Origin of the sequence: Streptomyces sp. NPDC057877 (genome assembly GCF_042796855.1) — a bacterium.
Lineage (GTDB): Bacteria > Actinomycetota > Actinomycetes > Streptomycetales > Streptomycetaceae > Streptomyces.
On sequence record NZ_JBHVMS010000002.1, the window covers coordinates 282943 to 338636 of the forward strand.

Sequence of the window (55694 nt, forward strand, 5' to 3'; positions counted from 1 at the left end):
TTTTCTGGATCTCGGCGGTACCCTCACCGATCAGCAGCATCGGGGCCTCGCGGTAGAGGCGCTCGATCTCGTACTCCTTGGAGAAGCCGTAGCCGCCGTGGATCCGGAAGGCGTCCTCCACGACTTCCTTGCAGTACTCGGAGGCGAGGTACTTCGCCATCCCCGCTTCGAGGTCGTTTCGCTCGCCGGAGTCCTTTTTGCGTGCCGCGTTCACCATCATCGCATGCGCGGCCTCGACCTTGGTGGCCATCTCCGCGAGTTTGAACTGAATCGCCTGGTGCTGGGCGATCGGCTTGCCGAAAGTGTGACGCTGCTGGGCGTACTGGACACCGAGTTCGAAAGCACGCTGAGCGACGCCACAGCCACGCGCCGCCACATTCACGCGGCCCACCTCGACGCCGTCCATCATTTGGTAAAAACCTCGGCCGGTGACCCCGCCGAGCACCCGGTCAGCGGGAATGCGCAGGCCGTCCATGATGAGTTCGGTGGTGTCCACCCCCTTGTACCCCATCTTGTCGATCTTGCCCGGGATGGTGAGGCCGGGGCGGACCTCGCCGAAGCCGGGCTCCTTCTCCACCAGGAAGGTGGTCATCGACTTGTGCGGGGCCGTGCCCTCGGGGTGTCCTTCGTCACTTCTGACCAGTACGGCCACCAGGGACGACGTACCGCCGTTCGTCAGCCACATCTTCTGGCCGTTGAGGACGTATGCGTCGCCCTCCTTGACCGCCTTCGACGTGATCGCCGACACATCGGAGCCCAGGCCCGGCTCCGACATCGAGAAGGCGCCGCGGATGTCGCCCGCCGCCATGCGCGGCAGGAAGTGGTCCTTCTGCTCCTGGGTGCCGTGCTGCTTGAGCATGTAGGCGACGATGAAGTGGGTGTTGATGATGCCGGAGACGGACATCCAGCCCCGGGCGATCTCCTCCACGCACAGCGCGTACGTCAGGAGCGACTCGCCCAGACCGCCGTACTCCTCCGGGATCATCAGGCCGAACAGGCCCAACTCCTTCAGGCCGTCGACGATGTCCTGCGGATACTCGTCGCGGTGCTCCAGCTCGGTCGCGACCGGGATGATCTCCTTGTCCACGAAGTCCCGGACGGTGGACAGGATCTCCTGCTGGATGTCGGTCAGACCGGCGGTCTGGGCGAGACGGGCCATCTCTACTTCCCCTGTTCCTTCAGCTCGGGGCGGCCCGGCTGCTCGCCGCCGCGCTCCTTGATGTACGTCTCGGTCGGCACCATCACCTTGCGGCGGAAGACGCAGACCAGGGTGCCGTCCTGCTTGTAGCCCTTGGTCTCGACGTGCACGATGCCGCGGTCGTTCTTCGACTTCGACGGCCACTTGTCGAGCACGGTCGTCTCGCCGTAGATGGTGTCGCCGTGGAAGGTCGGCGCCACGTGCCTGAGCGACTCGATCTCCAGGTTGGCGATCGCCTTGCCGGAGACGTCCGGGACGGACATGCCGAGCAGGAGGGAGTAGACGTAGTTCCCGACGACGACGTTCCTGCCGAAGTCCGTCGTGCTCTCCGCGTAGTTCGCGTCCATGTGGAGCGGGTGGTGGTTCATGGTGAGGAGGCAGAAGAGGTGGTCGTCGTACTCCGTGACCGTCTTCCCGGGCCAGTGCTTGTAGACCGCCCCGACCTCGAACTCCTCGTAGGTACGTCCGAACTGCATCGCGCTCAGGCCTCCGGGATCTCGAACTTCGACGTGCGCCGCATCCCGGCGGCGCGTCCCTTGCCCGCGATGACCAGGGCCATCTTGCGGCTGGCCTCGTCGATCATCTCGTCGCCGAGCATCGCGGAGCCCTTCTTGCCGCCCTGCTCGGACGTGTAGTAGTCATACGCGTCCAGGATCAGCTCGGCGTGGTCGTAGTCCTCCTGGGACGGCGAGAAGATCTCGTTGGACGCCTCGACCTGGCCCGGGTGCAGCACCCACTTGCCGTCGAAGCCGAGCGCGGCGGCGCGCTGGGCGACCTCGCGGTAGCCGTCGATGTTGCGGATCTGCAGGTAGGGGCCGTCGATCGCCTGGAGGTCGTTGGCGCGGGCGGCCATCAGGATCTTCATCAGGATGTAGTGGTAGGCGTCCGCCGGGTAGCCGGGCGGCTGCTCGCCCACGACCAGCGACTTCATGTTGATGGACGCCATGAAGTCGGCCGGGCCGAAGATGATCGTCTCGACGCGCTGGGAGGCCTGCGCGATCTCGTTGACGTTGTTCAGGCCCTGCGCGTTCTCGATCTGCGCCTCGATGCCGATCTTGCCGACCTCGAAGCCCATCGTCTTCTCGATCTGCGTCAGCAGCAGGTCGAGGGCGACGATCTGCTGGGCGTCCTGCACCTTCGGCAGCATGATGCAGTCGAGGTTCTGGCCCGCGCCCTCGACCACGGTCACGACATCGCGGTACGTCCACTCGGTCGTCCAGTCGTTGACGCGCACGACCCGCGTCTTGCCCGTCCAGTCGCCTTCGTTGAGGAACTTCACGATGGTGTGCCGCGCCTCCGGCTTGGCGAGCGGCGCGCACGCGTCCTCCAGGTCCAGGAAGACCTGGTCGGCGGGGAGGCCCTGGGCCTTCTCCAGGAAGCGCGGGTTCGAGCCCGGTACCGCCAGACAGGAACGCCGGGGGCGAAGGCGGTTGACCGTGGTCATGCGGGGACCTCCAGGGGGTCGAGCTTGTTGGCTGTGCGGATCTCGTCGACGATGCGGCCGATGATGCCGGTGATGTCGAAGTCCTTCGGGGTGAAGACGGCGGCCACACCGGCCTCCTTCAGCTGCTGGGCGTCACCGTTCGGGATGATGCCACCGGCGATCACCGGAATGTCTGTGGCACCTGCCACACGCAGCCGATCGAGTACGTCCGGCACCAGCTGGGCGTGCGACCCGGACAGGATCGACAGGCCCACCGCGTGCACGTCCTCGGCGAGGGCGGCGTCGACGATCTGCTCGGGGGTCAGCCGGATGCCCTGGTAGACCACCTCGAAGCCCGCGTCCCGCGCGCGTACGGCGATCTGCTCGGCGCCGTTGGAGTGCCCGTCCAGGCCCGGCTTGCCGACCAGGAAGCGCAGCTTGCCCACGCCGAGGTCCTTCGCCGTCAGGTCCACCTTGCGGCGTACGAGGGCCAGCCCCGTGCCCTCCTGAGCCGCCACCGCGACCGGCGCCGAGGAGACCCCGGTGGGGGCCCGGAACTCGCCGAACACCTCGCGCAGGGCGCCCGCCCACTCGCCGGTCGTGACGCCCGCGCGGGCGCACTCCAAGGTGGCCTCCATGAGGTTGCCGGTGCCCTTGGCGGCCTCCTTCAGCCGCTCCAGCGCCTTGCACGGCCGGGGGTGGTTGAAGGGCGGCTGGTAGCGGGTGTCCCGCCAGTGCTGGAGCGCGGCCACGACACGGGCCTCCACCGCCGGGTCGACCGTCTGGATCGCGGTGTCCAGGTCGGCCGTCAGCGGGTTCGGCTCGGTCGTCTCGAAGACGTTGACGCCGACGATCTTCTCCTGCCCCGACTCGATCCGGGCCCGGCGCTCCGCGTGCGAGGCGACGAGCTGCGACTTGAGGTAGCCGGACTCGACGGCGGCCATCGCGCCGCCCATCTCCTCGATGCGGTCCATCTCGGCGAACGCCGCCGCGACCAGCTCGTCCACCTTGGCCTCGATCACCTTCGAGCCCTCGAAGATGTCGTCGTACTCCAGCAGGTCGCTCTCGTGCGCCAGCACCTGCTGGATGCGCAGGCTCCACTGCTGGTCCCAGGGGCGGGGCAGGCCGAGGGCCTCGTTCCAGGCGGGGAGCTGCACGGCACGCGCGCGTGCGTCCTTCGACAGCGTCACCGCCAGCATCTCCAGGACGATCCGCTGGACGTTGTTCTCCGGCTGCGCCTCGGTCAGGCCGAGGGAGTTGACCTGGACGCCGTAGCGGAAGCGGCGGTGCTTGGGGTTCTGGATGCCGTACCGCTCATGGGTGACGCGGTCCCAGATGCGGCCGAAGGCGCGCATCTTGCACATCTCCTCGACGAAGCGGACGCCCGCGTTCACGAAGAAGGAGATACGGCCCACCACATCGCCCATGCGCTCCTGCGGCACCTGCCCGGAGTCCCGCACGGCGTCGAGCACGGCGATCGCCGTCGACATCGCGTACGCGATCTCCTGGACCGGGGTGGCCCCCGCCTCCTGGAGGTGGTAGCTGCAGATGTTGATCGGGTTCCACCTGGGGAGGTGGGAGACCGTGTACGCGATCATGTCGGTCGTCAGCCGGAGGGAGGGCCCCGGGGGGAAGACGTGCGTCCCCCGGGACAGGTACTCCTTGACGATGTCGTTCTGGGTGGTGCCCTGGAGCTGGGTGATGTCCGCGCCCTGCTCCTCCGCGACGACCTGGTAGAGCGCCAGCAGCCACATGGCGGTGGCGTTGATGGTCATCGAGGTGTTCATCTGCTCCAGGGGGATGTCCTGGAAGAGACGGCGCATGTCACCGAGGTGCGCGATCGGCACGCCGACCCGGCCGACCTCGCCGCGGGCGAGGATGTGGTCGGAGTCGTAGCCGGTCTGGGTCGGCAGGTCGAAGGCGACCGACAGACCCGTCTGCCCCTTGGCGAGGTTGCGCCGGTACAGCTCGTTGGACGCCTCGGCGGTCGAGTGACCGGCGTACGTCCGCATCAGCCACGGGCGATCCTTCTGACGCTCTGTCATCTACCGGCCCTCAGATGTTCCGGAAGCGGTTGATGGCGTCGATGTGCCGGGCGCGCATCTCCTGGTCGCGCACGCCCAGGCCCTCCTCGGGCGCGAGGCAGAGCACGCCGACCTTGCCCTGGTGGGCGTTGCGGTGCACGTCGTGCGCGGCCTGGCCGGTGTCCTCCAGGGAGTACACCTTCGACAGGGTCGGGTGGATCTTGCCCTTGGCGATCAGGCGGTTGGCCTCCCAGGCCTCGCGGTAGTTGGCGAAGTGGGAGCCGATGATGCGCTTCAGGGACATCCACAGGTAGCGGTTGTCGTACTCGTGCATGTAGCCCGAGGTGGAGGCGCAGGTGGTGATGGTGCCGCCCTTGCGGGTGACGAAGACGGACGCGCCGAAGGTCTCGCGGCCGGGGTGCTCGAAGACGATGTCGATGTCCTCGCCGCCGGTGAGTTCGCGGATGCGCTTGCCGAAGCGCTTCCACTCCTTGGGGTCCTGGGTCCGCTCGTCCTTCCAGAACCGGTAGCCCTCGGCGCTGCGGTCGATGATCGACTCCGCGCCCATGGACCGGCAGATCTCCGCCTTCTGCTCGCTGGAGACGACACAGATGGGGTGCGCGCCGCCCGCGAGCGCGAACTGGGTGGCGTACGAGCCCAGGCCGCCGCTCGCCCCCCAGATCAGCACGTTGTCGCCCTGCTTCATCGCCGCGCCGTTGGCGGAGACGAGCTGCCGGTAGGCGGTGGAGTTGACCAGGCCGGGGGCGGCGGCCTCCTCCCAGGAGAGGTGGCCCGGCTTCGGCATCAGCTGGTTGGACTTCACGAGCGCGATCTCGGCGAGGCCGCCGAAGTTGGTCTCGAAGCCCCAGATGCGCTGCTCCGGGTCGAGCATGGTGTCGTTGTGGCCGTCGGAGGACTCCAGTTCCACCGACAGGCAGTGCGCGACGACCTCGTCCCCGGGCTGCCAGGCGTTGACGCCGGGGCCGGTGCGCAGGACGACGCCCGCGAGGTCGGAGCCGATGATGTGGTACGGCAGGTCGTGGCGCTTGGCCAGGTCGTTGGTGCGGCCGTAGCGCTCCAGGAACCCGAAGGTGGACAGCGGCTCGAAGATCGAGGTCCACACCGAGTTGTAGTTGACCGAGGAGGCCATGACGGCCACCAGGGCCTCGCCCGGGCCCAGTTCGGGCAGCGGCACCTCGTCCAGGTGCAGCGACTTGCGGGGGTCCTTGTCGCGGGTCTCGAGGCCCGCGAACATCTCCGTCTCGTCCTTGTGCACGGTGATCGCGCGGTACGACTCGGGGAGCGGCAGAGCGGCGAAGTCGGCCGCTGTGGAGTCGGGCGACTGGATCGCGTCCAGGATGTCCTTCACGGTCACGGTGTTGCCTCCGGCGATGAGCGCCCTGAGGGAGGGGCGCTGAGGGTTACGTCGGTGCTGCTGAGGGTTTTCGAGGGGGTGCCGTCGGTTCGGCGGTGGTGCTGTTCGGCAGCGCTTTGTGGCGCGGGAGGGTGCCTGTGACGCAGGCGTCCGGGTCGCGGTGATGGCCCGCGGGGACAGCCCGGACTCCTTCAACGTATGGCACACCGTGTCATCCGGCAAGGCACTGAGTGCCAGAAATTGCGCTCAGACGGAATCTTTACGTAACAAATGAGCGATGATCGATCGAACGCCGGTGGAGGACCGGTGGAAAACGGCTCGTCGGATACCAAAACGGCCACCCCGAAGGGTGGCCGTCATCACAGCGGGTGCACGGGCGCTCAGCGGTCCCTGAGCGCCTCCTCGATGGTCCGCATGACCTCGTCCAGGGGGGCGTCGGTGCGGGCCACGGTGACCAGCACCTCGCCGCGCGCGGACACCGACGCCGGGGGCGAGGCGGGCCGCGGCGTGGCGGTGCGGCCGACGCCGATGCCCGCGCCGAACGTCTTGCGCACGATCGCGAAGGCGTGGTCCAGCTGGGTCTCCACATCGCCCTGGCCGTCCGCGCGCAGCCAGCGCCGCAGCACGTGGTTGTGGGCGGTGACCACGGCGGACGCGGCGACCTCCGCCAGCAGCGGGTCGTCGTTGGCGGCGTCGTCGTGCGCGTGCTCGTCGAAGTGGCCGAGCAGATAGCGGGTGAAGAGACGTTCGTAGCGGGCCACCGAGGCGATCTCCGCCTCGCGCAGGGTGGGCACCTCGCGGGTGAGCTTGTAGCGGGCCACCGAGATCTCCGGCCGGGCCGCGTACATCTTCATGACTTCCTTGATGCCACGGCACACCGTGTCGAGCGGGTGCTCGTGCGCGGGTGCCGCGTTCAGCACCGCCTCGGCCCGGACCAGGGTGTCGTCGTGGTCGGGGAAGATCGCCTCTTCCTTGGAGCGGAAGTGGCGGAAGAACGTGCGGCGGGCGACCCCGGCCTGGGCCGCGATCTCGTCGACGGTGGTCGCCTCGTAGCCCTTGGTCGCGAACAGCTCCATGGCCGCGGCCGCCAGCTCCCGGCGCATTTTCAGCCGCTGTGCGGCGGCGCGACCGCCTGCGGCACTTTCCGGAGTGTCGGGCGTGGCGGGGTTACGTGTGGACTTGGCGGGCTGGGACATGCCCCGAACGTACTGCATGTGCGCGGCCTGGTGCGCAGGTCCGGGGTTTCCCCCGCCCTCGGCGGGCGGGGGAACGCCGGGCCCGGCGGGGGCGGGACGGCTGCCCGGATCGAGCAGTCCGCCCCACTCCACACCCGCCCGGAACCAGTCGCCTGGCCGGTCACCGCCGGGCATATTCGCGGAAGCCGCGGCCCGTCTTGCGGCCGAGGCAGCCCGCGGCCACCAGATGCTCCAGGAGCGGCGCGGGGGCCAGCCCCGGGTCGCGGAACTCGCGGTGCAGGACCTTCTCGATCGCCAGCGAGACATCCAGGCCGACGACGTCCAGCAGCTCGAAGGGGCCCATCGGGTAGCCGCCGCCCAGCTTCATCGCCGCGTCGATGTCGTCGAGCGAGGCGTAGTGGTCCTGCACCATCTTGATCGCGTTGTTCAGGTACGGGAACAGCAGGGCGTTGACGATGAAACCGGCCCGGTCGCCGCAGTCCACGGCGTGCTTCCTGATCCGGGCGCAGACCTCGCGGACCGTGGCGTGCACGTCGTCGGCCGTGAGCACGGTCCGCACGACCTCGACCAGCTTCATCGCCGGGGCCGGGTTGAAGAAGTGCATGCCGATCACGTCCTGCGGACGCGAGGTGGCGCGGGCGCAGGCGACCACCGGCAGCGAGGAGGTGGTGGTCGCCAGCACCGCGCCGGGCTTGCACACCTTGTCCAGCGCCGCGAACAGCTGCCGCTTGACGTCCAGGTCCTCGGCGACCGCCTCCACCGCCAGGTCGACCTCGGCGAAGGCGTCGTAGGAGCCCGCCGGGGTGATCCGCTCCAGGGTCCGGGCGGCGGCCTCGCCGGTCATCCGGCCCTTGTCGACCGAGCGGGCCAGGGACTTGCCGATGCGGGCCTTGGCGGCCTGGGCCTTCTCCTCGCTGCGGGCGGCGAGGACCACGTCGAAACCGGCCTTGGCGAACACCTCGGCGATGCCCGACGCCATGGTGCCGGAACCGGCCACCCCGACCGAGGAGACCGGGCGGCCGGGGACGAGGCCGTCGCCCTCCAGCGGCGTCAGGGCGTCCCGCACCACCGTCGGGCTGCCGGGGGCGTCGTAGGTGTAGAAGCCGCGGCCCGACTTACGGCCCGTCAGGCCCGCCTCGCTGAGCTGCTTGAGGATCGGCGCGGGGGCGTGCAGCCGGTCCTGGGACTCGGTGTACATGGCGTCCAGGACGGTGCGCGCGGTGTCGATGCCGATCAGGTCGAGCAGCGCCAGCGGGCCCATCGGCAGACCGCAGCCCAGCCGCATCGCGGCGTCGATGTCCTCGCGGGAGGCGTAGTTGGCCTCGTACATCGCGGCGGCCTGGTTGAGATAGCCGAACAGCAGCCCGTCGGCGACGAACCCGGGCCGGTCGCCGACCGCCACCGGCTCCTTGCCCAGCTGGATCGCCAGGTCGGTGACGGCGGTGACGGCCTGCGGCGCGGTGAGCACCGAGGAGACCACCTCCACCAGCCGCATCGCCGGGGCCGGGTTGAAGAAGTGCAGCCCGAGCACGCGCTCGGGACGCGCCGACTCGGCCGCGAGCCGGGTCACGGACAGGGCGTTGGTGCCGGTCGCCAGGATGGTCTCCGGGCGCACCACGCCGTCCAGTTCGCGGAAGATCTGCTGCTTGATCTCGTACGACTCCGGCGCGACCTCGATGACCAGGTCCGCGTCGGCCGCGGCGGTCAGCTCGGTGGCGGTGCGGAAGCGGGCGAGGATGTCGGCGCGCTCCTGCTCGGTGAGGCGGTCGCGGGCCACGGCACGGGCGGTGGAGGCCTCCAGGGCGGCGACGCACGCGGCGGCCTGGGCCTCGCTGATGTCGATCCCGACGACCTCACGACCGGCCTTGGTGAGCACCTCGGCGATGCCGGTGCCCATGGTGCCGAGGCCGACGACGGCGATCTTCTCGAGGGGGGACAGCGGGGACTGCGTGTCGGACAGGGGAGAGGCCATCGCGGACTCCATGGATGAGGGTGACGACTGGGAACGCGCCCGGATGCGCCACGGGGGCGCACCGGGTGCGTGGAAGTGCTCCGGAATGCGGGTGTTGCCGGGCTGCTGAGCGCACACGCCCGGTGGGTCCGTCGCCACGGACGCGCACACGTCCGGGAACGGTGATGGCCGACCGGCCCTGTCCCGGGGCCTGGTCGTACTGCGGTACACACAGGTACCGAACCGACTGCTCTCACGGCGGCTGCGTCACCAGGCCGCTGTGAGGGTCCGCGAGTGGGTGACTCGCTCGTCTGAGCTTAACCGGCGAGTAACGAGCGCGCCAGTCCTTTGTCTCGGTGATGTGGGTCCCCGGTGCCGAGATCGTTTGTACCCTCGCGTCATGGACGAAGAGTCGCGAACGCTCACGGAGCGCTTACGGCGGGAGAGCGGGGCCGCGCCGGAGTTCGCCGAACTGCTCACCACCGAGGACCGCGACCGGCTCGTGGAGACGCTCACCGCCCCCGGGCGGCCCCTGTGGGCGAGGGAACTGGCCGCGTTCCGATTGGGCCTCGCGGGCGACCGCCGCGCCTTCGAGTCCCTCGTCCTCCTCCTCAACCACCGCGACCCCCAGCGCTGTGCCTCCGCCGCGTACGCCCTCGCCCGCCTCGGCGACCCGCGCACCGCCCGCGCGGCGGCGGCCCTCGCCACCAACGAACTGCGCGTCGCCTACGCCCTGCACCCCGTACGGCTGCTGACCACCCTGCGCGCACCCGAGTCGGTCCCCGCCCTGATCACCACCCTCCGGCGCCGCCTGCACCCCCACGACCCCTACCGCCGCGTCGCCCTCGCCTGCATCGAGGGCCTCGGCGCCCTGGGCGACCCCCGCGCGCGACCCGTCCTCGAGGACGCCCTCGCGCACCCGGCCCTGGCGGAGGCGGCGGTGCGGGCGCTGGCGAAGCTGCCCGGGACCTACAGGCCCTAAGCCATCAACGACTGGCTGTGACCAGCACTTTCACAACAGGCCCTAGGCGGATACCACCGCGAGCGCCTCGATCTCCATCAGGAACTCCGGGCGCACCAGCGCGGCGACCTGGACCGCCGAGGCGGCGGGCAGCCGGTCGTCGGGTATGTGCTCGGCGCGGGCCGCGCGGATGGCGGGCATATGGGCCATGTCCGTGACGAAATAGGTCAGTTTGATGACGTCGTCGAAGCCCGCGCCGGCCGCGGTGAGGCAGCGGCGCAGGTTCTCGAAGACCTGGCGGGCCTGCGCCCCGGGGTCGCCCTCGCCGACGATCCCGCCGCCCTCGTCCAGCGGGAGCTGGCCGGAGACGGCCACGAGGCGTCCGGTGCCCGTCACGACGTGGCTGTACTGGGCGGCGGGTGCGACCCCTTCGGGGGCGGGAATCCTGGTCGGCTCGATCATGCGTCCATGGTGGACCACGGGTCTGACAACGGCCCCCGGTTCAGCCCCGCGAGCCGAGCAGCCCGTGCAGGGTCGCGCCCCGGGAGGACGTGGCCTTCTCCGCGTCGGCCAGCGGCTTCGGCGGCGGCGGCGGAGCGCAGACCGCGTCCGGCTCGTCCGGCGCGTCGGGGCCGCTCGTGCCGCGGGGGACCGTGCCATGGGCCAGATACGCCGTCAGGTGGCCGTCCAGACAGGAGTTGCCGCTCAGGGTGATGCCGTGGTTGGGTCCGCCCTCCTCGACCACGAGGGCGGAGCCGCCCAGCAGACGGCGCATCCGCACGGCACCGGTGTACGGGGTGGCTGCGTCGCCGGTCGCCTGGAAGAGCAGCACCGGGGGCAGCGCGGTGTTCTCCAGGTCCACCGGGCGCAGCGAGCGGGTCGGCCAGAACGCGCACGGGGCGTTGTACCAGGCGTTGTTCCAGGTCATGAAGGGCGCCTTGTCGTGCGCCGCCCAGTTGTCGGCACGCCACCGGTGCCAGCTCCGCGGCCAGCGGGCGTCCCGGCACTCCACGGCGGTGTACACGCTGTAGCCGTTCTCCCCGGCCGCGTCCACCGCGCCGAAGTCCTCGTACGCCTCGACCAGCGGGTCCGGGTCCTTGTCGTTGACGTAGGCCGCGAACGCCTCGGCCAGGTAGGGCCAGTAGCCGTCGTAGTAGCCGCCGGGCACGAAGGTGTCCTCCAGCTCCGCGGCGCCGACCTTCCGCCCCGCCGGGTGCCTCGCGAGCGCCGCGCGCATCGCGTACCACGTGGTCTCGACGTGCTCCGGGTCGCTGCCGAGCCGGTAGGTCGCGTCGTGCCGGGCGACCCAGGCGAGGAACGCCCGGTGGCGGTCGTTGAAGGCGTGGTCCTGGGTGAGGTTGGCGTCGTACCAGACGCCGGTGGGGTCGACCACGGAGTCCAGCACCATCCGCCGCACCCGCTCCGGGAACAGCCTGCCGTAGACCGCGCCCAGGTAGGTGCCGTACGAGTAGCCGAAGTAGCTCAGCCGCGGGGCGCCGAGTGAGCGCCGGATCAGGTCCATGTCGCGGGCGGCGCTGACCGTGTCGATGTGGGGCAGCAGGTGCCCGTGCTTCTCGCCGCAGGCCTCGGCGAACGCGCGGGCGCGGTCCAGCCCTGCCCGCTCCAGGCCGGGTGTGCCGGGCACCGGGTCGTGGCGCACCGGGGCGAAGTGGCCCGGGCGGCAGTTCAGGGCGGGGCGGCTCGCGCCCGTCCCGCGCGGGTCGAAGCCGATGACGTCGTAGCGCGCGGCGACCTTCTTCGGCAGTGCGGAGGCGACGTATCCGGCCAGGGCCCGTCCGCTGCCGCCCGGGCCGCCGGGGTTGACCAGCAGCGGCCCCAGGAAGGTGCGCGCGGTGTGCGGGACGCGGGACAGCGCGAGGGTGATGTGCCGCCCGCGCGGGTCGGCGTGGTCGAGCGGGACCTTCAGGGAGGCGCACTGGAGCGTCGGGTACCGGGAGGTGCCGCACGCCTTCCAGGCGAGGTCCGTGGCGCGCGGGGCGCTCGCCTCGGCGGGGACGGCGGTGCAGGTTCCGGCCAGCAGCACGGCGGCGGCGCCGCACAGCAGGGCTGCGCGCTTTCCCATCGGGTCCTCCCCGGGACGCAGGGGCAGCGGACCGCGCGGGTCACGGTCCTTGCCGGATGGTCCCGGTCGGGGCGGGTGGGGGAACGTGTTCGGGTGGGACTTGACCCGATCGGGGCGCCGGATGCGCGCGAATGCTCTCTCGAGTGCGCCTCTGCTCTGTCCGGTGCTCCTCGACGACTGGAGAGCTTCCTCAGATGAGCGACAACTGAACGGGTTCGGTCGCGTCGGTCTCCCGCGGCGGCTCCGGTATGCGCCGCGGCATGCCCGCGCGGTCGGGCCCGATGCCGTACTCCCGGGCGAGGTCGTGCACCTGACGGGTGATCCGGCGCTGGTACCACTTCGGGGCGTACGCGCCGTCCGCGTACAGCCGCTCGTAGCGGCCCACCAGGTACGGGTGGTGCCGCGCCAGCCAGGCCATGAACCACTCCCGGGCGCCCGGCCGCAGATGCAGCACCAGCGGCGTGACCGACGTCGCCCCGCTGGCCGCGATCGCGCGCACGGTGGCCCGCAGCCGGTCCGGGTGGTCGCTCAGGAACGGGATCACCGGGGCCATCAGCACGCCGCAGCCGATGCCGCGCTCACCGAGGGCCCGTACGACGTCCAGCCGCCGCTCGGGGGAGGGGGTGCCCGGCTCGACGGTGCGCCACAGCTCGGGGTCGGTGAAGCCGACCGAGACGGAGATGCCGACGTCGGTCACCTCGGCGGCCTGGGTCAGCAGATCGAGGTCGCGCAGGATCAGGGTGCCCTTGGTGAGGATCGAGAACGGGTTGGCGTGGTCGCGCAGGGCGCTGATGATGCCCGGCATCAGGCGGTAGCGGCCCTCCGCGCGCTGGTAGCAGTCCACGTTGGTGCCCATCGCGATGTGCTCGCCCTGCCAGCGGCGCGAGCCCAGCTGGCGGCGCAGCAGCTCCGGGGCGTTCACCTTGACCACGATCTGGGAGTCGAAGCCGAGTCCGGTGTCGAGGTCCAGATAGCTGTGCGTCTTGCGGGCGAAGCAGTAGACGCACGCGTGCGTGCAGCCCCGGTAGGGGTTGACCGTCCATTCGAACGGCATCCGCGAGGCGCCCGGCACCCGGTTGAGGATCGAGCGGGCCCGCACCTCGTGGAAGGTGATCCCGCGGAACTCGGGCGTGTCGAAGGTACGGGTCACCACCGCGTCCGCGCCGAACAGCGCGGCGTCGGCCGCCCGGCTGTGTTCGCCGGACTCCCCGGTCCCGCCGGACCCCGTCGTGAGGTTCTCCCAGCGCATGGCACCTCCTCGGTAGCACTGGGCACAGAATAGAACATGTGTTCCCATGATCGTGTTTCGGCCACGCCGGGACGGTCATTCCCGGTCGCGTCCGGCACCTCGTTCGATCACTTCCGGGATCTCGATTTGGCGGCCGGGGACCGGGGTGGTTGGCTTGCCCCGACCCCGAGAACTCAGCTCCTGGAGGAAGTCGATGGCGCAGGTCGAGGCCAGCACGGAACGGGTCGTCGCGGCGGACCCGGAGACGGTGTTCGACACCCTCGCCGACTACAGCGGCACCCGCGCGAAGCTGCTGCCCGAGCACTTCAGCGAGTACGAGGTGCGCGAGGGCGGCGACGGCGAGGGCACCCTGGTCCACTGGAAGCTCCAGGCCACCAGCAAGCGGGTGCGCGACTGCCTGCTGGAGGTCACCGAGCCGTCCGACGGCGAGCTGGTCGAGAAGGACCGCAACTCCTCCATGGTCACCACCTGGCGGGTCACCCCCGCCGGGGAGGGCACGTCGCGGGTCGTGGTGACCAGCACCTGGCAGGGCGCGGGCGGCATCGGCGGCTTCTTCGAGAGGACCTTCGCGCCCAAGGGCCTCGGCCGGATCTACGACGCGGTGCTCGCCAAGCTCGCCGCCGAGGTCGAGAAGTAGCCGCAGCCGGTCAAAGGGCCAGCCCTCCAAGGAGGTTGGGGGCGGCTCCCCGGCTCACCGGTTCGAGTGGATCTCCCCGGACGACCGGAGCCGTGCCGTAACTCGCCGCGCCTGTGCGCAGTTTCCGCTTCACGCGGGAACCGTGCGGCAGGCGCGACGAGGGGAGCGGTACGTGGGCGGGACGACTCTGGTGCAGGACGAACCGGTCGCGGCGCCCCCGCGGCCACCCGCCGGGTCAGGCCCGGCCGTCGGCCTGAGCCCGCGCCGGGTGCGGCTGGTCTTCTTCGCGCTGATGCTGGCGCTGCTCCTCGCGGCCCTGGAGCAGATGATCGTCGCCACCGCGCTGCCGCGGATCGTCGGTGAGCTGCACGGCCTCGACAAGATGTCCTGGGCGATCACCGCCTACCTCCTCACCGCCACCGTCGGACTGCCGATCTACGGCAAGCTCGGCGACCTCCTCGGCCGCAAGGGCGTCTTCCAGTTCGCGATCGTCGTCTTCGTCATCGGCTCCGCGCTCGCCGGGCGGTCCCAGACCATGGACCAGCTGATCGCCTACCGCGCGGTGCAGGGCGTCGGCGCGGGCGGACTCATGATCGGCGTACAGGCGATCATCGCGGACATCGTGCCGCCCCGGCGGCGCGGCCGGTTCATGGGACTGATCGGGGCCGCCTTCGGACTCGCCTCCGTCGCCGGACCGCTGCTCGGCGGCTACTTCACCGACCACCACTCCTGGCGCTGGTGCTTCTACGTCAACGTGCCCTTCGGCCTGGTCACCATGGCCGTCGTCGCCGTCGTGCTCAAGCTCCCCAAGCCCACCCGCAGAGCACGCCTGGACATCCCCGGCGCGCTGCTGCTCACCGCCGCCTCCACCTGCCTGGTGCTGCTCACCAGCTGGGGCGGCACCGAGCACGCCTGGGGCTCGCGCGTCATCCTCGGCCTGGCCGCCGGGGCGCTCGCCGCCACCCTGCTCTTCCTGGTCGCCGAGCGGCACGCAGCCGAACCCCTCATCCCGCTGCGGCTGTTCCGCGACTCGGTGTTCAACGTCACCGGCCTGGTCGGCCTGGTGGTCGGCGTCGCCCTGTTCGGCGCCGCCAGCTATCTGCCGACCTTCCTCCAGATGGTCGACGGCGCCTCCGCCACCGAGTCCGGACTGCTGATGCTGCCGATGATGGCGGGCATCGTCGGCGCGTCGATCATCTCCGGGCAACTGGTCAGCCGTACCGGCCGCTACAAGATCCACCCGATCCTCGGCTGCGCCCTGTGCGTCGCCGGGATGTGGCTGCTGTCCCGGCTGGAGGCCGACACCCCCCGGCTGCACTACAGCGTCTGGATGGCCGTCCTGGGCGCGGGGATCGGCATGGTGATGCCGGTGCTCGTCCTCGCCGTGCAGAACTCCGTGAGCCCCGCCGACCTGGGCACCGCCACCAGCGCCAACAACTACTTCCGGCAGATCGGCGGCAGCGTCGGCGCCGCCGTCTTCGGCACGCTCTTCGCCGACCGGCTCACCGACGCCCTCGCCGACGAACTCCCCGCGCGGGCGGGCACCGCACCGCCCGACGCCGAGTCCCTCACCCCGGACCTGGTGCACGCACTGCCCCCCGAACTGCGCGAGGGCTACATCCAGGCCTACGCCGACGCCATGCCGAGGATCTTCCTCTACCTCGTGCCGGTGCTCGTGCTCGGTCTGCTCATCGCCTTCTTCCTCAAGGAGAAACCGCTGGTGTCCTACCACGCCCCCACCACCGAACCGGAGAGCGCGCCGGTACCCCAGGCACGTGCGCCGTACCCGGCCGGGATCGCCGTCTGCGGCACCGTGCAGCACCCCGACGGCACCGTCGTGCCCCGCGCCGCGCTCACTTTGATCGACATCACCGGACAGCAGATCGGGCGCGGCGCGAGCGGCGAGGACGGCCGGTACGCGCTGGCCACGCCCGGCGCCGGGGCGTACGTGCTGATCGCCGCGGCGGGCGGCCACCAGCCACAGGCGGTCTCCGTGACCGTCGGCGAGCGGCCCGTCGAACTCGACGTCGTCCTCGGCGGCGCCGGACGCCTGGCCGGGAGCGTGCTCACCGCCGACGGCACCCCCGTGCGGGATGCCACCGTCACCCTCACCAACGTGCACGGCGAGGTCGTCGCCACCACCCGCAGCGGACGCGAGGGCGGCTACGTCATCACCGAACTGGTCGCCGGTGAGTACACCCTCGCCGCCAGCGCCCCCGCCTTCCGCCCCGCCGCGCTCCCCGTCACCGTGCAGGCCGCGCGGGAGACCCGGCAGGACATCGAACTCGCGGGCGGCGCCGTGCTGCGCGGCACGGTCCGGGCGGGCGGCGGACGGGCCGTCGAGGACGCGCGCGTGACGCTCCTCGACGCGGCGGGCAACGTCGTCGACACCCTCACCACCGGCCCCGACGGCACCTTCCGGTTCATCGACCTGTCCTCCGGCGAGTACACCGTCATCGCCGCCGGATACCCGCCCGTCGCCACCGTCCTCCAGGTCGCGGGCGGCGGGCGCACCGAACGCGACCTGCAACTGGGGCACGAGGACTGATCCCCCGGCCCGCGGCGCCGCCAATTCCCGTATTGCCGCACATCGCGGGCGACCAGCGCCGTACGGTGGAGGACCGGGGGCAGATCATGCGGAGCCGTGGGGGAGAGAGGGCCTGGGGCATGGACCGTGGCACCGACCGGCAAGTGGGCACCCACCCCGAGGCCGGGCAGGCCGCGGTGCCGGGGCACGCCGCCGCCGGACGCATCCCGCTGGCCGTGGTCGTCGTCGACCGCGACGGCCTCGTCTCCCACTGGAGCGCCGGTGCCAGGCGGTTGTTCGGCACCCCCAAGGAGGCCGCGATCGGCCGCCCCGTGGTCGACCTGCTGCCCGTCTCCGGCGCCCTGCCGGACGACGACACCCTGTCCCCGTACGACGTGGACGACGGGCTCGGTCCCGACCTCGACGCCTCGCTCGGCGGGCGGCTGTCCTACCCGGCGGCGGGCTGCGCCCGGCTCACCGTGCCCGGCAGCGACCGGATCGACGTGCTGTGGTGGGCGTACCCGCTGGTCGGCCCCGGCCCGGAGCGGCTGCTCGTGCTCGCCGCCGACGCGGCGCCGCTCCACCTGCGCGACCCCGACGACGCGCTCGACGCCGCGGACGCCGTGGTCGAGCGGATCACGCCCGCGTTCGCCCTGCACACCGACTTCCCCGGCGCGGAGGGCCTCGCCCGGCGGCTCCCCGAGATCCTGCCCAGCATGAGCGTCGGGGAGAGCGCCCGGATCGTCGGGCAGATCCTGGAACTGGGCTATCCCGTCCTGGAGTTCAGCCAGAACGACCGGGTGCCCGTCACCCCCGACTGGGGCGTGCCCCGGCGCGCGGAGCGCAGGGCGCGCCGGGAGCGGCTCGCGCGGGCGGTGGCCGCGGGCGATCCCGTGCCCGAGGAACTCCGCGACGAGGGCGCGGAGGTCGAGGACCTCGAGTACGCCGCCGTCCGCGAGCGCCTGGAGTTCCTCAACGAGGTCAGCGGCCGGATCGGCACCTCCCTCGACCTCGCGGAGACCATCGTCGAGGTCAGCAAGGCCGTCGTACCGCGGTTCACCGATGTGGCGGGCACCTACCTGCGGGAACAGGTCGTCGCCGGTGAGGGGTTCCCGGACGGTGTGCCGGACACCACCACCATGTGGCACCGGGTCGCCCTGGAGCACACCGACGAACCCGGCCGCTGGGACGACGTCGTCCCCGTCGGCGAGGCGATGCCGTTCCCGGCGCACACCCCGTTCTTCCAGTGCATGACCAGCGGTGAGCCCGTGCTGGTGCCGCGCATCAGCGAGGAGATGGGGCACGCCATCGCCGCGCAGTTCGAGAAGCGCGACATCCGGCCGCTGATCACCGGGCGCTCGATGCTGGTCGTGCCGCTCAAGGCGCGCCATGTCGTCCTCGGCTTCATGATCCTGCTGCGCCATCCCGAGCGGCCCGTCTTCAACGACATGGACCGGGTCACCGGCGCCGAACTCGCCGCCCGCGCGGGCCTCGTGCTCGACAACGCGCGCATGTACACCTACCAGGAGTCGGTCGCCGAGACGCTCCAGGACAGCATGCTGCCGCACATCCCGGCGCGCATGGCGGGCTGCGACATCGCCACCCGCTACCTGCCCGGCACCCTGCTCGGCCGGGTCGGCGGCGACTGGTTCGACTCGGTGAAACTGCCCGGCGCCCGCACCGCGTTCGTCGTCGGCGACGTCATGGGCCACGGCCTGAACTCCGCCGCGATGATGGGCCAGTTGCGTACGGCCGTCCAGACCATGGCCGCCCTCGACCTGCCGCCCGCGCAGCTGCTGCGCAACCTCGACGACCTCGCCCAGCGGCTCGGCGAGACCTACCTCGCGACCTGTCTGTACGCCGTCTACGACCCCATCGCGGGCGAACTGCACCTCGCCAACGCCGGGCACATCCCGCCCGTGCTGGTCCGCGCCGAGGACGGCCGCAGCGAGCTGCTCGACCTGCCGACGGGCGCCCCGATCGGCATCGGCGGGGTGCCGTTCGAGGCGGTACGCGTGCGCGTGCGGCCCGGTGACCGGCTGGTGATGTGCACCGACGGGCTGGTCGAGGTGCGGGGCGAGGACATCGGCGTCGGGCTGGCCACGCTGTGCGAGTCGGCGGCGCATCCGGCCGCGTCCATGGACGACGCCTGCGACACCATCATCCGCGCCCTCAACCCGCGCGGCGGGCGCAAGGACGACGTGGCCCTGCTGATGGCCCGGCTCGGCGGCATCGAGCCGGACGACGTGGCCGAGTGGCGGCTGCCCCTCGCACCCGCCGAGGCGGGCCGGGCGCGGGCCGCGGTCCGTGAACAGCTCCACACCTGGGGCCTCGCCCGCACCGCCGACACCGCCGAACTCCTGGTCAGCGAACTCGTCACCAACGCCCTGCGGCACTCCCACCGCCGTCCCGTCGGACTGCGCCTGGTGCGCGGCGACACCCTCCTGTGCGAAGTGGACGACGACGACCACGACCTGCCCACCCTGCTCAGCGCCGGTGGCGCGGACGAGACCGGGCGCGGGCTGCGGGTGGTCAGCACCCTGGCGAGGGAGTGGGGCGCCAGCCGCACCGGCGCGGGAAAGACGGTCTGGTTCGAACTGACCCTGCCCCGCCGCTGAGCCCCGCGGGGGTGCAGGGGGTCGCCGTGCTGGTCGTGGCCCGCGGGGGTGGGCGTGCGCGGGACGGGTCGGTGCCGCTGCTGCCCGTACGGCGGTGATCCGGAGGCCCGGGGCGCACTCGGCCGCGTGCGGGGAGCGGGCGGGGCGTGAAGGAAGCGGGCCGTGTTCTTGTGGGCGTGAGCCGGGCGCGATAGACCGTACTGGCCCGTCACTCGCGGCGGGCCGCCTTCGCACCCTGGGGAGTTGGGCATGAGCGTGACGAGTCGGTACCGGGAGGCCTGGGAGGGGTTCTGGCGGGAGGCGCCGGACGACGCGGGGGCCGTCTTCTGGGACGCGGAGCCCGTGCTGACCGCGGGGCGGCACCTGGCGCTGTTCGAGCCGCACCTCGTCGATCCCGGGCTGCCGATGCTCGACGTCGGCTGCGGCAACGGCACCCAGACCCGGTTCCTCGCGGAGCGCTTCCCGCGGGTGATCGGCGTCGATCTGTCCGCGGCGGCCCTGGACCACGCCCGGCGCGCCGACCGGGCCGGACAGGCCGCGTACCGGCTGCTGGACGCGGCCGAGAAGGGTGAGGCGCAGACGCTGCACGCGGAGCTGGGCGACGGCAACGTCTATGTGCGGGGCGTGCTCCACCAGTGCGAGCCCGACGACCGGCAGCCGCTGGTCGACAGCATCGCGACGCTGGCCGGTGAGCGCGGCCGGGTCTTCCTCGTCGAACTGGCCGAGGCGGCGGGCACCGCACTGCGGGGCCTGGCGCAGGGCCCGTCCGGTCCGCCCGCCAAACTCGCGCCCGTCCTGCGGCACGGCATCGCCCCCGGCGAGGTCGCCGACGCGGCCGTCCCCGACTATCTGCGGGCGGCCGGGCTCACCGTGCTCGCCAGCGGTGAACTGCCGCTGTACACCACGGAGTACACCGAGGACGGGGCGCGCATCGAACTGCCGTCGAAGTGGCTGGTGGCAGGGCGCCCGGCGTGACGCGAGGGACGTGAGCGGCGCCGGAGCGGACCGCCGGGCGGACGGGAGCCGGGAACGGCTGTCGTGTGTCCTGGCCGGTTGCGGCTGCGGCGCGTAACGTTTCGCTGCATGAAGATCCTGATCAGCGCCGACATGGAGGGCGCCACGGGGGTGACCTGGCCCGCCGACGTGCTGCCGGGCACCCCGCAGTGGGAACGCTGCCGCTCCATGTTCACCTCGGACGTCAACGCCGCCGCCCTCGGCTTCTTCGACGGGGGCGCCGACGAGGTGCTCGTCAACGAGGCCCACTGGACCATGCGCAACCTGCTGCTGGAGCAACTGGACGAACGGGTGCAGATGCTCACCGGTCGGCACAAGTCGCTGTCCATGGTGGAGGGCGTGCAGCACGGCGACGTCGACGGCATCGCCTTCGTCGGCTACCACGCGGGCGCCGGTGCCGAGGGCGTCCTCGCGCACACCTACCTCGCCAACTCCATCACCGGCGTGTGGCTGAACGACGTACGCGCCAGCGAGGGTCTGCTGAACGCGCATGTGGTCGCCGAGTACGGGGTGCCGGTCATCCTGGTCACCGGGGACGACGTGGCCTGCGAGGACGCGCTCGGGTACGCGCCGGAGGCGCTGAAGGTCGCCGTGAAGGACCATGTGTCGCGGTACGCGGCCGTGTGCCGGACGCCCGCCCGGACCGCCGCCGACATCCGGGCCGCGGCCAAGGAGGCGGTGACGCTGGCCGGTCGGCGGGATCCGGTCGCCGGTGGATCGTATGCAGCTGGTGGAGCGTATACAGTCGCCGTCGAGTTCGACGCCGAGCATCTCGCCATGGCGGCGACCGTCGTACCGGGAGTGGAGCGGACCGGGGAGCGGAAGGTGGCCTACACCAGCGGGACCATGTTCGAGGGGATCCGCACCTTCAAGGCCGTCACCACCGTCGTCTCGGCCGCCGTGGAGGAGCAGTATGGCTGACCAGCGGGCAGACCAGCAGACCGACGAGCGGGCCGATCAGCGGGCCATGGACGAGGTCGTGACCTTCACGTCCGACCTCATCCGCATCGACACCACCAACCGCGGCGGCGGCGACTGCCGTGAGCGGCCCGCCGCCGAGTACGCCGCCGCCCGGCTCGCCGACGCCGGTCTGGAACCCGTGCTCCTGGAGCGCACCGAGGGCCGCACCAACGTCGTCGCCCGGATCGAGGGCACCGACCCGTCGGCGGACGCGCTGCTGGTCCACGGCCACCTGGACGTCGTACCCGCCGAGACCGCCGACTGGAGCGTGCACCCCTTCTCCGGGGAGGTCCGCGACGGGGTGGTCTGGGGCCGGGGCGCCGTCGACATGAAGAACATGGACGCGATGATCCTGGCCGTGGTGCGCGACTGGGCCCGGCGGGGGGTGCGCCCCCGGCGGGACATCGTCGTCGCGTTCACCGCCGACGAGGAGGCCAGCGCCGAGGACGGCTCCGGGTTCCTCGCCGACCGCCACCCGCACCTGTTCGAGGGCTGCACCGAGGGCATCAGCGAGTCCGGGGCGTTCACCTTCCACGACGGCTCCGGCCGGGAGATCTACCCGATCGCCGCCGGGGAGCGCGGCACCGCCTGGCTGAAGCTGACCGCGCGCGGGCGCGCCGGGCACGGCTCCAAGGTGAACCGGGAGAACGCGGTGACCCGGCTGGCCGCCGCGATCGCCCGGATCGGCGACCACGAGTGGCCGCTCCGGCTCACCCCGACCGTCAGCGCCGCCCTCACCGAACTCGCCGCCGTCTACGGCATCGACACCGACCTCAGCGACGTCGAGGCCCTGCTGGAGAAGCTGGGCCCGGCCGCCAAGCTGGTCGAGGCGACCGTCCGCAACAGCGCCAACCCGACCATGCTGGACGCCGGTTACAAGGTCAACGTCATCCCCGGCGAGGCGGTCGCGCATGTCGACGGGCGCTATCTGGCGGGCGGCGAGGAGGAGTTCCGCACCACGCTCGACCTGCTGACCGGGCCGGACGTCGACTGGGAGTTCGAGCACCACGAGGTGGCCCTGCAGGCACCGGTGGACTCGCCGACGTTCGCGGGGCTGCGCGCGGCCGTCCAGGAGTTCGCGCCGGAGGGGCACGTGGTGCCGTACTGCATGTCGGGCGGTACCGACGCCAAGCAGTTCTCGCGGCTCGGCATCACCGGCTACGGCTTCGCGCCGCTGAAGCTGCCGGAGGGGTTCGACTACCAGGCCCTCTTCCACGGGGTCGACGAACGGGTGCCCGTCGAGGCGCTGCACTTCGGTGTCCGCGTCCTCGACCGCTTCCTGCGGACGGCCTGAGCGGGGCCAGGAGAGGGATGGAAAAGGTGCAGACCCTGCCATACGGTTCATGGCCCTCGCCGATCGACGCGACCGTGGCCGCCGCGCACGACGGCCACCCCGAGTTCGTCGGCTTCGTCGGCGACGAGGTCTGGTGGACCGAGCCGCGCCCCACCGAGGGCGGCCGTCGCACACTGGTGCGACGGCACCGCGACGGCACGGAGGAGTCCGTGCTGCCCGCCCCGTGGAACGTCCGCAGCCGGGTCATCGAGTACGGCGGACAGCCCTGGGCCGGAGCCGTCGTCGACGGCGCGCCCCTGGTGGTGTTCGTGCACTTCGGTGACCAGCGGCTGTACCGCTACCGGCCCGGCGCCGAGCCGCAGCCCCTCACGCCCGTGTCGCCGGTCGGCGGCGGGCTGCGCTGGGCGGACCCGGTGATGCGGGTGGAGCGCGGCGAGGTGTGGTGCGTACTGGAGGAGTTCACCGGCGACGCGCCCACCGACGTGCGGCGGGTGCTCGCCGTCGTGCCGCTGGACGGCTCGGCCGCCGGGGACCGGGCCGCCGTGCGCGAACTCACCGGCGAACGGCACCGGTTCGTCACCGGCCCCCGGCTCTCCCCGGACGGGCGGCGGGCCGCCTGGCTGGGCTGGGACCACCCGCGGATGCCGTGGGACGGCACCGAACTGCTGGTCGCCGAGGTGGACGCGGACGGAACGTTCCGCGAGCCGCGCGTGGTGGCGGGCGGCCCCGAGGAGTCCATCGCCCAGGCCGACTGGTCGACCGACGGCGGTCTTCTGTATGCAAGCGACCGCACCGGCTGGTGGAACCTCTACCGCGACGGCCAGCCGCTCTGCCCCCGCGAGGCGGAGTTCGGCGGCCCGCTGTGGAAGATCGGCCTGAGCTGGTTCGCACCGCTGGACAGCGGCACCATCGCCGTCGTGCACGGCCGCGGCGCCACCGCCCTCGGCATACTTGACCCCGAGACCGGCGAGGTCGTCGACGCCGCCGGACCCTGGACCGAGTTCGCCCCCACCCTCGCGGTGCACGGCGAACGCGTCGTCGCCGTCGGCGCCAGCCCGCGCAGCGCCTACGAGGTCGTCGAACTCGACACCCGCACCGGCCACGCCCGCGTGATCGGCGCCCCCCACGACGACGCCGTGGACCCCGCCCTCTACCCCGAGCCGCAGATCCGCACCTTCACCGGACCCGACGGCCGCGACATCCACGCGCACATCTACCCGCCGCACAACCCCGGCTGCGTCGCGCCCGGCCCCGACCTGCCGCCGTACGTCGTCTGGGCGCACGGCGGCCCCACCGGCCGCTCCCCGCTCGTGCTGGACCTGGAGATCGCCTACTTCACCTCCCGCGGCATCGGCGTCGCCGAGGTCAACTACGGCGGCTCCACCGGCTACGGGCGCGCCTACCGCAACCGGCTGCGCGAGCAGTGGGGCGTCGTCGACGTCGAGGACTGCGCGGCCGTCGCGCTCGCCCTCGCCGACGAGGGCACCGCCGACCGGGCACGGCTGGCGATCCGCGGCGGCAGCGCGGGCGGCTGGACCTCCGCGGCCTCCCTCACCACCACCGACGTCTACGCCTGCGGCACGATCATCTACCCCATCCTCGACCTCGCGGGCTGGGCGACGGGGGAGACCCACGACTTCGAGTCGCAGTACCTGGAGAGCCTGGTCGGACCGCTCGCCGACGTGCCCGCCCGGTACGCCGAACGCTCCCCGGCCGAGCACGCCGAGCGCCTCACCGTGCCGTTCCTGCTGCTCCAGGGGCTGGACGACCCGATCTGCCCGCCCGCCCAGTGCGAGCGGTTCCTCGCCCGCGTCGAGGGCAGCCGGGTGCCGCACGCCTACATCGCCTTCGAGGGCGAGGGACACGGATTCCGGCGGGCCGAGACCATGGTGCGCGCGCTGGAGGCGGAACTCTCGCTGTACGCCCAGGTGTTCGGGCTGCACCCGGCGGGCATCCCGAGGCTGGAGCTGACCAAGTGAGGCAACTGACCAGACCCGCCCGGCTGGCTCCCGGCGCCAAGGTCGCCGTCGTCGCGCCCAGCGGGCCGGTCCCCGAGGAGCGGCTGCAGGCCGGGCTCGACCTGCTGCGCGGCTGGGACCTCGACCCGGTGGTGGCACCCCATGTACTGGACCGGCACGGCACCTTCGACTACCTCGCGGGCGCGGACGCCGACCGCGCCGCCGACCTCCAGAACGCCTGGTGCGACCCGTCCGTCGCCGCCGTGCTGTGCGCCCGCGGCGGCTACGGCGTCCAGCGCATGGTCGACCTGCTCGACTGGGACGCGATGCGCGCCGCGGGCCCCAAGGTGTTCGTCGGCTTCAGCGACATCACCGCGCTGCACGAGGCGTTCGCCACCCGGCTCGGCCTGGTCACCCTGCACGGGCCGATGGCGGCGGGCGTCGACTTCGTCAAGAACGCCCGCGCGCAGGACCATCTGCGGGCCACCCTCTTCGCGCCGGAGACCGTACGCACCATCGCCTCCCAGGGGCGCGCTCTCACATCCGGCCGGGCGCGCGGCGTCCTCCTCGGCGGCTGTCTGTGCCTGCTCGCCGCGGAACTCGGCGCCCCGCACGCCCGCCCCTCCGCGAGCGGCGGCCTGCTCTGCCTGGAGGACGTCGGCGAGGAGACGTACCGCCTCGACCGCTACCTCACCCAGTTGCTGCGCTCCGGCTGGCTGGACGGGGTGCGCGGGGTACTGCTCGGCTCCTGGGAGCAGTGCGAGCCCTACGACCGGGTGCGGGCGCTGCTCCTGGACCGGCTCGGCGGGCTCGGGGTGCCGATGGTGGAGGAGTTCGGGTTCGGGCACGGCGAGGGAGCCCTGACGGTGCCCTTCGGGGTGACGGCCGAACTGGACGCCGACCGGGCCACCCTGACCCTGGACGCACCGGCACTGCGCTGACCCGGCCCCGGCGCGCGCGTCACCCGGTGGGCCGCGCTCACCGTGCGGGCGCGCGGGCCGGGCCGCACCCTGGTGTCATGAGTCGGAAGACGTCCGGGAGCGGCACCACCGAGGAGGGCGCGCGCGACGGTGTGCGCGCCGCGATGACCCCGGCCCAGATCGCCGTGCTGGTGCTCGCCGTCCTCGCCCTGATCTTCATCTTCGAGAACACCCAGACCACCGACATCCGGCTGCTGGTCCCCGTGGTGTCCATGCCGCTGTGGGCGGCGCTGCTGGCCATGTGGCTGATCGGGGCGGTGTGCGGGGCCTACTTCGTCTCGCGGCGCCGCCGCCGGAAGGCGACGTCGTAGAGTGGCGGGATGCCGCACCACACGTCCCGTCAGCTGGCCGAGGGCCCCCGGGTGGGCATCCGCCACTTCACCCGGGCCGACGGCGCCGAGTTCGTCGCGCGGGCCCGGGAGAGCACGGAACTGCACCGGCCGTGGCTGTTCCCGCCGCGGACCGGGGAGGCGTACGCCGCCTACGCGGGGCGGCTGATCGACGATCCCACGAAGGCCGGGTTCCTGGTCTGCGACCGGGGCGACGGCGGCGCCATCGCCGGGTTCATCAACATCAACAACATCGTCGGCGGCGCCTTCCAGAGCGGTGCGCTCGGCTACGGCGCCTTCGCGCACGCCGCCGGGCGGGGCCTGATGCGCGAGGGGCTCGACCTGGTGGTGCGGTACGCGTTCGGGCCGATGCGGCTGCACCGGCTGGAGATCAACGTGCAGCCCGGCAACGCCGCGTCGATCGCCCTGGCCCGCGCCTGCGGGTTCCGGTTGGAGGGCTACTCACCGGACATGCTGTACATCGACGGGGCCTGGCGGGACCACGAGCGCTGGGCCATCACGGCCGAGATGGTCAAGGAGACGGTGGACGAATGAGCCGGACGCGCACGCTGGTCGTGATCGACGCCCCCTCCAACCTGGGCCTGCGCCCGCCCGCCCCCGGCACCGTGCCCGGCTGCCACAAGCTCGCCGGGGCCCTGCGCGAACAGCGCATCGTGCAGCGGCTGAACGCGCTGGAGGGCGGCGTGGTCGTACCGCCGCGCTACGACCGGGGCGACTGGCAGGAGGGCGACGGGGTCTTCAACGCCGCCGCCCTCGCCGCCTACACCCGCAAGCTCGCCGACCGCGTCGAGCACCACGTGCGCGCCGGGGACTTCCCGGTCGTCCTCGGCGGCGACTGCTCCATCCAGCTCGGGGCGTCGCTGGCGCTGCGCCGCCTCGGGCGGTACGGGCTGGCCGCCGTCGACGCCTCCGCCGACTTCCGCCACCCCGGCAACTCCGACCGGATCGGCGCGGCGGGCGGCGAGGAACTGGCGCTGGGCACCGGGCGCGGCCAGGACGACCTCACCAACCTGGAGGGCCTGCGCCCCTACCTCCGCGACGAGGACGTACGCCTCTTCGGCATCCGCGACGCCTTCGAGGACGAGCGGGCCGAACTGGCCGCGCTGAAGATCCCCGTCGTCACCGTCGGCGACATCCGGGAGTGGGGCGCGCACGCCCTCGCGCGGGCCACCGCGGAGGCGTTCACCGTCACCGAACTCCAGGGGTTCTGGGTGCACCTGGACGCCGACGTCCTCGACCCGGCCGTGATGCCCGCCGTCGACAGCCCCGACCCCGACGGGCTGCTCCCCGACGAACTCATCGCCCTGCTGCGCCCGTTGCTCGCCTCCCCGCACTGCGTCGGCCTCAACGTCACCATCTACGACCCCGACCTGGACCCCGACGGCACGGCGGGCGCGCTGCTGACCGACATCGTGGTGGCCGCCTTCGCCGCCGGGTGAGCGCTGCACGTCGTTACCCGGGGGCGACCGAGGGTACCCGGCGGCCATGGAGCGCTTGGATCATCTGGAACACCTGGACAAGCACCTGGTCGACGAACTGGCGCAGGTGACGCGCGAGACCGTGCGGGACGAACTGCGCCGACAGGCGCGCCAGCAGCGTCGCAGGGCGACGCTCTACGCCGCGTCCGGCGCCGTCGCCCTGTACGCGGGCGCGGCCCTCGCCCTCGCCGTGGGGCTGGCCCTCGCCGCCGGACTGCCCGACTGGGCCGCGGCGCTGATCACCGCGGTCATCCTGGCCGCCATCGCCTACCTGCTGCGCGGCGCCGCCCGGCCCGCCGCGTCCCGGCCGACACCGGAGGGCCCGGCCGGGGAGGCCGCCGCCGGGACGGACCGGGTGCACGGCGGCACCCCGCCCCTCGGACGCCCCGGCGGCCTGGGCGGCGTACCGTACCCGCCGATGCCCCCCACCGCGCCGGGCGCGCCGCGGCCGGAGGAGACCGACCCGGAGAACCCGCACCACCGGGCGTGACCGCGTCCCCTGGCGCGGTCAGGCGACGCGGTACTCCGCGATCTCCTCCGCGCGCAGGGTCAGGCCGTGCCCGACGCCCGCCGCCGGGCGGACCGTGCCGCCGGTCGGGTCGAGGGCGCCGTCGAAGAACATCGACTCGACGCGGACGTGGTCGTGGAACCACTCGACGTGCCGCAGATTGGGCACGGCGGCGGCCACGGCGGCATGGGCGTGCGGGGCGCCGTGCGCGGACACCTCCAGGCCGTGCGCCTGGGCGACGGCCGCCGCGCGCAGGAACTCGGTGACGCCGCCGCAGCGGGTCGCGTCGATCTGGAGGCAGTCCACCGCCCCCGCCGCGATCATCCGGCCGAAGTAGGGCAGGTCGTAGCCGTACTCACCGGCCGTCACATCGCACACCAGCGCGTCCCGCACCAGCCGCAGCCCCGTCAGGTCGTCCGAGGACACCGGCTCCTCGAACCAGCCCACGCCGTACTCGGCGAGCGTACGGCCGACCCGGACCGCCTGCTTGCGGGTGTAGGCGCCGCCCGCGTCCACGTACAACTCGGCGTCGTCGCCGATCACCTGGCGCGCGGCGCGGATCCGGGCCAGATCGCGGGGGACCGCCCGGCCCCACGCCTCGCCGATCCTCATCTTCACGCGCGGGATGTGCTGACCGTGCACCCAGCCGCCCAGCTGGGCCGCCAGATGCGTGTCGTGGTACGTCGTGAAGCCGCCGCTGCCGTACACCGGCACGGCGTCCCGCGCGGCGCCCAGCAGCCGCGTCAGCGGCAGTTCCAGCAGGCGCGCCTTGAGGTCCCACAGGGCGATGTCCAGCGCGGAGATCGCGCACGCCGCGATGCCCGGGCGGCCCGCGTTGCGCACGGCCCGGCTCATCCTCGCGTGCACCGCCGGGATGTCCAGGGCGCTGCGGCCCTGCACCAGCGGCGCGAGGTGGTCGCTCAGGAAGTCGGCGACCGCCGCGGGGCCGTAGGTCCAGCCGGTGCCGGTCGCCTCCCGCGTCGTCACCTCGGCGATCACCACCGTCGTGGTGTCCCAGGCCAGCGTGCCATCGGCCTCGGGCGCGTCCGTCGGCACGGTGTACACCGACACGGCCGGGCGGTGCAGTTTCGGCATGGCTGTGTCCGGCCCCCCGTCAGACCTGCAACTGCGGCAGCACCTTGGTGCGGTAGAAGTCGAAGAACGCCCGCTGCTCGGGGCCGATCTGGTTGACGTAGACCCGGTCGAAGCCCGCCTCGGCGAAGGCGTTGAGGGCGCCGACGTGCTCGTCCACGTCGTCCCCGCACACCCGGCCCTCGCGCACCATCTCCTCGGTGACCAGCGGCTCCAACTGCTCGAAGTGGCGCGGTGAGGGCAGCACCTGGCCCATCTCGCCGGGCAGCAGCTCGTTGGCCCACAGCCGCCGCACGGTCCGTACGGCCTCGTCGCGGTCGGTGCCGTAGCAGACCTTGGTACCGCCGCTCACCGGCTTGGCGCCCCCGCCGCCCTTGCGGAACTGCTCCACCATCGACTCCTCGGGCATCATCGTGATGTAGCCGTCGCCGATGCGCGCCGCGAGCGCCGTCGCCTTCGGGCCGAAGCCGGAGACGTCGATGGGGACGGGCTCGTCGGGGACCGTGTACAGACGGGCGTTCTCCACCGTGTAGTGGGTGCCGCGGTGGCTGACCTCCTCGCCGGTGAACAGCTTGCGCATGACCGTGACGGCCTCTTCGAGCATCTCCATCCGGATGTGCGCGGGCGGCCAGGCGTCGCCGAGGATGTGCTCGTTCAGCGCCTCGCCGGTGCCCACCCCGAGCCGGAAGCGGCCCTGCGTCATGACCGCGCTGGTCGCGGCGGCCTGCGCCACCACCGCCGGGTGCGTCCGGACCGTCGGGCAGGTGACCGCCGTCTCGATCGGCAGCGACACCGCCTCGGAGATCGCACCGATCACCGACCACACGAACGGGCTCTGGCCCTGGGCGTCGTTCCACGGGTGGTAGTGGTCCGAAATCCACAGCGCCTGGAAACCGGCCTGCTCGGCCATCCGCGCCTGTTCGACCAGATCCGCGGGGCCGAACGACTCGGCGGACAGGAAGTAGCCGTACTCGGGCATGGGGGGTACCTCCGCGACGGGGCGGGACAGGTCACGCGTTCGAGTACCCGGCGGCCGGTGCGGAAACCCCGGGCACGTTTGGCGGCCCTGGCCAGGGGGACGCGGAAGGCTCCGACCAGACGCGTCATCGCCGGAGGAACCGTGAGTCGACCCCGCATCGTGATCGTCGGAGCCGGCTTCGCCGGGTACCGCACGGCCCGTGAGCTGTCGCGGATGTCCCGGGGCAAGGCCGAGATCACCCTGCTCAACCCGACCGACTACTTTCTGTACCTGCCCCTGCTGCCCCAGGTGGCCGCCGGGATCCTGGAGCCGCGCCGGGTCACCGTCTCCCTCTCCGGCACCCTGCCCCGGGTGCGCCTGGTGCTCGGTGAGGCGGACGGCCTCGACCTGGACGCGCGCACCGTGCGCTACGCCGACCCCGAGGGCGGCACCGGGACGCTGGAGTACGACCGGCTGGTGCTCGCCGCGGGCAGCGTCAACAAGCTGCTGCCGATCCCCGGCGTCGCCGAGCACGCGCACGGCTTCCGCGGCCTGCCCGAAGCGCTGTACCTACGCGACCACGTCACCCGGCAGGTGGAGCTGGCGGCTGGCACCGAGGACCCCAAGAGCTGCGCCGCACGCTGCACCTTCGTCGTGGTCGGCGCCGGGTACACCGGCACCGAGGTCGCCGCGCACGGGCAGTTGTTCACCGACTCGCAGGTCCGCAAGCACCCCCTGCGGGAGGGCATGCGGCCCCGCTGGATGCTGCTGGACATCGCCGAGCGCGTCATGCCGGAGATGGACGAACGGCTCTCCCGCACCGCCGACCGGGTGCTGCGCGAGCGGGGCGTCGACGTGCGGATGGGCACCTCGGTGAAGGAGGCCACGCCCAACGGGGTGCTGCTGACCGACGGCGAGTTCGTCGACACGCACACGCTGGTGTGGTGCGTGGGCGTACGGCCCGATCCGCTGGTGGAGGCCCTGGGGCTGCCGATGGAGCGCGGGCGGCTGCTCGTCGACCCGCATCTCGGGGTGCCGGGGCGGCCCGAGGTGTTCGCCTGCGGCGACGCGGCGGCCGTACCCGATCTGGAGAACCCCGGCCAGTACACGCCGATGACCGCGCAGCACGCCTGGCGGCAGGGCAAGACGTGCGCGCACAACGTCGCCGCGTCGCTGGGCGTGGGCGAGCGCCGGGCCTACCGCCACGGCGACCTGGGGTTCGTGGTGGACCTGGGCGGCACGAAGGCCGCCGCCAACCCGTTCGGGGTGCCGCTGTCCGGGCCGCTCGCCGGGGCCGTCACCCGCGGCTACCACCTCGCCGCGATGCCCGGCAACCGCGTCCGGGTCGCCGCCGACTGGCTGCTGGACGCCGTACTGCCCCGCCAGGCCGTCCAGTTGGGCCTCGTACGGTCCTGGTCGGTACCGCTGGACACGGCGTCACCGGAGCTGGTGCGGGTGCCGGGGGGACCTGAGACCAAGGCCGGGAGCGAGAGCCCGCAGAACCCGGAGGGCGAGATGAGGCAAGCACCGGAGCCCGCGAGGAACCAGCCGGGTGGTGAGCCCGCGAGGAACCAGCCAGGTGGTCAACCCGCCAGGAACCAGCCAGGTGGTCAACCCGCCAGGAACCAGCCCCAGGAACGCGGCGCCGAGCACCCCACCCCCGGCCCCGTCAAGCGCACCGACCCCGACATGAACCCCGAACACCCCTCGGAGGGAGAGGCATGAACAGCGGTGAACTCGTGGAGCTGGGACAGCAGTTGCGGGTGGACAGCGTACGGGCGTCCGACGCCGCGGGCTCCGGGCACCCGACGTCCTCGATGTCGGCGGCCGACCTGATGGCCGTCCTGCTCGCCCGCCACTTCCGCTACGACTTCGACCGCCCCGCCCACCCCGGCAACGACCGCCTCATCCTCTCCAAGGGCCACGCCTCACCCCTGCTGTACGCCGCGTACAAGGCCGCCGGTGCCATCGACGACGACGAACTGCTCACCTTCCGCGCACTGGGCAGCAGGCTGGAGGGCCACCCGACGCCCCGGCGGCTGCCCTGGGTGGAGACGGCCACCGGCTCGCTCGGGCAGGGCCTGCCCGTCGGCGTCGGCGTCGCCCTCGCGGGCGAGCGCCTGGACCGCGGCGACTACCGGGTGTGGGTGCTGTGCGGCGACAGCGAACTCGCCGAGGGCTCGGTGTGGGAGGCCGCCGAGCACGCCGCCCACGAGCACCTCGACAACCTCACCGCGATCGTCGACGTCAACCGGCTAGGCCAGCGCGGCCCCACCCGGCACGGCCACGACCTCGACGCCTACGCCCGCCGCTTCCAGGCCTTCGGCTGGCACACCGTCGAGATCGACGGGCACGACGTCGACGCGATCGACCGTGCCTACGGCGAGGCCCTCTCCACCAAGGGCCAGCCCACCGCGATCCTCGCCCGCACCCTGAAGGGCAAGGGCGTCGCGGCCGTCGAGGACCGCGAGGGACTGCACGGCAAGCCCCTGCCCGACGCCGACGGGGCGATCGCCGAACTCGGCGGCCCCCGGGACATCCGCGTCGAGGTCCACGAACCGCCCGCCACCCGCATGCTGCACGCCGTGCGCACCGGGCACGTCGAACTGCCCCGCTGGCAGCGCGGCGAGGAGGTCTCCACCCGCGACGCCTACGGCCGCGCGCTCGCCGCGCTCGGCAGCGGACGCGGTGACGTCGTCGCGCTGGACGGCGAGGTCAGCGACTCCACCCGGGCCGAGTTCTTCGCCAAGGAACACCCCGAGCGGTTCTTCGAGTGCTACATCGCCGAACAGCAGCTGGTCGCGGCGGCCGTGGGCATCGCGGCGCGCGGCTGGGTGCCGTACGCGTCGTCGTTCGCGGCGTTCCTGACCCGCGCCCACGACTTCGTCCGCATGGCCTCGGTCAGCGGGGCGGGCATCAACCTGGTCGGCTCGCACGCGGGCGTGGCGATCGGTCAGGACGGGCCCTCGCAGATGGGCCTGGAGGACCTGGCGATGTTCCGGGCCGTGCACGGCTCGACCGTGCTCTACCCGTGCGACGCCAACCAGACCGCCCACCTGGTCGGCGCCATGGCGGGCCTGGAAGGCGTCCGCTACCTGCGCACCTCGCGCGGCAAGTCCCCGGTGATCTACGGGCCCGAGGAGCAGTTCCCCGTCGGCGGCAGCAAGGTGTTGCGCTCCTCCGCCGAGGACCGGGTGACCATCGTCGCCGCGGGCGTGACCGTGCCCGAGGCGCTGGCCGCCGCCGACGCCCTCGACGCGAGCGGCATCCAGGTGCGCGTCATCGACCTGTACTCCGTCAAGCCCGTCGACCGGGCCACCCTGCGCCAGGCCGCCGAGGACACCGGCTGTCTGCTGACCGTGGAGGACCACCACGAGGAGGGCGGCCTCGGCGACGCCGTCGTCGACGCCTTCCTCGACGGCCGCCCCATGCCGCGCCTGGTGCGCCTCGCCGTCCGTACGATGCCGGGCTCGGCGAGCCCCACCGAGCAGCTGCACGCGGCGGGCATCGACGCCGAGTCCATCGCCGCGTCCGTGGAGCTGCTGGTGGAGCAGGCGGTCGTACGGTGAGCCGCGGCGCCGTGCGGACGGTACGGGCCGGGCGGCGCACGGTGGAGGTCCAGCGTGCCGACAAGGTGCTGTTCCCCGCCGACGAGGGCGGCGCGGCGGAGTACACCAAGGGCGACCTCGTCGACTACTACCGCTCCGTGGCGCCGTACCTGCTGCCCCACCTCAGGGGCCGCCCGCTGATGCTGGAGCGCCACCCGGACGGCGTCGACGGGCCCCGGTTCATGCAGAAGAACACCCCCGCGCACTACCCGGACTGGATCACCCGGGCCGAGGTCGCCAAGGAGGGCGGCACCGTCCGCCACACCGTGTGCGACGACACCGCCACCCTCGTCTACCTCGCCGACCAGGCCTGCCTCACCCTGCACCGCTGGCTGTCGCGCACCACACGGCCGTACGCGCCCGACCGGCTGGTCTTCGACCTCGATCCCTCGGCCGACGACTTCGCGCCGGTGCGGGAGGCCGCCCGGCTGCTGGGCGAGCTGCTCGACGCACTGCGGCTGCCCGCCGCGCTGATGACGACCGGTTCGCGCGGACTGCACGTCGTCGTGCCGCTGGACGGGCGCCAGGACTTCGACGAGGTACGCGACTTCGCCCGGGACGTCGCCGACACCCTCGCCGCCGCCCACCCCGACCGGTTCACCACCGCCGCCCGCAAGAAGGACCGCGGCGACCGCCTCTACCTCGACGTGCAGCGCAACGCCTACGCGCAGACCGCGGTCGCACCGTTCACCGTGCGTGCCCGGCCCGGCGCGCCCGTCGCCGTGCCCATCGCCTGGGACCAGCTCGACGACCCCCAACTCGGGCCCCGCCGCTGGACCATCGCCGACGCGGTTGACCAGGCACGCACCGACCCCTGGGCCGACGTGCCGGGCCGGGCCCGCGCGCTGGGCCCGGCCCGGCGGCGACTGGACGCGTTGCGTGACTGAGGTTTGGCCAAGGGAGCCGGGGCCACCCGGAATCGGAGGTGGCCATGACTGACAGACAGAAGACATCCGATTCCCAGCGATCACAGACCGAGGACTCCGCGGCGGACGACCGGCCGAACCCGATGCAGGTGCTGCGCCACGCGCGCGTGCAGCTCGGCGAGCTGACGGGGATGGCCGCCGAGACCGTGTCGTCCTTCGAACAGACGGAGGACGGCTGGTCCTTGGAGGTCGAGGTCCTCGAACTCGCCCGGGTGCCGGACACCATGAGCCTGATGGCGAGCTACCAGGTCGACCTCGACCCGGACGGACAGCTCACCGGCTACCGGCGACTCCGCCGCTACGAACGCGGGCGGGCCGACGCACACAGGCCCGGCGGCCGTTAGGCCGCCGACCCGCGCCACACACCACAGTTCGATTCCCGCACAACACGGACAACACGGACAAGGAGGTACGGTCGGTATGACCGTCGTCCCGGCACAACAGACCGGAGGAGGAGGCGGCTCCAGCGGCCTGTACGACGTCCTGGAGCTGGTCCTCGACCGAGGGCTCGTCATCGACGCCTTCGTACGGGTCTCCCTCGTCGGCATCGAGATCCTGAAGATCGACGTACGCGTCGTCGTCGCCAGCGTCGACACCTATCTGCGCTTCGCCGAGGCCTGCAACCGCCTCGACCTGGAGGCCGGACCGCGCAAGAGCCCCGGACTGCCCGACGTGGTCGGCCAGATCACCGAGTCCGGCGCGCGCGGCAAGTCCAAGGGCGCCCTGTCCGGCGCCGCCCAGACCGTCTCCGACGCCTTCAAGCAGGCGCGTGAGGAGGGCGAGGCCGAGCCGAAGCCCCGCACCCGCAAGACCACGGCCGCCCGCCGGAAGGAGGCGCAGGAGTGAGCACGTACGTCTACGGCATCACCGCCAGCTCCCACCCCGCGCTCCCCGAGGGCATGGGCGGCGTCGGCGACCCGGCCCGGCCCCTGCGGGTCCTCAAGCAGGGCGCCCTGGCGGCGATCGTCAGCGACGCGCCCGAGGGGCTGCGGCCCAAGCGCAAGGAGCTGATGGCCCATCAGAACGTGCTCGCGGAGGCCGGGTCGGCCGCCTGTGTGCTGCCCATGAGGTTCGGCAGCATCGCCCCGGACGACGACTCCGTCACCGGGGTGCTCGCCGAACGCGCCGACCACTACGAGGAGCGCCTGCGGGCGCTGGAGGGCAAGGTCGAGTACAACGTCAAGGCCTCCCACGTGGAGGAGGCGGTACTGCACCAGGTGATGGCCGAGAACGAGGAGATACGCGCCCTCGCCGAGGCCAACCGGCAGTCCGGCGGCGGCAGCTACGAGCAGCGGCTGCGCCTCGGCGAGCTGGTCGCCGCCGCGGTGCAGGCCCGGGAGGCGGAGGACGCCGCCGAGGTGCAACGCCTGCTGGAACCCGCCGCCGCGGCGGAGAGCGTGGGCCCGCAGTCCACCGGCTGGCTGGCCAACGTCTCCTTCCTGGTCGCCCGGGACGCCGCCGAGACCTTCCTGGCCGCCGTGGAACAGGCCCGCAAGGCCCACCCCCACCTCGAACTGCGGGTCAACGGCCCCCTGCCGCCGTACAGCTTCGTCGAGCCCGGCCCGGCCGAGCCCGCGGGCAGCATCGTCGGCGGCGCCGACACGGAGACCGAGTAGCCCATGGGACTTCTCGGAGAGGTCCTGCTGCTGCCGTTCGCCCCGGTGCGCGGCAGCGCATGGGTGATCGGCCAGTTGCTCAGCGAGGCCGAGCGCCAGTACTACGACCCAGCGGTGGTCCGCGCCGAACTCGCCCGCCTCGAGGAGCAGCTGGAGGCGGGCGAGATCGACGAGGAGGAGTTCGACCGCCGGGAGGACGAACTGCTGGACCGGCTGGAGACCGCCTCGCGCACGGGCGCGCGGACAGACGACGGGACGACACGATGAACCGAGTGGGACTGGGCCTCGCCGTAGGGGCCGGTTACGTTCTGGGACGGACCAGGAAACTGAAGCTGGCGGTCGCCGTCGGCGGCCTGGTCGCGGGGAAGCGGCTGCCGCTGAGCCCGCGGGCGCTCGCGGACCTGGTGGCCGGGCAGCTGCGGGACAACCCGCAGTTCAAGGAGATCGGGGACCAACTGCGCGAGGACCTGCGCGGGGTCGGCTCCGCCGCGTCGGGCGCGATGATCGAGCGGCAGCTCGACGCGCTGGCCGACCGGCTGCACGACCGCACCGGGGAGGTGCGCGGGCGGCTGGCGGGAGTGGTGCCGGGCGCCGGGGAGGAGGACGAGCCCTGGGACGACGAGGAGGCCCGGGAGGAGTCCGAGGAGGCCCACGAGCGGCCGGAGACGCCCGCGAAGAAGCCGAGGAAGGCCGCAGCGAAGAAGGTCACCGGCAAGGCCACGGGCGGGAGGGCGGCAACCGAGGCGGCTCCAGCCGGGAAGGCGGCCAAGAAGACGGCCGCGAAGACCACCGCCAAGAAGGCCCCGGCGAAGAGGGCCGCCCGCAAGACCGCCACCCGTAAGACCGCCTCCGCGGCCCGCGGTGCCCGGACCCGGCTGCCCAAGGGGGGTGACGAGTGATGGCCGAGCCCCTCACTCAGGTCGCCCGCAGCGAGGCCGCCGACCGGCTGAAGGCGGAGGCGCAGGAGTATCTCGCCGCCCAGGCCGAGCGCATGCTCGTCGGCCTCGGCCGCAGGCTCGGCGACACCACCGTCCGGCTGAACGACATAGCCGAGGGCCGCAGTCCGGGCTTCGCGAAGCTCGCCCTCGAAGGTGGCCGCAAGCTCGCCGAGGGCAAGAGCCCGCTGCGCACGGCTTTGGAGATCGGCGCCTCCCGCGCCAAGGACAGCGTGACCGGCGCGCTGAAGAATCTCACCGGCGGCAGGCAGGGCGGCGGCAAGAGCGGCGCCGGGCACCGGCCCACCGTCATCATCGAGCACATCGACGTGGGCGTGCCGCTGCGCACGGCGTACGACCAGTGGACCCGCTTCCAGGACTTCAGCACCTTCGCCAAGGGCGTCAAGAGCGCGCACCGCGCCGACGACACCGACTCCGACTGGCAGCTGAAGGTCTTCTGGTCCAACCGCAGCTGGAAGGCGCACACCACCGAGCAGGTGCCGGACGACCGGATCGCCTGGACCTCGGAGGGCGCGAAGGGCACCACGAAGGGTGTCGTCTCCTTCCATCGGCTGGCCGACAACCTCACCCGGGTCCTGCTGGTGATCGAGTACTACCCCAAGGGCCTGTTCGAGAAGACGGGCAACCTCTGGCGCGCCCAGGGCCGCCGGGCCCGCCTGGACCTGAAGAACTTCGCCCGGTTCATCACTCTCAAGGGAGAGGCGGGGGACGGGTGGCGCGGCGAGATCCGCGACGGCGAGGTGGTGGTCGGCCATGAGGAGGCGGTCGCGGCCGAGGAGGAGGCCGAGGGCGAAGAGGAGTACGACGAGGAGCCGCCCGAGGACTACGAGGAGAACCAGGACTACGAGGCGAACGACGAGTACTACGAGGAGCCCGAGGAGCCCGAGGAGCCCGAGGACAGCGAGGCGAACGAAGGCCGCGAGGAGACAGAGGGCAGCGAGGAGACAGAGGGCAGCGAGGAGTACGAGGAGTACGAGGACGACGAGGACGACAAGGACGACGAGGACGCCGACCGCAGGAGTCCCGCATGACGACCCCGAGCAGACTGCCCGACCCCTACGCCCGCGACGGCGGCGCCAATCTCGCCGACATCCTGGAGCGGGTACTGGACAAGGGCGTCGTGATCGCGGGCGACATCCGGATCAACCTCCTCGACATCGAACTGCTCACCATCAAGCTGAGGCTGATCGTCGCGTCCGTGGACAAGGCCAAGGAGATGGGCATCGACTGGTGGGAGGACGACCCCGCGCTGTCCTCCCGGGCCCGCCGCGACGAGCTGGCCCGGGAGAACGCCGAGCTGCGGGCCCGGCTGGCGCAACTGGAACCCGGCCGCGCACAGGAGGAGGCACCATGACCGGACTGCGGTACGTGTACGCCGTCTGCCGCCCCTTCGGCACCCCCCTGCAGACCCAGCTCGCGGGGGTGGCGGGTGATCCGCCCCGGCTGCTGGCCCACCACGGCCTGGTCGCCGTGGTCAGCCATGTGCCGGAGGCCGACTTCTCGGAGGAGTCGCTGCGGGCCCATCTGGAGGACCTGGACTGGCTCACGTCGGTGGCCCGGGCCCACCAGGGCGTGATCGACGCGCTCACCACCGTCACCACCCCGCTGCCGCTGCGGCTCGCCACCGTCTTCCGGGACGACAGCGGCGTCCGCACGATGATCGAGGCCCGCGAGGCCGACTTCCGGCACACCCTGGACCGGCTGCAGGGGCGGGTGGAGTGGGGAGTGAAGGTGTACCTCCCCGCCGAGTCCGCCGAGTCCGCGGAGTCCGCCGAGTCCGCAGTCGGGGCCCGGTCCGCTACGGCGTCACGGGAGCCGTCCGCCGCGTCCGGCCGGGACTACCTACGGCAGCGCAGCAGGCAGGTCCGCTCCCGCGACGACGCCTGGCAGCGCGCCGAGACCTTCGCGACCCGGCTGCACCGGACGCTCGCCGCCCACGCCGAGGACTCCCGGCTGCACGCGCCCCAGAGCCCGGCGCTCTCCGGTGCCGCCGGACGCAATGTGCTCAACGCCGCCTATCTGGTGCCGCGCGCCGACTCCGAGGAATTCGTGGAAATCGTGGACCGGACGAAAGACGAGACCGGCGACGGAGTATCCGGAATCCGGGTGGAACTCACCGGACCATGGGCGGCCTATTCCTTCGTGGAAGTCGGCGGGTCCGGGAACGAGTCAGGGGAGGGAAAGGCGTGACCGTCGTCGAACGCCGTGAGATCGCCCTGGTCGACCTGCTGGACCGGCTCCTCGCCGGAGGCGTCGTCATCACCGGCGACCTCACCCTGCGCATCGCGGACGTCGATCTCGTCCGCATCGATCTCAACGCGCTCATCAGCTCGGTGAACGCACAGGTGCCCGCACCCTGGGGGGAGCTGACATGACCGCCCGCCGAGGCCGCCTGGACCTCGAACCCGACACGGTCGAACGCGATCTCGTCAAACTCGTCCTCACCGTGGTGGAACTGCTGCGCCAGCTGATGGAGCGGCAGGCGCTGCGCCGCTTCGACGAGGGGGACCTCAGCGAGGAGCAGGAGGAGCGGATCGGGCTCACCCTGATGCTGCTCGACGACCGGATGACGGAGCTGCGGGAGCGGTACGGACTGCGGCCCGAGGACCTGAACCTGGACCTCGGGCCGCTCGGACCGCTGCTGCCCCGGGACTGAGACCCGACTACGGGGGCTCAGTCCCGGGGGCCGTTCACCACCTGTACCAGCGGCTGCGGCCTCCCGCCGCGCTGGTTCCCCGGAAGAGGAATCCCAGCAGCCATACGACGAGTACCGCCAGGGCTATCCACCAGAGCGCCTTCAACGCGAATCCGGCACCGAACAGAATGAGTGCCAGAAGGAGCACGATCAGGATGGGTACCATATTGTGTCAACCTCCTGTCGTGCGGGTTTCCAGAATTTCGCCTTTCAGGCCTCTTTCCTGCACAGGATTTCCCCGTGCAGGACGGTGAACCAGCCGTCCTCCCGCTCCCCCCATTCCCGCCACGCCCGTGACACCGCCCGCAGCCGCTCCCCGGTCGCGTGCCCGCCCCCGGTGGCCCGCTCGGCGTACGCCGACGCCAGGGTGCGGTCCGCCCACAGGCCGCTCCACCACGCGCGCTCGGCGGGGGTGGCGAAGGTCCAGGTGGCTGAGGTGGCCGTGATGTCGGCGGAGCCGAAGCCCGCCCGCAGCGCCCAGGCCTTCAGCCGCCGTCCGGCGTCCGGTTCGCCGCCGTTGGAGCGGGACACCCGGTGGTACAGGTCCAGCCAGTCGTCCAGCCCGGGTGACTCGGGATACCAGGTCATGGCCGCGTAGTCGGCGTCCCGTACGGCGATGAACCCGCCCGGCCTGGTCACCCGCCGCATCTCGCGCAGCGCCCGCACCGGGTCGCCGACGTGCTGGAGCACCTGGTGGGCGTGGACCACGCAGAAACTGTCGTCCGGGAAGTCCAGCGCGTGCACGTCGGCCACCGCGAAGTCGACGTTCGTCAGCCCTCGTTCGGCGGCGGTGGCCCGCGCCCGCTCCAGGATGCCCGGCGCGTGGTCCACGCCGGTGACGTGCCCGTCCGGGACCAGTTCCGCCAGGTCGGCGGTGATCGTGCCGGGGCCGCAGCCGATGTCCAGGACCCGCATGTGCGGCTTCAGCGAACCGAGCAGGTACGCCGCGGAGTTGGCGGCCGTCCGCCAGGTGTGCGAACGCAGCACGGACTCGTGGTGCCCGTGCGTGTAGACGGCGGTCTCCCGGGGTTTCGGCATGACGGTGCCCCTTCTCGTCGGCGGCGGAGGCAGGTACGGACACCGTACGCGTGCTGACCGAAGTATGAGACCCGCGTATCGCCATATGGACTGGCGGGTGATCGGCTAGTCAGTCGGCGAGACCGCTGCCGGGCAGTGGCCGGTACACCGTCAGCGCCTCCGACAGCTTCTCCAGCGTCACCTCGCCCTCCACCTCGATGACCTCGCCGTCGTGGGCGAGCGGCGTGCCGGGCGCCACCCCGGCCAGCCGCAGCCGGGGCACCCGGAGCGCGGCGTGGGCGGGCGAGCGGGTGAGCGGCCCGGCGAGGGCGGCGGCGAGCAGCCGCAGCGCGGGACGTCGGCCGCCGTGCACCACGCGCACGTCGAGCTGGCCGTCCGCCAGGTCGAGCCTGCGGCCCGGCACCAGACCCATCCGGTGATAGGTGCCGTTGCCCGCGAACAGCAGCCACAGCGGCCGGGCGCCACCCCCGAGCTGGACCTCCAGCGGATGCCGGTCGGTGCGCAGCACCCGCAGCACCGCGAGCACCCCGGCGGGCCAGTTGCCGATCCGCCCCGACCAGCGGTCGCGCTCACGCACCAGCTCCGGGTAGACACCGAGGCTGCAGGTGTTGAGGAACACGCCGTGCCGGGAGCCGCAGCTGAACCGGCCCACGTCGACGCGTACCGCCTCACCGTGCCGCACGGCCCGCGCGAGCGCGCCGACGTCCTCCACGCCGAGGTCCTGCGCGAAGTGGTTGAGGGTGCCGCCCGGCAGGACGGCCAGCGGCAGGGAGTGCCGCAGCGCGGTCGCCGCCGCCGCGTTCACCGTGCCGTCACCGCCGCACACCCCGAGCACCCGGGCGCGGGCGGCGGCCTTCTCCAGCTCGGCGGTCACGTCGCGGGGGTCGCACTCGACGACCTCGGCGCCGGGCAGCGTGGCCCGCAGCGCCCGCACCCGGTCCGCGGTGGCCGCCGCGGTGTTGGCGACCATGACCAGGCCTTCCCCGTCGGGCAGCGCCGGGACCTCGGCGCGGGGCCGGGCGGGCGGCACCAGTTGCGCGCGGGTGGGCGCCATCCCCCGTACGGCGAACGCGGCGCCCACCCCGAGCGCCGTGCCCGCCAGTACGTCGCTGGGGAAGTGCGCCCCGGTGTAGATGCGGGACATCGCCACCGAGAAGGCGACCGGCGCCACCGCCAGGCCCCACGCCGGGGACTCCATGGCGACGCCCGCCGCGAAGGCCGCCGCCGAGGCGGAGTGGCCGGACGGGAAGGAGGTGGTGATCGGCTGCCGTTTGAGGTGCCGCACGACGGGGACCGGGTCGAGCAGCGGCCGGGGGCGGCGCACCGAGCGCTTGCCGAGGGTGTTGATGGTGGCCGAGGCCAGCGTCAGCGAGGCCAGGCCGCGGACGGCGGCCCGGCGCCCGCGCGGGGTGCGGCTCGCGGCGATGGCGGCGGCCGTCGCGAACCACAGCACCCCGTGGTTGGCGCTGTGGCTCAGCCTCGGCAGCACCCGTTGCGCATACGGCCAGTGCCGGGCGGCGGCGAACTCGAACAGCCTGCTGTCCAGGCCCAGCAGCCGGGCGCGCACGGAGTGGCGGCCCGGCTCGGGGACGGTGAGATCGACATCGGGATTCATAGGGGAGTGGGTACCCGTTACCGGCCGGTTCGTGTCGCACACGCGGCGCCATGGCGGCGCCCGGAGATAACGGTTTGCCCGGCGGCCCGGGCCGCCCGCACAATCCGCCCCATGGGACATCTGGAAGCAGCGCACCTCGAGTACCACCTCCCCGACGGGAGGACCCTGCTCGGCGATGTGTCCTTCCGGGTGGGCGAGGGCGCCGTCGTGGCCCTCGTCGGTCCGAACGGCGCGGGCAAGACGACCTTGCTGCGGCTGATCTCCGGCGAGCTGAAACCGCACGGCGGGACCGTCACCGTCAGCGGCGGCCTCGGGGTGATGCGGCAGTTCGTGGGGTCCGTACGGGACGAGACGACCGTACGCGACCTGCTGGTGTCGGTCGCGCCGCCCCGGATCCGCGAGGCCGCGCGGGCCGTCGACGCCGCCGAGCACGGGATCATGACCGTCGACGACGAGGCCGCGCAGCTGCGGTACGCGCAGGCGCTCGCCGACTGGGCGGAGGCGCGCGGGTACGAAGCGGAGACGCTGTGGGACATGTGCACCATGGCGGCGCTCGGGGTGCCGTACGAGAAGGCGCAGTGGCGGCAGGTGCGCACGCTGTCCGGGGGTGAGCAGAAACGCCTCGTCCTGGAGGCGCTGCTGCGCGGCACGGACGAGGTGCTGCTGCTCGACGAGCCGGACAACTACCTCGACGTGCCCGGCAAGCGGTGGCTGGAGGAGCGGCTGGAGGAGACCCGCAAGACGGTGCTGTTCGTCTCCCACGACCGGGAACTCCTCGCCCGCGCCGCCCAGAAGATCGTCTCCGTGGAGCCCGGTCCGGCCGGGGCGGACGCCTGGGTGCACGGCGCGGGCTTCGCGACGTACCACGAGGCCCGGCGGGAGCGCTTCGCCCGGTTCGAGGAGCTGCGCAGGCGCTGGGACGAGAAGCACGCGCAGTTGAAGAAGCTGGTGCTGAACCTGCGCCAGGCCGCCGCCGTCAGCCACGAGATGGCGTCGCGCTACGCCGCCGCCCAGACCCGCCTGCGCAAGTTCGAGGAGGCCGGTCCGCCACCGGAGCCGCCGCGCGAGCAGGACATCCGGATGCGGCTGAAGGGCGGCCGTACCGGCGTACGCGCCGTGACCTGCGCGGGGCTGGAGCTTACGGGCCTGATGAATCCGTTCGACCTGGAGGTCTTCTACGGCGAGCGGGTCGCCGTCCTCGGCTCCAACGGCTCCGGGAAGTCGCACTTCCTGCGGTTGCTCGCGGGGGAGGAGGTGGCGCACACGGGGAGCTTCAAGCTGGGCGCGCGCGTGGTTCCCGGCCACTTCGCCCAGACGCACGCCCACCCTGAGCTGGCGGGCCGCCCCCTCCTCGACATCCTGTGGCGGGAGCACTCCCAGGACCAGGGCGCCGCCATGTCCCGGCTGCGCCGCTACGAGCTGACCCAGCAGGCCGAACAGAGCTTCGACCGCCTCTCCGGCGGCCAGCAGGCCCGCTTCCAGATCCTCCTCCTGGAACTCGCGGGCGCCACGGCACTCCTGCTCGACGAGCCCACCGACAACCTCGACCTGGAGTCCGCCGAGGCCCTCCAGGAGGGCCTGGAGGCCTTCGACGGCACCGTCCTCGCCGTCACCCACGACCGCTGGTTCGCCCGCTCCTTCGACCGCTACCTGGTCTTCGGCAGCGACGGCCGCGTCCGCGAGACCGACGAGCCGGTGTGGGACGAGCGGCGGGTGGAGCGGGTGCGGTAGGCCTGCGGCGCGTTGATCGGGGCCCCGGCGGGCCCTGGCGGTCCCCGGTGGCCCCAGCGGTCCGTCCGGTTCATCTGGTTCATCCGGCCCGTCCGGCCCGTCCGGTCCCCGCGGTCTGCGGTGTGGGTGGCCTCTGGGCCGCCTCGCGACCGCAGACGCGCTGCCGGGCCGCGTGCCGGGCCGCCGCCCGGCGGGGGTTCTTCCGGTCGCGGTCGCCGAGGGGCCGGGCCCCATGCCGGGGCGCGCGGCGCGTGGGGCCCGTCCGGCCGGTGGGTCCCGGCGTCACCTCCAGCGCAGCAGCGCGCCCAGGCCGCCCGAGGGCATCTCCCGGTCGTGCTCCGGCTGGGAGGGAGCCAGGGACACCGCCGGGGCGCCCGTCGTCACCGCCGAGCGGATCAGGGCGTCGTCCGCGCGGGCGGACCAGGAGTGCTGTTCGCCGAGGATCTTCAGTTCGGTGCGGCGCATCGCGAGCTGGTCGGGGTCCTCGCCGATCCAGACCTCGCGGTGGGTGTCGGGGCCCTCGGGGACCACCAGGAGTTCGTCGAGGCGGTGCTCGCGCGCCGCCTCGACCAGCGCGGGCACGCCCTCCACCGCCGCCGGGTGACCCTCCGCGTCCGGGGCGCGGGCCGCCAGGAACCGCTCCAGCTCCGCCTCCGCCCGCTGCCGTACGTGGGCGGTGCGGATCTCCTCCACCTCCGCGTCCAGCAGCCTGCTGCCGGGACCGCGGTCGGCCTCCACCGCCCGGTCCTCCAGCCGCCGCGGCAGCCGCTCGTGCACCGAGCGCCGCTCCCGATCGTCACCGACGAGGATCAGCAGATCGGCCCGCGTCTCCTCCTGGCAGACGGCGAGCGCGTCCGCGATCTCGGCCGCGTTGTGCTCCCAGGTGTTCTCCACCCGCAGCTGGAAGTGCCGCTCCGACCAGTCGACGCTGCTGGTGCGGTGCATCGGCCACTGCCGTCCGGTGACCGTGCCCGCCTCCTCCCGCGCCAGCGCGCTGCGCAGCTCGAAGTCCGCGCCCTTGCGGTCGAGGTACGCCACCACGCACACCGGGTCCTCACCGGCCAGGTCCAGCAGCGGCGCGACCCGGGGCAACGGCGCCCAGACGGCCCAGTCGCGCCCCGGCGGACGGGCCAGCGACGGATCCAGGACGACCTCACCCGCCCGGGCGAACAGGGCCCGCCCGTGGGGCTCGGGGGAGTGCCGCAACTCCTCGGCGGCGTCCCGCACGGCCCGGCAGGTCGCCTCGTCGGCGCCCTGGTCGGCGAGTGACCGCGCCATGGCCTGTGCCGTCAGATGGCGCTCGTGCGGGGTGTCCTCCGTATGCCGGGAGGTGTCGATGTAGACGGAGGCCCAGGGGCCGGAATGTTCGTAGAGTGGATGCAGGAAAGCGAGATCCATGGCTCCCTCCCGGATGCCGCTCGGGGTAGTGCAGTGCTTGCCGGGCGGGTACCCGAACCGCATGAACGAACACGACGAGCGGGGCACCACGATGACCGGAGTCGACCCGGACCAGCTGGACGACCAGCAGCTCATGCGGGAGCTGGAGACGATCCACCGCACCCGCCACGACACGCTGCTGTACGGCTCGAACGACGCGCTGCGCGCCCACAACGAGCGGATGGCGCAGTTGGAGGGCGAGTACCTGCGCCGCAACCCGGCCCGCTTCGTGGCAGCCTCCCGGACCCGCGACGGCGCTCGCGGACGCGACTAGGCGACCCAACGGCAAGTCCCCCACGCCCTGAGAGGAAGACCCTCAGGGGCGCGGGGAACTGCGCGACACGCCACGACGCACACGCGGACGGCGGACTACGGCTCACCCCCGTACCGGTGGCCGCTCCCAGTGCCGGTGCGCCGCGACCGCCGCCACGAACGCCCGTACGAATTCCTCGCTGGCCGCACCCGGCGACGTGTCCGTGACCACCCCCTGGTCCGCGACCACCCGCTGGAACTCGGTGGACACCCCGAGCCCTTCCGGCTCCAGCGCCGACAGCACGCCCACCCCCGACCCCAGGGCACCGATCGGCTTGCCGTGCCGGTACGCGTCCCGCACGAACCGCAGGACGTCCGGGTCGGAGACGGCGGACGGCGTCCCCGTCGGCCCGCCGGGCACCAGCACGGCGTCGTACAGCACGGACGCCACCGTCGGCAGCGCCCGGTCCACCGGGCACCGCTCGTCGCCGTCCGCGCCCGCCACGCTGCCGTCCACCGCCGCCAGCACCTCCACGATGGCGCCCTCGGCCGTGAGCGCCGCCCGCAGGGACGACACCTGCGCGGTGTCCACGCCGTCCGCGGCGAGGACCGCGATCTGCCGGGTGCGGATGGAGCCGTTGCCGCGCAGCGACTCGAAGCTCAGCGCGGGGGAGGCCAGCTTGGACGCGCTCCCGCCGTCACCGGACGGCGCCGCCACACCGATGCCGCCCGCCACCGCCGCCGCCAGCGCGGGATCCACCTTGGCGAGGTGTTCGACCGTGCGCTCGCGCACCTGCGTCGCCGACACCTTGCCCAGCTCGAACCGGAACGCCTCCACGATGTGCCGCTTCTCCCACTCCGCCATGCTGTTCCAGAACATCGCCGCCTGGCTGTAGTGGTCCTGGAAGCTGTCGCTGCGGCGCCGGATCTTCGCCCCGTCGACGCGTTCGGCGTAGTGCGTGAACGCCTTCCCGTCGACGCCCGCGTGGGCGGGGCAGCCGCCGCCGAGGGAGTTCGGAAAATAGTTGGTGCCCCGGTGGATCCGGCTCTGCGCATAGCCGTCGCGCTGGTTGGTGCGCACCGGCGCCACCGGCCGGTTCACCGGCAACTGGGCGAAGTTGGGGCCGCCGAGCCGGATCAGCTGGGTGTCCAGGTAGGAGAAGTTGCGGGCCTGGAGCAGCGGGTCGTTGGTGAAGTCGATGCCCGGGACCACGTTGGCCGTGTGGAAGGCCACCTGTTCGGTCTCGGCGAAGAAGTTCTCCGGGTTGCGGTCCAGGACCATCCGGCCCACCGGCCGCACCGGCACCTGCTCCTCCGGGATGATCTTCGTGGGGTCGAGCAGATCGAAGTCGAAGGCGAACTCGTCCTCCTCCGGCACCAGTTGCACACCGAGTTCGTACTCCGGGTACTCGCCCGCCTCGATCGCGTCCCACAGGTCACGCCGGTTGAAGTCGGGGTCTCGGCCCTGGCACTCCTGCGCCTCGTCCCACACCAGCGAGTGCGCGCCCAGCTTCGGCTTCCAGTGGAACTTCACGAACGTGCCGCGCCCCTCGGCGTTCACGAACCGGAAGGTGTGCACGCCGAACCCCTGCATCATGCGGTAGCTGCGCGGGATCGCCCGGTCCGACATCAGCCACATCATCATGTGCGTGGTCTCCGGCTGGAGCGACACGAAGTCCCACAGGGTGTCGTGCGCGGAGGCGCCGGTGGGGATGTCGTTGTGCGGCTCGGGCTTGAGCGCGTGCACGAAGTCCGGGAACTTGATGCCGTCCTGGATGAAGAAGACCGGCATGTTGTTGCCGACGAGGTCGTAGTTGCCCTCGGAGGTGTAGAACTTCGTCGCGAAGCCGCGCACGTCCCGCACCGTGTCCGCGGAGCCCTTCGGCCCCTGCACCGTGGAGAACCGCACGAACACCGGCGTCCGCACCGTGGGGTCCTGGAGGAAGGCCGCGCGGGTGAACTCCGCCAGCGACTCGTACGGTTCGAAGTAGCCGTACGCGCCCGCGCCCCGCGCGTGCACCACCCGCTCCGGGATCCGCTCGTGGTCGAAGTGGGTGAGCTTCTCCCGGAAGTGGAAGTCCTCCATCAGCGTCGGACCGCGCTCGCCCGCGGCGAGCGAGTCGTCGGTGTGGTCGACCTCCACCCCCTGGTCGGTGGTGAGCGGACCCGCCGTCGGATCGTCCGCCCGGAAGCTCTCCCGCTGGTCCCGCTTGCGGTCACCCGTCGCTCCCATCAGGCAGCCTCCTTCGCGAACACCTCGAGGAACGTCTCGCAGAACACCTTCAGGTCGTCTGGCTTACGGCTGGTGACCAGCGTGTTGGGGCCGTTGCCGCACACCGCCACCTGCTCGTCGACCCAGGTGGCGCCCGCGTTGCGCAGGTCCGTCCGCAGGCTCGGCCAGGACGTCAGCGTGCGGTCGCGGACCACGTCCGCCTCCACCAGCGTCCACGGGGCGTGACAGATCGCGGCCACGGGACGGCCCCGGGTGAAGAAGTCCCGTACGAACGCCACGGCCGTGCCGTCCAGCCGCAGGAAGTCCGGGTTGGCGACCCCGCCGGGCAGCACCAGGGCGCCGAAGGAGTCCGCGGACGTCTCGCCCACCACCTCGTCGACGGTGAACCTGTCCGCCTTGTCGAGGTGGTTGAAGGCCTGGATCGCACCGGACTTGGTCGACACCAGCACCGGCTCGTGGCCCGCGTCGGTCGCCGCCTGCCAGGGATCGGTCAGTTCGACCTGCTCCACGCCCTCGGGCGCGGTGAGAAACGCTATACGCACGGTGGTTCACCGCCCTTTCCTGCTTGCCTGTGGACCTTCCTCGCCCTGCCCGCGCGCACGCGGCGCGCACCGGCTCCTCGCCGTACGGCAGGACCACGCACGCCCCGATCGCCGCGGCCCCCGCGCAGCAGGGACTTCACCTGATCGGCGTGCAGACACGCCGGTGCATCGCCCAGTCCGCGAGACCGGGGACGTGCAGCAGCCCGTACAGCAGAAACCGGGCGGTCGCCGCACCGACGTCGTCGGTGACGCCGGTGGCGGCGATCCGCCGGGCCTGGCCTGCCCTCACGCGCCGCCCCGGGTGCCCCGCCCCAGCGGGCCGGTCTCGTCCGGCGCGGCCCGGCTGATGTCGGCCAGCACGCTCTCCGGGTCCTGTGCCTCCGCGAGGTCGCCGAGGCTGACCATCCCCACCGGCAGGCCGTCCTCGACGACCGGCAGCCGCCGTACCGCCTTCTCCCGCATCAGCGCCACCGCCGTGGACACCGGGTCCTCCGGGGCCACCAGATACGGATCCGGCGTGCACACCGACGCCACGCTCACGGTCAGCGGGTCGGCGCCCTCGGCGACCGCGCGCACCGCTATGTCACGGTCGGTGAGCATCCCGACGACATGCTGGCCGTCGGCCACCACCACGTCCCCGATGTCCTGGGCGCGCATCAGCTGCGCCGCCTCCACCACCGAGGCGTCCGGGCGCACCGCGACCACGCCCGGTGTCATCACCTCACGTACGTAGTCCGCCGTCATCGCGGCTCCTCCCGTGGGGTGTGTGCCGACCGTTCCGGTCCCGTCAGGGCCTCGGCCAGCTCCTGCACATTGCCGTAGCGGGCCTTGCGCGGCAGCCGCTCCAGCGGCTCGATCAGGGCGTCCGGGGCGTGGTTGCGGCGCAGTACGCCCATCAGCTCGACCGGGCCCGCCGGGAACGAGGTGCGGCCCAGTACCCGGGCCAGCTCCAGCCGGGCCTCCTCCAGCGAGCCCATCGCCGGGCCGCCCGCCAGCCGCGGGTCGTCGTCGGCGCCGGGCTCGGGGTCGTGCCACTCCTCCGTGCGGGTGGGGTGCCCCGACCTGAGCAGACCTTGGAGTTCGTGCTTCATCTCGTCGTCCCGATGGACGTTCAGCCGGTCACTGCCTCGCTGCATGTCTCCTCCAGACCTTCGGGAGTGCGCACCGCGTACCCGTCGACGGGGGGCCGACACAGGACTGCCGGGTTTGTGTTGCCGCCGGGTTTGTCCCGCCGTGACCAGGAGACCCGGACCGCGCCCCCCACACGGCATCCGGCAAGGACGGACACCATGGCGGTACTCGCTGTGCTCCTTCCGCTCCTGCTGCTCGGCGTCGTGCTGGCGCTGGGCCGCTACGAGGAGCTGGTACTGCCGGGAGAGCCCGGAGGACAGGACGAGCGGGGCACGCCCCGCCCGCCTACCGCTCCTCCCGCCGCTTCTCCCGGCCCGGCAGGAACTCCTGCATCTTCGCCTTGAAGCCCTGCTTGATCACCGAGCCGCGGTCGGCGTCGCCCTTGAGGAGCGACGCGGCCGTGGCCTCCATCTGCTCCCAGGTCGCGTGCGGCGGTACCGGCGGCACGGCGGGATCGGTGAGGAACTCGATCACCGCGGGCCCGTCCGCCTCCAGACCGGCGCGCCAGCCCGCCTCCACGTCCTGCGGCTTCTCCACCCGGATGCCGGTCAGACCCAGCGAGCGGGCGAACGCCGCGTACTGCACGTCCGGCAGCTCCTGCGACGGCAGGAACGACGGCGCCCCGCCCATGGCCCGCAGCTCCCATGTCACCTGGTTCAGGTCGTGGTTGTTCCACACCCCGACCACCAGCCGCCGGTCCTCCCAGCGGTCCTGGTACTTCGCCGCGGTGATCAGCTCCGCCAGCCCGTTCATCTGCATCGCGCCATCCCCGACCAGCGCGATCACGGGCCGGTCCGGATGGGCGAACTTCGCCCCGATCGCGTACGGCACCCCGCAGCCCATCGTCGCCAGCGTGCCGGACAGCGACCCGCGCATGCCCGTGCGCATCGTCAGGTGCCGGGCGTACCAGTTCGCCGTGGACCCGGAGTCGGAGGTGACGATCGCGTCGCCCGGCAGCAGCGGGTCGAGCGCCCGCGCCACGTACTCGGGGTTGATCGGATCGGCCGACAGCTCCGCCCGCCGCTCCAAGACGTCCCGCCAGCGCGCCGTGTTCGCGCACACCGTGTCGAACCACTCGCGCCCACGGTCGGTGTCCAGGAGCGGCATCAGCCGCTGCAACGTCTCCTTCGCGTCGCCGACCAGATTCACCTCGTACGGGTAGCGCATCCCGATCATGTGCGGGTCGATGTCGATCTGCACCCCGCGCGCCTTGCCGAACTCCGGCAGGAACTGCGCGTACGGGAAGGACGAACCGATGGTCAGCAGCGTGTCGCAGTCCCGCATCAGCTCGTACGACGGACGCGTGCCGAGCAGCCCGATCGAGCCGGTGACATACGGCAGTTCGTCGCTGAGGGCGTCCTTGCCGAGCAGCGCCTTCGCCACCCCGGCGCCCAGCAGTTCGGCGATCCGCTCCACCTCGTGCCGTGCGCCGGACGCGCCCTGGCCGACCAGGATCGCCACCTTGTCACCGGCGTTGAGGACCTCCGCCGCCCGCCGGAGCGCGTCGTCGGAGGGGAGCGCCGTATAGGCACTGGTGTCCAGGCTGGAGGGCACCATCTTGAACTCGTGCGTCGGCGGCGAGTAGTCCAGCTCCTGCACGTCGCCGGGGATGATCACGGCCGTCGGGCAGCGGCGCGCGTACGCCGTGCGCATCGCCCGGTCCAGCACGTTCGGCAACTGCTCGGGCACCGTCACCGTCTCCACGAACTCCGAGGCGACGTCCTTGAACAGGGTGTGCAGATCGACCTCCTGCTGGTAGGAGCCGCCCATCGCGGTGCGGTGCGTCTGGCCGACGATCGCCACCACCGGCACATGGTCCAGCTTGGCGTCGTACAGGCCGTTCAGCAGGTGGATCGCCCCCGGCCCCGACGTCGCCGCGCACACCCCGACCCGGCCGCTGAACTTGGCGTAGCCGACCGCCTGGAACGCGGACATCTCCTCGTGCCGGGACTGGATGAAGCGCGGGTGGTCGTCGGCGCGGCCCCAGGCCGCGAGCAGACCGTTGATGCCGTCGCCCGGGTAGCCGAAGACTTGCTCCACACCCCACTCGCGCAGCCGCTGCAGAACGTGGTCGGAGACCTTGGTGCTCATGGAGGAACCTCCAGGGAGAACGGCACGGGAAGCACGTGACGAGTCACCCTCCGGGCACGGACGGAAACCTTGAGGTGTTTGCCCGGCAGGGCGTCGGGCAGGCGCTTCCCAGTGCTTCGGACAGCAGGCACGTCCGTGGGAGCGGCCCGTCATGGCCCCACGTGCGCCCGGTCCGGCCCGCGCGCTCCCGCGGTGACCGTCCCATTCCCGAGCACGGTCCAAGGGAGTTGCCCGCACCATGCGAAGCCCAGCGAAGACGCGGAACCACCCGCACGACGACGCCCCCGACACCACCGAATCCTTCCGCCGCCTCGCCGGACTGCCCCCCGGCGCCGAACGCGACGCCCTGCGCGGCCGTATCGTCGAGGCCTGGCTGCCCATGGCCGAACGCATCGCCGGACGCTTCCGCAGCCGCGGCGAGCCCTACGAGGACCTGCGCCAGGTGGCCGCCCTCGGCCTGGTCAAGGCCGTCGACCGCTACGACCCCGGGCGTGGCAACGCGTTCGAGAGCTACGCCGTGCCCACCGTCACCGGTGAGATCAAGCGGCACTTCCGCGACCACATGTGGACCCTGCACGTGCCCCGCCGGGTGCAGGAGCTGCGCAACCGGGTGCGGTTCGCCTCCCAGGAACTGGCTCAGACCGCCATCGGGCGGCAGCCGACCGTCGCCGAGATCGCCGCGCGGGCCGACCTCAGCGAGGACGACGTACGCACCGGCCTGGAGGCGCTGGAGAGCTTCAGCACGCTGTCCCTGGACGCGGAGCTGCCGGGCAGCGACGACGGGTACTCGCTGAGCGACGCCCTCGGGTCGCCCGATCCCGCGCTGGACACGGTGGTCGACCGTGAGGCGGTGAAGCCGCGGCTGGCGGCGCTGCCGGAGCGGGAGCGGGAGATTCTCTACATGCGGTTCTTCGGGGACATGACGCAGAGCCGGATCGCGGAGCGGATGGGGATCTCGCAGATGCATGTGTCGCGGCTGATCAGCCGGTGCTGCGACCGGGTGCGGGAGGAGGTTCTGCGGGGGGTCGCGTAGGGGGTGGTTGCCCATTCGTCGCCGGGTCCACCTGGATCTCCAGCCAGCCCGCGCCCACGCGGCGGAGCCGCATATCGATGTCGGGGGCGGGTCACGCCCACGCGGCGGCTGCATATCGATGGCGAGGGCTGGGCACGCCCACCGCGGCGGAGCCGCATATCGACACAGCCCCGCGCCCCTCTGGGGCGGCTGTCACTCCGTTGGCTGTGCTGTCGCTGCCGACTTCCCTTGGGCGGGTTGTGATGGCTCTGTCATCGCGCACCGGTCTAAGGAGTCCCTCCCATGCGCCGTACCGCCCGTGTCATGTCCGTCGTCGCACTCTCCGGTACGGCGTTGACCTGCGGCATATCCGCCGTGTCCGCGGAGCCGACCGCGGAGGTGAGTCCCGCGGCGGTCCGGCCGGGCGGGACGCTCACCATCTCCGTGTCCTGCGATCCGCTCGGCGGGCCCGCGCCCGCGACCATCGAGGCGACCTCCCAGGCGTTCGAGGAGGGCACCGTCGAACTGGAACAGGTGCCCACCACCCTCGACACCAGGACCGGGCCCGCCTACCGGGGCACCGCCAAGATCGCGCCCCCCGGGAACTTCGAGGGCGGCCCCAACGCGGTCGGCCCCGACTCCGCGTGGTCCGTCGACGGGACCTGCCCGGCGCCGCCCGGCGGTCGGGGCAAGCAGTGGAGCGCGACCTTCACGGTGACCCACGCGGGCGGCGGCGGGGGCACGCACACCCCCAAGCCCTGCCCGTCGCCGCACCACACCCCCTGCCACGGCACGGGCCCCAAGCACGGGGTGCACGCCGGTGAGGGCGGCACGTTCACCGACTCGCTGCCCGCGCTGGCCACCGGAGGTCTACTGGTCGCGGGAGCCCTCGGCGCCGCGGTCTACCGGGTGCGGCGCAAGGAGCCGACCGCGGGCGCCTGACGGGGCACCGTCCTGGGTACTCACAGCGCGAGAGCACGTCCCGCACCGTACGGCCCACCGGTCCCACGGCGGCCGGTGGCGTGCCGGTGACACGACCACAGCGAGCGCGGAGGTGCGCATGCGGGCGGAACCGGAAGGCCACGGCCCCGTCCGCTTCGGGCCACCGCCCCCCGGGGACGGCCTGCCCGTGGTCCCCGACCTCGCCGCCGCCCTGGCCGCCGCGGCGCACCGCTCCGACGGGGAACCGGCCGGGGGCGGGCCCGCCCTGCTGGAGGCGGCCTGCGGCTACTGGGAACGGCGCGGACTGCCCACCGTGCCCGCCGCCGCGGTGGCCGGACCCGGCGCCCCCTCCCTGCTGCTCGCGCTGACCGCCGCGCTCGGCGGCGACGTCCTGGTGCCCCGGCCCTGCGCCGCCTGGTGGGCGCCGTACGCGCGCCTGCTCGGCAGACCCGTCTTCCATGTGGCGACCCCCGCCGAGTGCGGCGGCGTCCCCGACCCGTACGCCCTGCTGGAGACCGTGCGCCGGGTGCGCGCCGAGGGTGGCGACCCCCGGCTGCTCGTGCTGTCGGTCGCCGACGACCCGACGGGCACGGTCGCCCCGCCCGAGCTGCTGCACGAGACCGTCGAGGCCGCCACCGGCGAGGGACTGCACCTGGTCAGCGACGAGACCTGGCGCGACACCCTGCACGACCCGCACGACACGGTGCTGCTGAGCCCCGCCGAGATGCTGCCCGACCGGGTCACCGTCGTCACCGACCTGGCCGGTGCGCTGCTGCCGCCCGGCTGGCCCGCCGCCGTCGCCCGCTTCCCCGCCGGTGACACCGGGGACGGCCTCCACGCGCGCGTGCTGGACGTCCTCACCGCGCTCGACGGCCGCGTGGCCGCACCGGTCGCCGCCGCGGCCACGCTCGCGCTGACCGAGCCGCCCCAGGTCACCGGCCGCGTCACCGCCGCCGTACGACTGCACGCGCGCGTGGCCGCCGCCGCGCACCACGCCGTCGTCGCCGCGGGCGCCCTCGCCCTGCCCCCGCGGGCGGGCCGCCACCTCTACGCCGACCTCGCCCCGCTGCGGCCCGCGCTCGCCGCGCACGGCGTCGGCGACGCCCAGGAACTCGAGGACTTCCTCACCGCCCGGCTCGGCATGCCCGCCCCCGGCGGCCACCGCTTCGGCGACGCCCTCGCCGGGCTGCGCGTACGGCTGTCCACCGGCCCGCTGCTGGGCCGTACCGACGCCGAGCGCGCCGCATGCCTCGGCTCTCCCGAGCCACTGGAAATGCCCCATGTGCAACGCGCGTTGACCCATGTGAAGGCGGTCTTCGACGACCTCAGCGACGACGCTCAGCGACGGGAGTCTCCTCGATGACGCAGCAGTCCGAGTCGGCCAGCACCACCAGCACCCAGGACACCGAGCACCCGCCGCGCACCGACGACCCGGCACCGTCCCTCCCCGCACCCCTGACGCCGTTCCCGCCGCTCGCCGAACCCCGCCCGCTGGGCGAAGTCCGGGTCTGGCCGCGCACCTTCCACGACCGGCTGACCGCCCCGCTGCCCGGCCTGAAGGCCTTCGCCCGCTTCGCCCGCGAGGGCGCCGTACGCCCCGGCCGCGCGGGCCTCGCCGACATCCCCCGGCTGCCCTACCAGCCCGGCCGCGTCCCCCACGTCGACGCCCGCACCGTCGCCGTCACCTGGGCCGGACACGCCAGCTGGGTGCTGGGCATCGGCGGGCTCACCATCCTCACCGACCCCGTCTGGTCCCGCCGCATCCTCGGCACCCCGGCCCGCATCACCCCCGTGGGCGTCCCCTGGGACGAACTCCCGCGCGTCGACGCGGTCGTCATCAGCCACAACCACTACGACCACCTGGACGCCCCCACCCTGCGCCGCCTCCCGCGCGACACCCCCGTCTTCGTCCCGGCCGGGCTCGGCGTCTGGTTCCGCCGCCGCCGCTTCACCCAGGTCACCGAGCTGGACTGGTGGGAGGGGGCCGCCCTGCGCGGCGTCCGCCTCGACTTCGTGCCCTCCCACCACTGGTCCA

At 72.7% G+C, this 55694-nt stretch carries 54 protein-coding genes (2 of these 54 only partly in view); 32 read left to right on the forward strand and 22 right to left on the reverse strand.

Features of this window, described 5'->3' with window-relative positions:
- The 7 genes from ACFVQG_RS05175 to ACFVQG_RS05205 all read right to left on the reverse strand — a co-directional run.
- Nucleotides 1-1159, reverse strand: partial view of an acyl-CoA dehydrogenase family protein gene (locus ACFVQG_RS05175; protein ID WP_383377009.1) — the 5' portion only. Its footprint begins 47 nt before the window's first position; the window shows 1159 of its 1206 coding nt (coding positions 1-1159); it begins with the start codon at nucleotides 1157-1159; the stop codon falls past the left edge of the window.
- A gap of 2 nt (nucleotides 1160-1161) precedes the next feature.
- Nucleotides 1162-1674 carry a MaoC family dehydratase gene (locus ACFVQG_RS05180; protein ID WP_383377011.1) on the reverse strand — a complete coding sequence of 171 codons (513 nt, stop codon included), beginning with the start codon at nucleotides 1672-1674 and terminating at the stop codon, nucleotides 1162-1164.
- Between the two features lie 5 nt (nucleotides 1675-1679).
- Nucleotides 1680-2642, reverse strand: a complete 963-nt coding sequence (locus ACFVQG_RS05185) for an HpcH/HpaI aldolase/citrate lyase family protein (protein ID WP_383377014.1) — start codon at nucleotides 2640-2642, stop codon at nucleotides 1680-1682.
- Nucleotides 2639-4666 (reverse strand): protein meaA, encoded by a 2028-nt coding sequence (locus ACFVQG_RS05190; RefSeq protein ID WP_383377016.1) that lies wholly within the window; start codon nucleotides 4664-4666, stop codon nucleotides 2639-2641. Before ACFVQG_RS05190 ends, ACFVQG_RS05185 begins: the two co-directional genes overlap by 4 nt.
- A gap of 10 nt (nucleotides 4667-4676) precedes the next feature.
- A complete protein-coding gene (gene ccrA / locus ACFVQG_RS05195) occupies nucleotides 4677-6014 on the reverse strand; it encodes a crotonyl-CoA carboxylase/reductase (protein WP_383377940.1) in 1338 nt (445 codons plus the stop codon).
- Nucleotides 6015-6400: 386 nt separating this feature from the next.
- Nucleotides 6401-7216 (reverse strand): TetR family transcriptional regulator, encoded by an 816-nt coding sequence (locus ACFVQG_RS05200; protein ID WP_383377018.1) that lies wholly within the window; start codon nucleotides 7214-7216, stop codon nucleotides 6401-6403.
- A 160-nt stretch (nucleotides 7217-7376) separates the two neighbouring features.
- Nucleotides 7377-9188, reverse strand: a complete 1812-nt coding sequence (locus tag ACFVQG_RS05205) for a 3-hydroxyacyl-CoA dehydrogenase family protein (protein ID WP_383377021.1) — start codon at nucleotides 9186-9188, stop codon at nucleotides 7377-7379.
- Between the two features lie 379 nt (nucleotides 9189-9567).
- Here ACFVQG_RS05205 and ACFVQG_RS05210 point away from each other — a divergent pair, with 379 nt between their 5' ends.
- Nucleotides 9568-10149 carry an adenylosuccinate lyase gene (locus tag ACFVQG_RS05210; RefSeq protein ID WP_383377023.1) on the forward strand — a complete coding sequence of 194 codons (582 nt, stop codon included), beginning with the start codon at nucleotides 9568-9570 and terminating at the stop codon, nucleotides 10147-10149.
- Between the two features lie 42 nt (nucleotides 10150-10191).
- Here ACFVQG_RS05210 and ACFVQG_RS05215 read toward each other — a convergent pair whose 3' ends face one another.
- The 3 genes from ACFVQG_RS05215 to ACFVQG_RS05225 all read right to left on the reverse strand — a co-directional run bounded on the left by ACFVQG_RS05215 (nucleotide 10192) and on the right by ACFVQG_RS05225 (nucleotide 13460).
- Nucleotides 10192-10590 carry a RidA family protein gene (locus tag ACFVQG_RS05215; RefSeq protein ID WP_383377027.1) on the reverse strand — a complete coding sequence of 133 codons (399 nt, stop codon included), beginning with the start codon at nucleotides 10588-10590 and terminating at the stop codon, nucleotides 10192-10194.
- 40 nt (nucleotides 10591-10630) lie between these two features.
- Complete coding sequence (locus tag ACFVQG_RS05220; protein WP_383377028.1) at nucleotides 10631-12211, reverse strand: alpha/beta hydrolase; 1581 nt, start codon at nucleotides 12209-12211, stop codon at nucleotides 10631-10633.
- Nucleotides 12212-12401: 190 nt separating this feature from the next.
- Nucleotides 12402-13460, reverse strand: coding sequence for an Rv2578c family radical SAM protein (locus ACFVQG_RS05225; protein ID WP_383377031.1), 1059 nt, complete (start codon nucleotides 13458-13460; stop codon nucleotides 12402-12404).
- A 193-nt stretch (nucleotides 13461-13653) separates the two neighbouring features.
- Between ACFVQG_RS05225 and ACFVQG_RS05230 the strand changes: the two genes are divergently transcribed.
- From ACFVQG_RS05230 to ACFVQG_RS05285, 12 genes are all read left to right on the forward strand, one after another.
- Complete coding sequence (locus tag ACFVQG_RS05230) at nucleotides 13654-14097, forward strand: SRPBCC family protein (protein WP_383377033.1); 444 nt, start codon at nucleotides 13654-13656, stop codon at nucleotides 14095-14097.
- Between the two features lie 172 nt (nucleotides 14098-14269).
- Nucleotides 14270-16645: an MFS transporter gene (locus tag ACFVQG_RS05235; RefSeq protein WP_383377035.1), complete on the forward strand. Its 2376-nt coding sequence runs from the start codon at nucleotides 14270-14272 to the stop codon at nucleotides 16643-16645.
- Nucleotides 16646-16764: 119 nt separating this feature from the next.
- Entirely contained in the window at nucleotides 16765-19242 is a 2478-nt protein-coding gene (locus tag ACFVQG_RS05240) for a SpoIIE family protein phosphatase (RefSeq protein WP_383377037.1), read from the forward strand.
- 249 nt (nucleotides 19243-19491) lie between these two features.
- Nucleotides 19492-20217, forward strand: coding sequence for a class I SAM-dependent methyltransferase (locus ACFVQG_RS05245; RefSeq protein ID WP_383377040.1), 726 nt, complete (start codon nucleotides 19492-19494; stop codon nucleotides 20215-20217).
- 108 nt (nucleotides 20218-20325) lie between these two features.
- Nucleotides 20326-21177, forward strand: coding sequence for a M55 family metallopeptidase (locus ACFVQG_RS05250; protein ID WP_383377043.1), 852 nt, complete (start codon nucleotides 20326-20328; stop codon nucleotides 21175-21177).
- Complete coding sequence (locus ACFVQG_RS05255) at nucleotides 21170-22510, forward strand: M20/M25/M40 family metallo-hydrolase (protein ID WP_383377045.1); 1341 nt, start codon at nucleotides 21170-21172, stop codon at nucleotides 22508-22510. Before ACFVQG_RS05250 ends, ACFVQG_RS05255 begins: the two co-directional genes overlap by 8 nt.
- A gap of 17 nt (nucleotides 22511-22527) precedes the next feature.
- Nucleotides 22528-24489: an LpqB family beta-propeller domain-containing protein gene (locus ACFVQG_RS05260; RefSeq protein WP_383377047.1), complete on the forward strand. Its 1962-nt coding sequence runs from the start codon at nucleotides 22528-22530 to the stop codon at nucleotides 24487-24489.
- On the forward strand, nucleotides 24486-25409 hold the full coding sequence (locus tag ACFVQG_RS05265; RefSeq protein ID WP_383377050.1) for an LD-carboxypeptidase: 924 nt from the start codon (nucleotides 24486-24488) through the stop codon (nucleotides 25407-25409). Before ACFVQG_RS05260 ends, ACFVQG_RS05265 begins: the two co-directional genes overlap by 4 nt.
- Nucleotides 25410-25486: 77 nt before the next feature.
- Entirely contained in the window at nucleotides 25487-25759 is a 273-nt protein-coding gene (locus ACFVQG_RS05270; RefSeq protein WP_383377053.1) for a LapA family protein, read from the forward strand.
- Between the two features lie 9 nt (nucleotides 25760-25768).
- Entirely contained in the window at nucleotides 25769-26332 is a 564-nt protein-coding gene (locus ACFVQG_RS05275) for a GNAT family N-acetyltransferase (protein ID WP_383377056.1), read from the forward strand.
- Nucleotides 26329-27237 (forward strand): arginase family protein, encoded by a 909-nt coding sequence (locus ACFVQG_RS05280; RefSeq protein WP_383377059.1) that lies wholly within the window; start codon nucleotides 26329-26331, stop codon nucleotides 27235-27237. The genes ACFVQG_RS05275 and ACFVQG_RS05280 overlap by 4 nt, the downstream gene beginning before the upstream one ends.
- Before the next feature lie 46 nt (nucleotides 27238-27283).
- Nucleotides 27284-27766 (forward strand): phage holin family protein, encoded by a 483-nt coding sequence (locus ACFVQG_RS05285; RefSeq protein ID WP_383377061.1) that lies wholly within the window; start codon nucleotides 27284-27286, stop codon nucleotides 27764-27766.
- A gap of 18 nt (nucleotides 27767-27784) precedes the next feature.
- On the opposite strand, the gene ACFVQG_RS05290 is transcribed toward ACFVQG_RS05285, so the two are convergent.
- A complete protein-coding gene (locus tag ACFVQG_RS05290) occupies nucleotides 27785-28879 on the reverse strand; it encodes an enolase C-terminal domain-like protein (RefSeq protein ID WP_383377063.1) in 1095 nt (364 codons plus the stop codon).
- Between the two features lie 19 nt (nucleotides 28880-28898).
- Nucleotides 28899-29855: an LLM class F420-dependent oxidoreductase gene (locus tag ACFVQG_RS05295; protein ID WP_383377065.1), complete on the reverse strand. Its 957-nt coding sequence runs from the start codon at nucleotides 29853-29855 to the stop codon at nucleotides 28899-28901.
- A 141-nt stretch (nucleotides 29856-29996) separates the two neighbouring features.
- Between ACFVQG_RS05295 and ACFVQG_RS05300 the strand changes: the two genes are divergently transcribed.
- From ACFVQG_RS05300 to ACFVQG_RS05360, 13 genes are all read left to right on the forward strand, one after another.
- Nucleotides 29997-31559, forward strand: coding sequence for an FAD-dependent oxidoreductase (locus ACFVQG_RS05300; RefSeq protein WP_383377067.1), 1563 nt, complete (start codon nucleotides 29997-29999; stop codon nucleotides 31557-31559).
- Nucleotides 31556-33403 (forward strand): transketolase, encoded by a 1848-nt coding sequence (locus ACFVQG_RS05305; protein ID WP_383377069.1) that lies wholly within the window; start codon nucleotides 31556-31558, stop codon nucleotides 33401-33403. The genes ACFVQG_RS05300 and ACFVQG_RS05305 overlap by 4 nt, the downstream gene beginning before the upstream one ends.
- A complete protein-coding gene (ligD, locus tag ACFVQG_RS05310) occupies nucleotides 33400-34329 on the forward strand; it encodes a non-homologous end-joining DNA ligase (RefSeq protein WP_383377070.1) in 930 nt (309 codons plus the stop codon). The genes ACFVQG_RS05305 and ligD overlap by 4 nt, the downstream gene beginning before the upstream one ends.
- Before the next feature lie 44 nt (nucleotides 34330-34373).
- Entirely contained in the window at nucleotides 34374-34712 is a 339-nt protein-coding gene (locus ACFVQG_RS05315) for a gas vesicle protein (protein WP_383377072.1), read from the forward strand.
- A 76-nt stretch (nucleotides 34713-34788) separates the two neighbouring features.
- Complete coding sequence (locus ACFVQG_RS05320) at nucleotides 34789-35214, forward strand: gas vesicle structural protein GvpA (protein WP_383377074.1); 426 nt, start codon at nucleotides 34789-34791, stop codon at nucleotides 35212-35214.
- The gene (locus tag ACFVQG_RS05325; RefSeq protein ID WP_383377076.1) at nucleotides 35211-35984 is read left to right on the forward strand and encodes a GvpL/GvpF family gas vesicle protein; all 774 of its coding nucleotides are present in this window, start codon (nucleotides 35211-35213) and stop codon (nucleotides 35982-35984) included. Before ACFVQG_RS05320 ends, ACFVQG_RS05325 begins: the two co-directional genes overlap by 4 nt.
- 3 nt (nucleotides 35985-35987) lie before the next feature.
- Nucleotides 35988-36251: a gas vesicle protein GvpG gene (locus ACFVQG_RS05330; protein WP_383377078.1), complete on the forward strand. Its 264-nt coding sequence runs from the start codon at nucleotides 35988-35990 to the stop codon at nucleotides 36249-36251.
- Nucleotides 36248-36883: a DNA primase gene (locus ACFVQG_RS05335; RefSeq protein ID WP_383377080.1), complete on the forward strand. Its 636-nt coding sequence runs from the start codon at nucleotides 36248-36250 to the stop codon at nucleotides 36881-36883. Before ACFVQG_RS05330 ends, ACFVQG_RS05335 begins: the two co-directional genes overlap by 4 nt.
- A complete protein-coding gene (locus tag ACFVQG_RS05340) occupies nucleotides 36883-37971 on the forward strand; it encodes an SRPBCC family protein (protein WP_383377082.1) in 1089 nt (362 codons plus the stop codon). Before ACFVQG_RS05335 ends, ACFVQG_RS05340 begins: the two co-directional genes overlap by 1 nt.
- Nucleotides 37968-38294 carry a gas vesicle protein gene (locus ACFVQG_RS05345; protein WP_383377084.1) on the forward strand — a complete coding sequence of 109 codons (327 nt, stop codon included), beginning with the start codon at nucleotides 37968-37970 and terminating at the stop codon, nucleotides 38292-38294. Before ACFVQG_RS05340 ends, ACFVQG_RS05345 begins: the two co-directional genes overlap by 4 nt.
- Nucleotides 38291-39130: a GvpL/GvpF family gas vesicle protein gene (locus tag ACFVQG_RS05350; RefSeq protein ID WP_383377086.1), complete on the forward strand. Its 840-nt coding sequence runs from the start codon at nucleotides 38291-38293 to the stop codon at nucleotides 39128-39130. The genes ACFVQG_RS05345 and ACFVQG_RS05350 overlap by 4 nt, the downstream gene beginning before the upstream one ends.
- Nucleotides 39127-39315: a gas vesicle protein gene (locus ACFVQG_RS05355; RefSeq protein ID WP_383377088.1), complete on the forward strand. Its 189-nt coding sequence runs from the start codon at nucleotides 39127-39129 to the stop codon at nucleotides 39313-39315. The genes ACFVQG_RS05350 and ACFVQG_RS05355 overlap by 4 nt, the downstream gene beginning before the upstream one ends.
- Entirely contained in the window at nucleotides 39312-39596 is a 285-nt protein-coding gene (locus ACFVQG_RS05360; RefSeq protein WP_383377090.1) for a gas vesicle protein K, read from the forward strand. Before ACFVQG_RS05355 ends, ACFVQG_RS05360 begins: the two co-directional genes overlap by 4 nt.
- 34 nt (nucleotides 39597-39630) lie before the next feature.
- Here the strand turns inward: ACFVQG_RS05360 and ACFVQG_RS05365 are convergent, their stop codons facing one another.
- From ACFVQG_RS05365 to ACFVQG_RS05375, 3 genes are all read right to left on the reverse strand, one after another.
- Complete coding sequence (locus ACFVQG_RS05365) at nucleotides 39631-39801, reverse strand: hydrophobic protein (RefSeq protein WP_210922403.1); 171 nt, start codon at nucleotides 39799-39801, stop codon at nucleotides 39631-39633.
- Nucleotides 39802-39845: 44 nt separating this feature from the next.
- On the reverse strand, nucleotides 39846-40673 hold the full coding sequence (locus tag ACFVQG_RS05370) for a class I SAM-dependent methyltransferase (RefSeq protein ID WP_383377092.1): 828 nt from the start codon (nucleotides 40671-40673) through the stop codon (nucleotides 39846-39848).
- Between the two features lie 109 nt (nucleotides 40674-40782).
- Nucleotides 40783-42288: a bifunctional phosphatase PAP2/diacylglycerol kinase family protein gene (locus ACFVQG_RS05375; RefSeq protein ID WP_383377094.1), complete on the reverse strand. Its 1506-nt coding sequence runs from the start codon at nucleotides 42286-42288 to the stop codon at nucleotides 40783-40785.
- A gap of 111 nt (nucleotides 42289-42399) precedes the next feature.
- Between ACFVQG_RS05375 and ACFVQG_RS05380 the strand changes: the two genes are divergently transcribed.
- Nucleotides 42400-44019, forward strand: a complete 1620-nt coding sequence (locus ACFVQG_RS05380) for an ABC-F family ATP-binding cassette domain-containing protein (RefSeq protein ID WP_383377096.1) — start codon at nucleotides 42400-42402, stop codon at nucleotides 44017-44019.
- A 282-nt stretch (nucleotides 44020-44301) separates the two neighbouring features.
- Here the strand turns inward: ACFVQG_RS05380 and ACFVQG_RS05385 are convergent, their stop codons facing one another.
- Entirely contained in the window at nucleotides 44302-45417 is a 1116-nt protein-coding gene (locus ACFVQG_RS05385; RefSeq protein ID WP_383377098.1) for a Vms1/Ankzf1 family peptidyl-tRNA hydrolase, read from the reverse strand.
- Nucleotides 45418-45478: 61 nt separating this feature from the next.
- Between ACFVQG_RS05385 and ACFVQG_RS05390 the strand changes: the two genes are divergently transcribed.
- A complete protein-coding gene (locus ACFVQG_RS05390; RefSeq protein WP_383377100.1) occupies nucleotides 45479-45730 on the forward strand; it encodes a DUF6158 family protein in 252 nt (83 codons plus the stop codon).
- 102 nt (nucleotides 45731-45832) lie between these two features.
- Here ACFVQG_RS05390 and ACFVQG_RS05395 read toward each other — a convergent pair whose 3' ends face one another.
- The 6 genes from ACFVQG_RS05395 to ACFVQG_RS05420 form a co-directional block, all read right to left on the reverse strand.
- Complete coding sequence (locus ACFVQG_RS05395; protein ID WP_383377101.1) at nucleotides 45833-47941, reverse strand: catalase; 2109 nt, start codon at nucleotides 47939-47941, stop codon at nucleotides 45833-45835.
- Nucleotides 47941-48483 (reverse strand): type 1 glutamine amidotransferase domain-containing protein, encoded by a 543-nt coding sequence (locus ACFVQG_RS05400; protein ID WP_383377103.1) that lies wholly within the window; start codon nucleotides 48481-48483, stop codon nucleotides 47941-47943. Before ACFVQG_RS05400 ends, ACFVQG_RS05395 begins: the two co-directional genes overlap by 1 nt.
- 136 nt (nucleotides 48484-48619) lie before the next feature.
- Complete coding sequence (locus ACFVQG_RS05405) at nucleotides 48620-48772, reverse strand: hypothetical protein (protein ID WP_383377105.1); 153 nt, start codon at nucleotides 48770-48772, stop codon at nucleotides 48620-48622.
- A complete protein-coding gene (locus ACFVQG_RS05410) occupies nucleotides 48769-49227 on the reverse strand; it encodes a CBS domain-containing protein (protein ID WP_383377107.1) in 459 nt (152 codons plus the stop codon). Before ACFVQG_RS05410 ends, ACFVQG_RS05405 begins: the two co-directional genes overlap by 4 nt.
- The gene (locus ACFVQG_RS05415; protein ID WP_383377109.1) at nucleotides 49224-49619 is read right to left on the reverse strand and encodes a DUF2795 domain-containing protein; all 396 of its coding nucleotides are present in this window, start codon (nucleotides 49617-49619) and stop codon (nucleotides 49224-49226) included. The genes ACFVQG_RS05410 and ACFVQG_RS05415 overlap by 4 nt, the downstream gene beginning before the upstream one ends.
- Before the next feature lie 280 nt (nucleotides 49620-49899).
- Nucleotides 49900-51705, reverse strand: coding sequence for a thiamine pyrophosphate-requiring protein (locus tag ACFVQG_RS05420; protein WP_383377111.1), 1806 nt, complete (start codon nucleotides 51703-51705; stop codon nucleotides 49900-49902).
- Nucleotides 51706-51943: 238 nt separating this feature from the next.
- On the opposite strand from ACFVQG_RS05420, the gene ACFVQG_RS05425 reads away from it, so the two are divergent.
- The 4 genes from ACFVQG_RS05425 to ACFVQG_RS05440 form a co-directional block, all read left to right on the forward strand.
- Complete coding sequence (locus ACFVQG_RS05425) at nucleotides 51944-52738, forward strand: RNA polymerase sigma factor SigF (RefSeq protein WP_383377113.1); 795 nt, start codon at nucleotides 51944-51946, stop codon at nucleotides 52736-52738.
- Nucleotides 52739-53041: 303 nt separating this feature from the next.
- Nucleotides 53042-53659 carry a hypothetical protein gene (locus tag ACFVQG_RS05430; RefSeq protein WP_383377114.1) on the forward strand — a complete coding sequence of 206 codons (618 nt, stop codon included), beginning with the start codon at nucleotides 53042-53044 and terminating at the stop codon, nucleotides 53657-53659.
- Nucleotides 53660-53777: 118 nt separating this feature from the next.
- Nucleotides 53778-55022 (forward strand): aminotransferase class I/II-fold pyridoxal phosphate-dependent enzyme, encoded by a 1245-nt coding sequence (locus ACFVQG_RS05435; RefSeq protein ID WP_383377116.1) that lies wholly within the window; start codon nucleotides 53778-53780, stop codon nucleotides 55020-55022.
- On the forward strand, nucleotides 55019-55694 hold the 5' portion of the coding sequence (locus ACFVQG_RS05440) for an MBL fold metallo-hydrolase (RefSeq protein ID WP_383377118.1). The gene runs 419 nt beyond the window's last position; the window shows 676 of its 1095 coding nt (coding positions 1-676); it begins with the start codon at nucleotides 55019-55021; the stop codon falls past the right edge of the window. The genes ACFVQG_RS05435 and ACFVQG_RS05440 overlap by 4 nt, the downstream gene beginning before the upstream one ends.

Bases quoted from the DNA above. Each gene is read 5' to 3' on its own strand.
- ACFVQG_RS05285 (WP_383377061.1), top strand. From the start codon at position 27,284: ATGGAGCGCTTGGATCATCTGGAACACCTGGACAAGCACCTGGTCGAC.
- ACFVQG_RS05200 (WP_383377018.1), bottom strand. From the start codon at position 7,216: ATGTCCCAGCCCGCCAAGTCCACACGTAACCCCGCCACGCCCGACACT.
- ACFVQG_RS05370 (WP_383377092.1), bottom strand. From the start codon at position 40,673: ATGCCGAAACCCCGGGAGACCGCCGTCTACACGCACGGGCACCACGAG.
- ACFVQG_RS05185 (WP_383377014.1), bottom strand. From the start codon at position 2,642: ATGACCACGGTCAACCGCCTTCGCCCCCGGCGTTCCTGTCTGGCGGTA.
- ACFVQG_RS05210 (WP_383377023.1), top strand. From the start codon at position 9,568: ATGGACGAAGAGTCGCGAACGCTCACGGAGCGCTTACGGCGGGAGAGC.
- ACFVQG_RS05380 (WP_383377096.1), top strand. From the start codon at position 42,400: ATGGGACATCTGGAAGCAGCGCACCTCGAGTACCACCTCCCCGACGGG.
- ACFVQG_RS05230 (WP_383377033.1), top strand. From the start codon at position 13,654: ATGGCGCAGGTCGAGGCCAGCACGGAACGGGTCGTCGCGGCGGACCCG.
- ACFVQG_RS05360 (WP_383377090.1), top strand. From the start codon at position 39,312: ATGACCGCCCGCCGAGGCCGCCTGGACCTCGAACCCGACACGGTCGAA.
- ACFVQG_RS05345 (WP_383377084.1), top strand. From the start codon at position 37,968: ATGACGACCCCGAGCAGACTGCCCGACCCCTACGCCCGCGACGGCGGC.
- ACFVQG_RS05180 (WP_383377011.1), bottom strand. From the start codon at position 1,674: ATGCAGTTCGGACGTACCTACGAGGAGTTCGAGGTCGGGGCGGTCTAC.
- ACFVQG_RS05430 (WP_383377114.1), top strand. From the start codon at position 53,042: ATGTCCGTCGTCGCACTCTCCGGTACGGCGTTGACCTGCGGCATATCC.
- ACFVQG_RS05260 (WP_383377047.1), top strand. From the start codon at position 22,528: ATGGAAAAGGTGCAGACCCTGCCATACGGTTCATGGCCCTCGCCGATC.
- ACFVQG_RS05335 (WP_383377080.1), top strand. From the start codon at position 36,248: ATGAACCGAGTGGGACTGGGCCTCGCCGTAGGGGCCGGTTACGTTCTG.
- ACFVQG_RS05275 (WP_383377056.1), top strand. From the start codon at position 25,769: ATGCCGCACCACACGTCCCGTCAGCTGGCCGAGGGCCCCCGGGTGGGC.
- ACFVQG_RS05330 (WP_383377078.1), top strand. From the start codon at position 35,988: ATGGGACTTCTCGGAGAGGTCCTGCTGCTGCCGTTCGCCCCGGTGCGC.
- ACFVQG_RS05425 (WP_383377113.1), top strand. From the start codon at position 51,944: ATGCGAAGCCCAGCGAAGACGCGGAACCACCCGCACGACGACGCCCCC.
- ACFVQG_RS05350 (WP_383377086.1), top strand. From the start codon at position 38,291: ATGACCGGACTGCGGTACGTGTACGCCGTCTGCCGCCCCTTCGGCACC.
- ACFVQG_RS05280 (WP_383377059.1), top strand. From the start codon at position 26,329: ATGAGCCGGACGCGCACGCTGGTCGTGATCGACGCCCCCTCCAACCTG.
- ACFVQG_RS05270 (WP_383377053.1), top strand. From the start codon at position 25,487: ATGAGTCGGAAGACGTCCGGGAGCGGCACCACCGAGGAGGGCGCGCGC.
- ACFVQG_RS05205 (WP_383377021.1), bottom strand. From the start codon at position 9,188: ATGGCCTCTCCCCTGTCCGACACGCAGTCCCCGCTGTCCCCCCTCGAG.
- ACFVQG_RS05240 (WP_383377037.1), top strand. From the start codon at position 16,765: ATGGACCGTGGCACCGACCGGCAAGTGGGCACCCACCCCGAGGCCGGG.
- ACFVQG_RS05415 (WP_383377109.1), bottom strand. From the start codon at position 49,619: ATGCAGCGAGGCAGTGACCGGCTGAACGTCCATCGGGACGACGAGATG.
- ACFVQG_RS05385 (WP_383377098.1), bottom strand. From the start codon at position 45,417: ATGGATCTCGCTTTCCTGCATCCACTCTACGAACATTCCGGCCCCTGG.
- ACFVQG_RS05420 (WP_383377111.1), bottom strand. From the start codon at position 51,705: ATGAGCACCAAGGTCTCCGACCACGTTCTGCAGCGGCTGCGCGAGTGG.
- ACFVQG_RS05320 (WP_383377074.1), top strand. From the start codon at position 34,789: ATGACCGTCGTCCCGGCACAACAGACCGGAGGAGGAGGCGGCTCCAGC.
- ACFVQG_RS05375 (WP_383377094.1), bottom strand. From the start codon at position 42,288: ATGAATCCCGATGTCGATCTCACCGTCCCCGAGCCGGGCCGCCACTCC.
- ACFVQG_RS05395 (WP_383377101.1), bottom strand. From the start codon at position 47,941: ATGGGAGCGACGGGTGACCGCAAGCGGGACCAGCGGGAGAGCTTCCGG.
- ACFVQG_RS05220 (WP_383377028.1), bottom strand. From the start codon at position 12,211: ATGGGAAAGCGCGCAGCCCTGCTGTGCGGCGCCGCCGCCGTGCTGCTG.
- ACFVQG_RS05315 (WP_383377072.1), top strand. From the start codon at position 34,374: ATGACTGACAGACAGAAGACATCCGATTCCCAGCGATCACAGACCGAG.
- ACFVQG_RS05250 (WP_383377043.1), top strand. From the start codon at position 20,326: ATGAAGATCCTGATCAGCGCCGACATGGAGGGCGCCACGGGGGTGACC.
- ACFVQG_RS05305 (WP_383377069.1), top strand. From the start codon at position 31,556: ATGAACAGCGGTGAACTCGTGGAGCTGGGACAGCAGTTGCGGGTGGAC.
- ACFVQG_RS05435 (WP_383377116.1), top strand. From the start codon at position 53,778: ATGCGGGCGGAACCGGAAGGCCACGGCCCCGTCCGCTTCGGGCCACCG.
- ACFVQG_RS05190 (WP_383377016.1), bottom strand. From the start codon at position 4,666: ATGACAGAGCGTCAGAAGGATCGCCCGTGGCTGATGCGGACGTACGCC.
- ACFVQG_RS05295 (WP_383377065.1), bottom strand. From the start codon at position 29,855: ATGCCCGAGTACGGCTACTTCCTGTCCGCCGAGTCGTTCGGCCCCGCG.
- ACFVQG_RS05390 (WP_383377100.1), top strand. From the start codon at position 45,479: ATGAACGAACACGACGAGCGGGGCACCACGATGACCGGAGTCGACCCG.
- ACFVQG_RS05410 (WP_383377107.1), bottom strand. From the start codon at position 49,227: ATGACGGCGGACTACGTACGTGAGGTGATGACACCGGGCGTGGTCGCG.
- ACFVQG_RS05245 (WP_383377040.1), top strand. From the start codon at position 19,492: ATGAGCGTGACGAGTCGGTACCGGGAGGCCTGGGAGGGGTTCTGGCGG.
- ACFVQG_RS05290 (WP_383377063.1), bottom strand. From the start codon at position 28,879: ATGCCGAAACTGCACCGCCCGGCCGTGTCGGTGTACACCGTGCCGACG.
- ACFVQG_RS05225 (WP_383377031.1), bottom strand. From the start codon at position 13,460: ATGCGCTGGGAGAACCTCACGACGGGGTCCGGCGGGACCGGGGAGTCC.
- ACFVQG_RS05340 (WP_383377082.1), top strand. From the start codon at position 36,883: ATGGCCGAGCCCCTCACTCAGGTCGCCCGCAGCGAGGCCGCCGACCGG.
- ACFVQG_RS05255 (WP_383377045.1), top strand. From the start codon at position 21,170: ATGGCTGACCAGCGGGCAGACCAGCAGACCGACGAGCGGGCCGATCAG.
- ACFVQG_RS05365 (WP_210922403.1), bottom strand. From the start codon at position 39,801: ATGGTACCCATCCTGATCGTGCTCCTTCTGGCACTCATTCTGTTCGGT.
- ACFVQG_RS05215 (WP_383377027.1), bottom strand. From the start codon at position 10,590: ATGATCGAGCCGACCAGGATTCCCGCCCCCGAAGGGGTCGCACCCGCC.